This is a genomic window from Photobacterium kagoshimensis (assembly GCF_050337045.1).
GTDB classification, from domain to species: Bacteria; Pseudomonadota; Gammaproteobacteria; order Enterobacterales; family Vibrionaceae; genus Photobacterium; species Photobacterium kagoshimensis.
Window position 1 is genome coordinate 403,700 of sequence record NZ_JAKJSO010000008.1, and the last position, 57,671, is coordinate 461,370.

Annotated in this window: 49 protein-coding genes and 4 tRNA genes (2 of these 53 running past the window's edge); 26 read left to right on the top strand and 27 right to left on the bottom strand. The window is 42.5% G+C overall.

Annotated features, from left to right (window positions below):
- The 10 genes from L4C35_RS02370 to L4C35_RS02415 form a co-directional block, all read left to right on the top strand.
- Nucleotides 1-721 carry the 3' portion of a DUF3080 domain-containing protein gene (locus L4C35_RS02370; RefSeq protein WP_428461371.1) on the top strand. Its footprint begins 365 nt before the window's first position, so only the last 721 of its 1,086 coding nucleotides appear in the window; the start codon falls outside the window, past its left edge; it ends in the stop codon at nt 719-721.
- A 168-nt stretch (nt 722-889) separates the two neighbouring features.
- Nucleotides 890-966, top strand: a tRNA-Val gene (locus tag L4C35_RS02375).
- Nucleotides 967-1,009: 43 nt separating this feature from the next.
- A tRNA-Val gene (locus L4C35_RS02380) sits at nt 1,010-1,086 on the top strand.
- Nucleotides 1,087-1,129: 43 nt separating this feature from the next.
- Nucleotides 1,130-1,206, top strand: a tRNA-Val gene (locus L4C35_RS02385).
- A gap of 43 nt (nt 1,207-1,249) precedes the next feature.
- Nucleotides 1,250-1,326 (top strand) — tRNA-Val (locus tag L4C35_RS02390).
- 211 nt (nt 1,327-1,537) lie between these two features.
- Nucleotides 1,538-1,903 carry a hypothetical protein gene (locus L4C35_RS02395; RefSeq protein WP_428461372.1) on the top strand — a complete coding sequence of 122 codons (366 nt, stop codon included), beginning with the start codon at nt 1,538-1,540 and terminating at the stop codon, nt 1,901-1,903.
- Between the two features lie 449 nt (nt 1,904-2,352).
- Nucleotides 2,353-3,435, top strand: coding sequence for a porin (locus tag L4C35_RS02400; protein ID WP_428461373.1), 1,083 nt, complete (start codon nt 2,353-2,355; stop codon nt 3,433-3,435).
- Nucleotides 3,436-3,479: 44 nt separating this feature from the next.
- Nucleotides 3,480-6,671: an ExeM/NucH family extracellular endonuclease gene (locus L4C35_RS02405; protein WP_428461374.1), complete on the top strand. Its 3,192-nt coding sequence runs from the start codon at nt 3,480-3,482 to the stop codon at nt 6,669-6,671.
- Nucleotides 6,672-6,801: 130 nt separating this feature from the next.
- On the top strand, nt 6,802-7,740 hold the full coding sequence (locus tag L4C35_RS02410; RefSeq protein ID WP_428461375.1) for a LysR family transcriptional regulator: 939 nt from the start codon (nt 6,802-6,804) through the stop codon (nt 7,738-7,740).
- A 257-nt stretch (nt 7,741-7,997) separates the two neighbouring features.
- Complete coding sequence (locus L4C35_RS02415) at nt 7,998-9,203, top strand: NupC/NupG family nucleoside CNT transporter (RefSeq protein ID WP_428461376.1); 1,206 nt, start codon at nt 7,998-8,000, stop codon at nt 9,201-9,203.
- A 95-nt stretch (nt 9,204-9,298) separates the two neighbouring features.
- Here L4C35_RS02415 and deoR read toward each other — a convergent pair whose 3' ends face one another.
- Nucleotides 9,299-10,033, bottom strand: coding sequence for a DNA-binding transcriptional repressor DeoR (deoR, locus tag L4C35_RS02420; RefSeq protein WP_428461377.1), 735 nt, complete (start codon nt 10,031-10,033; stop codon nt 9,299-9,301).
- Between the two features lie 486 nt (nt 10,034-10,519).
- On the opposite strand from deoR, the gene L4C35_RS02425 reads away from it, so the two are divergent.
- Complete coding sequence (locus tag L4C35_RS02425; protein ID WP_428461378.1) at nt 10,520-11,581, top strand: endonuclease/exonuclease/phosphatase family protein; 1,062 nt, start codon at nt 10,520-10,522, stop codon at nt 11,579-11,581.
- A gap of 19 nt (nt 11,582-11,600) precedes the next feature.
- Here L4C35_RS02425 and L4C35_RS02430 read toward each other — a convergent pair whose 3' ends face one another.
- The 6 genes from L4C35_RS02430 to L4C35_RS02455 all read right to left on the bottom strand — a co-directional run bounded on the left by L4C35_RS02430 (nt 11,601) and on the right by L4C35_RS02455 (nt 18,443).
- Nucleotides 11,601-12,047, bottom strand: a complete 447-nt coding sequence (locus L4C35_RS02430; protein WP_428461379.1) for a hypothetical protein — start codon at nt 12,045-12,047, stop codon at nt 11,601-11,603.
- 197 nt (nt 12,048-12,244) lie between these two features.
- Nucleotides 12,245-13,753: a DEAD/DEAH box helicase gene (locus L4C35_RS02435; protein WP_428461380.1), complete on the bottom strand. Its 1,509-nt coding sequence runs from the start codon at nt 13,751-13,753 to the stop codon at nt 12,245-12,247.
- Nucleotides 13,754-13,936: 183 nt separating this feature from the next.
- Nucleotides 13,937-14,710 carry a ribonuclease H1 domain-containing protein gene (locus L4C35_RS02440; protein WP_428461381.1) on the bottom strand — a complete coding sequence of 258 codons (774 nt, stop codon included), beginning with the start codon at nt 14,708-14,710 and terminating at the stop codon, nt 13,937-13,939.
- 199 nt (nt 14,711-14,909) lie between these two features.
- The gene (locus L4C35_RS02445; protein ID WP_428461382.1) at nt 14,910-15,557 is read right to left on the bottom strand and encodes a hypothetical protein; all 648 of its coding nucleotides are present in this window, start codon (nt 15,555-15,557) and stop codon (nt 14,910-14,912) included.
- 206 nt (nt 15,558-15,763) lie between these two features.
- Entirely contained in the window at nt 15,764-16,789 is a 1,026-nt protein-coding gene (locus L4C35_RS02450; RefSeq protein WP_428461383.1) for an alpha/beta hydrolase, read from the bottom strand.
- Between the two features lie 199 nt (nt 16,790-16,988).
- Nucleotides 16,989-18,443: a glutathione synthase gene (locus L4C35_RS02455; protein WP_428461555.1), complete on the bottom strand. Its 1,455-nt coding sequence runs from the start codon at nt 18,441-18,443 to the stop codon at nt 16,989-16,991.
- Nucleotides 18,444-19,224: 781 nt separating this feature from the next.
- Between L4C35_RS02455 and L4C35_RS02460 the strand changes: the two genes are divergently transcribed.
- Nucleotides 19,225-19,521 carry a hypothetical protein gene (locus tag L4C35_RS02460; RefSeq protein ID WP_428461384.1) on the top strand — a complete coding sequence of 99 codons (297 nt, stop codon included), beginning with the start codon at nt 19,225-19,227 and terminating at the stop codon, nt 19,519-19,521.
- Nucleotides 19,522-19,562: 41 nt separating this feature from the next.
- Entirely contained in the window at nt 19,563-20,000 is a 438-nt protein-coding gene (locus L4C35_RS02465; RefSeq protein ID WP_428461385.1) for a DUF2846 domain-containing protein, read from the top strand.
- A gap of 262 nt (nt 20,001-20,262) precedes the next feature.
- Here the strand turns inward: L4C35_RS02465 and L4C35_RS02470 are convergent, their stop codons facing one another.
- From L4C35_RS02470 to L4C35_RS02495, 6 genes are read right to left on the bottom strand one after another with little or no spacing between them, the layout of a single operon-like run.
- Entirely contained in the window at nt 20,263-20,997 is a 735-nt protein-coding gene (locus L4C35_RS02470) for a M48 family metallopeptidase (protein ID WP_428461386.1), read from the bottom strand.
- A 20-nt stretch (nt 20,998-21,017) separates the two neighbouring features.
- Nucleotides 21,018-24,257 carry a type I restriction endonuclease subunit R gene (locus tag L4C35_RS02475; protein ID WP_428461387.1) on the bottom strand — a complete coding sequence of 1,080 codons (3,240 nt, stop codon included), beginning with the start codon at nt 24,255-24,257 and terminating at the stop codon, nt 21,018-21,020.
- Nucleotides 24,258-24,273: 16 nt separating this feature from the next.
- A complete protein-coding gene (locus L4C35_RS02480) occupies nt 24,274-24,939 on the bottom strand; it encodes a hypothetical protein (RefSeq protein WP_428461388.1) in 666 nt (221 codons plus the stop codon).
- A complete protein-coding gene (locus L4C35_RS02485; RefSeq protein WP_428461389.1) occupies nt 24,932-25,768 on the bottom strand; it encodes a hypothetical protein in 837 nt (278 codons plus the stop codon). Before L4C35_RS02485 ends, L4C35_RS02480 begins: the two co-directional genes overlap by 8 nt.
- Nucleotides 25,762-27,033, bottom strand: a complete 1,272-nt coding sequence (locus tag L4C35_RS02490; protein WP_428461390.1) for a restriction endonuclease subunit S — start codon at nt 27,031-27,033, stop codon at nt 25,762-25,764. The genes L4C35_RS02485 and L4C35_RS02490 overlap by 7 nt, the downstream gene beginning before the upstream one ends.
- Entirely contained in the window at nt 27,026-28,765 is a 1,740-nt protein-coding gene (locus L4C35_RS02495; RefSeq protein WP_428461391.1) for a type I restriction-modification system subunit M, read from the bottom strand. Before L4C35_RS02495 ends, L4C35_RS02490 begins: the two co-directional genes overlap by 8 nt.
- Before the next feature lie 218 nt (nt 28,766-28,983).
- On the opposite strand from L4C35_RS02495, the gene L4C35_RS02500 reads away from it, so the two are divergent.
- Nucleotides 28,984-30,951, top strand: a complete 1,968-nt coding sequence (locus tag L4C35_RS02500) for a reverse transcriptase domain-containing protein (RefSeq protein ID WP_428461392.1) — start codon at nt 28,984-28,986, stop codon at nt 30,949-30,951.
- Nucleotides 30,952-31,715: 764 nt separating this feature from the next.
- Here L4C35_RS02500 and rsgA read toward each other — a convergent pair.
- Nucleotides 31,716-32,759 (bottom strand): ribosome small subunit-dependent GTPase A, encoded by a 1,044-nt coding sequence (gene rsgA, locus L4C35_RS02505; protein WP_428461393.1) that lies wholly within the window; start codon nt 32,757-32,759, stop codon nt 31,716-31,718.
- A 270-nt stretch (nt 32,760-33,029) separates the two neighbouring features.
- Between rsgA and L4C35_RS02510 the strand changes: the two genes are divergently transcribed.
- Nucleotides 33,030-33,746, top strand: coding sequence for a glycerophosphodiester phosphodiesterase family protein (locus L4C35_RS02510; protein ID WP_428461394.1), 717 nt, complete (start codon nt 33,030-33,032; stop codon nt 33,744-33,746).
- Nucleotides 33,747-34,016: 270 nt separating this feature from the next.
- The gene (locus tag L4C35_RS02515) at nt 34,017-35,927 is read left to right on the top strand and encodes a bifunctional metallophosphatase/5'-nucleotidase (RefSeq protein WP_428461395.1); all 1,911 of its coding nucleotides are present in this window, start codon (nt 34,017-34,019) and stop codon (nt 35,925-35,927) included.
- Nucleotides 35,928-36,082: 155 nt separating this feature from the next.
- On the opposite strand, the gene ald is transcribed toward L4C35_RS02515, so the two are convergent.
- The 6 genes from ald to L4C35_RS02545 all read right to left on the bottom strand — a co-directional run bounded on the left by ald (nt 36,083) and on the right by L4C35_RS02545 (nt 41,642).
- Nucleotides 36,083-37,198 (bottom strand): alanine dehydrogenase, encoded by a 1,116-nt coding sequence (ald, locus tag L4C35_RS02520; protein ID WP_428461396.1) that lies wholly within the window; start codon nt 37,196-37,198, stop codon nt 36,083-36,085.
- 664 nt (nt 37,199-37,862) lie between these two features.
- Nucleotides 37,863-38,129, bottom strand: coding sequence for a hypothetical protein (locus tag L4C35_RS02525; RefSeq protein WP_048897191.1), 267 nt, complete (start codon nt 38,127-38,129; stop codon nt 37,863-37,865).
- A 43-nt stretch (nt 38,130-38,172) separates the two neighbouring features.
- Complete coding sequence (locus tag L4C35_RS02530; RefSeq protein ID WP_428461397.1) at nt 38,173-38,538, bottom strand: DUF2799 domain-containing protein; 366 nt, start codon at nt 38,536-38,538, stop codon at nt 38,173-38,175.
- A 35-nt stretch (nt 38,539-38,573) separates the two neighbouring features.
- Nucleotides 38,574-39,218: an HAD family hydrolase gene (locus L4C35_RS02535; RefSeq protein ID WP_428461398.1), complete on the bottom strand. Its 645-nt coding sequence runs from the start codon at nt 39,216-39,218 to the stop codon at nt 38,574-38,576.
- Between the two features lie 159 nt (nt 39,219-39,377).
- Nucleotides 39,378-40,604, bottom strand: a complete 1,227-nt coding sequence (gene arsJ / locus L4C35_RS02540) for an organoarsenical effux MFS transporter ArsJ (protein ID WP_428461399.1) — start codon at nt 40,602-40,604, stop codon at nt 39,378-39,380.
- 39 nt (nt 40,605-40,643) lie between these two features.
- Nucleotides 40,644-41,642 (bottom strand): ArsJ-associated glyceraldehyde-3-phosphate dehydrogenase, encoded by a 999-nt coding sequence (locus L4C35_RS02545; protein ID WP_428461400.1) that lies wholly within the window; start codon nt 41,640-41,642, stop codon nt 40,644-40,646.
- A 341-nt stretch (nt 41,643-41,983) separates the two neighbouring features.
- Here L4C35_RS02545 and pnuC point away from each other — a divergent pair, with 341 nt between their 5' ends.
- From pnuC to L4C35_RS02570, 5 genes are all read left to right on the top strand, one after another.
- Nucleotides 41,984-42,724, top strand: a complete 741-nt coding sequence (pnuC, locus tag L4C35_RS02550) for a nicotinamide riboside transporter PnuC (RefSeq protein ID WP_428461401.1) — start codon at nt 41,984-41,986, stop codon at nt 42,722-42,724.
- Nucleotides 42,724-43,467 (top strand): nucleoside phosphorylase, encoded by a 744-nt coding sequence (locus tag L4C35_RS02555; protein ID WP_428461402.1) that lies wholly within the window; start codon nt 42,724-42,726, stop codon nt 43,465-43,467. The genes pnuC and L4C35_RS02555 overlap by 1 nt, the downstream gene beginning before the upstream one ends.
- A gap of 267 nt (nt 43,468-43,734) precedes the next feature.
- Entirely contained in the window at nt 43,735-44,172 is a 438-nt protein-coding gene (locus L4C35_RS02560) for a DUF5675 family protein (RefSeq protein ID WP_428461403.1), read from the top strand.
- A 3-nt stretch (nt 44,173-44,175) separates the two neighbouring features.
- Complete coding sequence (locus L4C35_RS02565; RefSeq protein WP_428461404.1) at nt 44,176-44,670, top strand: hypothetical protein; 495 nt, start codon at nt 44,176-44,178, stop codon at nt 44,668-44,670.
- Nucleotides 44,671-44,885: 215 nt separating this feature from the next.
- A complete protein-coding gene (locus L4C35_RS02570) occupies nt 44,886-45,566 on the top strand; it encodes a Crp/Fnr family transcriptional regulator (RefSeq protein WP_428461405.1) in 681 nt (226 codons plus the stop codon).
- A gap of 95 nt (nt 45,567-45,661) precedes the next feature.
- Here the strand turns inward: L4C35_RS02570 and dcuC are convergent, their stop codons facing one another.
- Nucleotides 45,662-47,056, bottom strand: coding sequence for a C4-dicarboxylate transporter DcuC (gene dcuC / locus L4C35_RS02575; RefSeq protein ID WP_428461406.1), 1,395 nt, complete (start codon nt 47,054-47,056; stop codon nt 45,662-45,664).
- Nucleotides 47,057-47,550: 494 nt separating this feature from the next.
- Here dcuC and L4C35_RS02580 point away from each other — a divergent pair, with 494 nt between their 5' ends.
- Nucleotides 47,551-48,207, top strand: coding sequence for a Qnr family pentapeptide repeat protein (locus L4C35_RS02580; RefSeq protein WP_428461407.1), 657 nt, complete (start codon nt 47,551-47,553; stop codon nt 48,205-48,207).
- A gap of 91 nt (nt 48,208-48,298) precedes the next feature.
- Here the strand turns inward: L4C35_RS02580 and L4C35_RS02585 are convergent, their stop codons facing one another.
- The 4 genes from L4C35_RS02585 to L4C35_RS02600 form a co-directional block, all read right to left on the bottom strand.
- Entirely contained in the window at nt 48,299-48,796 is a 498-nt protein-coding gene (locus L4C35_RS02585) for a phosphatase domain-containing putative toxin (RefSeq protein WP_428461408.1), read from the bottom strand.
- A gap of 10 nt (nt 48,797-48,806) precedes the next feature.
- On the bottom strand, nt 48,807-49,625 hold the full coding sequence (locus L4C35_RS02590) for a metalloregulator ArsR/SmtB family transcription factor (RefSeq protein WP_428461409.1): 819 nt from the start codon (nt 49,623-49,625) through the stop codon (nt 48,807-48,809).
- 161 nt (nt 49,626-49,786) lie between these two features.
- Entirely contained in the window at nt 49,787-50,791 is a 1,005-nt protein-coding gene (locus L4C35_RS02595; RefSeq protein WP_428461410.1) for a PGAP1-like alpha/beta domain-containing protein, read from the bottom strand.
- A gap of 311 nt (nt 50,792-51,102) precedes the next feature.
- Entirely contained in the window at nt 51,103-52,737 is a 1,635-nt protein-coding gene (locus L4C35_RS02600) for a GMC family oxidoreductase (protein ID WP_428461411.1), read from the bottom strand.
- Between the two features lie 255 nt (nt 52,738-52,992).
- On the opposite strand from L4C35_RS02600, the gene L4C35_RS02605 reads away from it, so the two are divergent.
- Both L4C35_RS02605 and L4C35_RS02610 read left to right on the top strand, forming a co-directional pair.
- Entirely contained in the window at nt 52,993-54,996 is a 2,004-nt protein-coding gene (locus L4C35_RS02605) for an SDR family oxidoreductase (protein WP_428461412.1), read from the top strand.
- Nucleotides 54,997-55,043: 47 nt separating this feature from the next.
- Nucleotides 55,044-55,310, top strand: coding sequence for an acyl-CoA-binding protein (locus L4C35_RS02610; protein ID WP_048897178.1), 267 nt, complete (start codon nt 55,044-55,046; stop codon nt 55,308-55,310).
- Nucleotides 55,311-55,474: 164 nt separating this feature from the next.
- Here L4C35_RS02610 and L4C35_RS02615 read toward each other — a convergent pair whose 3' ends face one another.
- Nucleotides 55,475-55,861, bottom strand: coding sequence for a DUF805 domain-containing protein (locus L4C35_RS02615; protein WP_428461413.1), 387 nt, complete (start codon nt 55,859-55,861; stop codon nt 55,475-55,477).
- A 279-nt stretch (nt 55,862-56,140) separates the two neighbouring features.
- Between L4C35_RS02615 and L4C35_RS02620 the strand changes: the two genes are divergently transcribed.
- Nucleotides 56,141-56,590 carry a YcgJ family protein gene (locus tag L4C35_RS02620; RefSeq protein ID WP_428461414.1) on the top strand — a complete coding sequence of 150 codons (450 nt, stop codon included), beginning with the start codon at nt 56,141-56,143 and terminating at the stop codon, nt 56,588-56,590.
- An 8-nt stretch (nt 56,591-56,598) separates the two neighbouring features.
- Here L4C35_RS02620 and L4C35_RS02625 read toward each other — a convergent pair whose 3' ends face one another.
- Nucleotides 56,599-57,501 (bottom strand): LysR family transcriptional regulator, encoded by a 903-nt coding sequence (locus tag L4C35_RS02625; protein WP_428461415.1) that lies wholly within the window; start codon nt 57,499-57,501, stop codon nt 56,599-56,601.
- Nucleotides 57,502-57,658: 157 nt separating this feature from the next.
- On the opposite strand from L4C35_RS02625, the gene L4C35_RS02630 reads away from it, so the two are divergent.
- Nucleotides 57,659-57,671, top strand: partial view of an L-lactate permease gene (locus L4C35_RS02630; protein ID WP_428461416.1) — the start only. Its footprint extends 1,688 nt past the window's final position; 13 of the gene's 1,701 nt are visible here — the first part of the coding sequence; its start codon is at nt 57,659-57,661; the stop codon falls past the right edge of the window.

Consider the following 57,671-nt stretch of genomic DNA (forward strand, 5'->3'; position numbering starts at 1 on the left):
TAACCCCATCAGCCAGTCTTTAATTGAGGAACTCACACCAATAAAGCAAAAAAAACAGCAACAGCTCGGTGCAGCTATATGGAATATGCTTGTAACAGGCAAAGAGTGGCGGCAACAATTCGTGCTTTATCCGCATACTTTTACCATCGACAACCTTGCAGGCTTCACAGCAAATCTTGCAGCAATGGAGGATATATCAAGGTTATTAGTTTATGCACAACAAGGCCTGAACAGCCTAAAAAACGACACACCGACTGAAATTGTATTACATGACATCGACAGCGAACTCGCTGATAGGTTACTCACACACCAACAAAAAATTCATCGTAGCCGTTATTTTGGCCAACTGTTTTATTCTCTGGCCAATGCAACCCAATGGCTTAACAGCACGACACAATTATTAAGTCAGCAAGAAAGTCAAATCCCGTGTGGAAAGCAGAGAAACCAGCAACAAGCTGAATACCTAAGAAATGTGTTCTACCGCTATTACAGGCCTCAGATCCAACCATATCTGGCCGAGCTAGACTCTCAATACCGCCAGGTTCAGCCAATTTTACAGCGGATATTTGCACAATCACCGTACCAAGATCCCGACCTCATTGCCTACAAGGAAACTTTTATTGATGGCAAAGCACATCAGTATTTCCGAAAAGCTGTCATGGATCACACAAAATTTTGGCAACGCACCTTTCAGCGCTGTCAATTTAGAGTTGGAATATAAGAATTAATCCAAACACTTAGCATATCAGAGCAGCAAACCGTATGTTTGATAACCAAACGAACAAAGAAAGCAAAAAAAGAGAAGCTAAACACTTGCACGCTTTGTAGCGAGTCGCTAATATCTTTTGCGTTCGGTTGTAATCGCTTATTTAAAGCGTCAGCCTTAGATGCTCGCTTAGCTCAGTTGGTTAGAGTACTTGCATGACATGCAAGGTGTCACTGGTTCGAGTCCAGTAGCGAGCACCATATTTCGATAACACGTACTACGGGTTATCACACTGTACAATTTGCTCGCTTAGCTCAGTTGGTTAGAGTACTTGCATGACATGCAAGGTGTCACTGGTTCGAGTCCAGTAGCGAGCACCATATTTCGATAACACGTACTACGGGTTATCACACTGTACAATTTGCTCGCTTAGCTCAGTTGGTTAGAGTACTTGCATGACATGCAAGGTGTCACTGGTTCGAGTCCAGTAGCGAGCACCATATTTTGATAGCACGTACTACGGGTTATCACGCTGTACAATTTGCTCGCTTAGCTCAGTTGGTTAGAGTACTTGCATGACATGCAAGGTGTCACTGGTTCGAGTCCAGTAGCGAGCACCATCTAATTAAGCCTGCTTTTTAGCAGGCTTTTTTTCATTCTGACGTTCTATTTTAGTTCTTTCAAGACAGTGATCTTTTCATCAGTATCCGCTTATGCTTCCGTTCCTGTTCAGAATCTAACCAGCCAAAAAGCATCAAGAACATTTAGACTTTAAACCCACCCTCCGCTCCTTTACTATGCGTTCATAAATAGCACCTAGGGTTAAAACGAATGCAAAAAGTAAAACTGACAGCAAATCCTCAGATTGCAGTCATCTTCAAAGGTTGGTCTGATGATTGGGCAAAAGAAAGCCAAGCGGATCAAAAAGACATGGCAACCAAATTTCATACCGTTTACAAGATAGCTGCAAATGCATTTGAAAACGGCGAAGAAGTTGAGCTTACTTTTGTTTCAGCCTTATTTAGCGACTGTAAACAAAAAGCAGAAATGGCAGCAGCAATGAATGAAAAAGTCAAAGCGAGTCTGCAAAGTGACGATGAACGTGCCCAACGTATCATTGCTAAAGTAAATACAGCAGCTCAAGATGCCGCTTACGTTGTTAACTACTTAAACAATGTTTTACTGCAATCCGCGTAACCTGCTCTAATATCAAACCCGCGCATCTAAACCCGAGCTTTTCTCGGGTTTACTATCCTTACCGCCAGCCTCATTCATCCCTCACTTACCGTGTTTCCCGCTATAATTTTTAATCAATACATTAACCAAGCTAGTGTCAATATGAACACGAAAAGCCAATAAGCACTTAGTTTTACATTCTGATTTGTTCGCCTTCCTCTATATTTTCTTCTGAAATCTATCATCTACCGAAAACGTTATCGTTTTTGTGAATTTTTTAACTCATTTATTGTGTTCGGCAATGCAAACCAACACTTCTAATGTCACAAACTTGCTCTCACATCTGGCATGTCAAACGACATATATCACAAAATCAATTAACTGCAATTGAATGATAACGAATCAAAATGTGAGAATTAAAACACAGCACAAATCAAATGTTACTTAAATAACATACATAAGGTCGAGTAATGGACATTAAAACGGCTAACAAAACAGCACTAGCAGTGTGTATATCTACCCTTCTCGCTTCTACTAGCCTACAAGCAGCAACCATTTACCAAAACGAAAACGGCGACAACTTAAAGCTTTATGGCGAGGTTGGCGTTGGTGGTCACTTTGGTGCAAAGTTTGAGTACGGTGAGTTTTACAAAGACCAAACTTACATCGATGACTCCTTTGCAACTTTGGGTGTAAAAGGCAAAAACGGCCAATTAGTCTACCGCTTGGAATTAGACTTTGAGCGTGAAAACTGGAAGTATGGCTCTGGTGATATGGTGCTTAGCATCGATAAAATGTTCATTGGCTACGCCCTTAACGACTACCACTATGTTGAGTTTGGTTTAACCGATACGGCATTTGATGATTACGACAAATGGGGTGACTTCACATTCGATACCACAGTTGAAACAGGTGAAGCTGGCGACCAAGACGCAACGGTTAAATATGAAGGTACTTATGGCAGCTTCAAGCTAGGTACGTCATACAGTTACAACGCTAAATCTTCTTCAGGCTCTCATCTTGGCGATGTTGTTAACGGTTACTTCGGCTACTTTGGCAGTCGTTTTTCAGCTGTTGTAGGCCTTGAGGGGCGCGGTGGTGCACAAGGTGAATCTAAGTACGGTAAGCAAAAACTTGCAGGCCTTGGTATGCGCTTCGCTGTTACCGATAACTTCCACCTTGGCTTTAATGGCTACCTTGAAGACGAAGATATTGCTCAAACCAAAATCCCTACCGATATCACGGATCCAAACAACAGCGTTCACCTCTATAACGACTATCAGACCCTTTACCGTAGAGGTGCATTGATCTCAGGTAAATACGAATTCACACCACAATGGGAAATGACAGGCTCTGCCAACTACGAAGCCTATGAAGAGTGGGATAAAGACAGCGAGTTTTGGGATACCAAAGAGCACAGCTGGGGTTCAAGCCGCACATGGGGCACGCTGGGCGTGAACTTCAAACCAACGTCATCATCAATCATTGCGCTTGAAGCCAATGCTGGCGATGCAGCACAAGATGTGTACGCCTACACGCGTATTTACTTCTAATCACACTGTTTAAAAAGAATTTAGGGATTGAAGGACACCCCATCATGAATAAAAAAGTCACCTTACTTTCCGCTGCTATCGCATCCATATTAGCAGCACCAGCAATGGCTGGTATTAACGATATTATTATTTCTGAGTACGTTGAAGGCACTAGCTACAACAAAGCAGTCGAGCTAACCAATACAGGAACCGACGACGTAACTATTCCATCAAATATTGAACTGTCACGCCAAAACAACGGCACCAGCACCTGGTATACAGTTCAAAATGCAGCAAAAGATTCTGTCATCGAAGGTATCACTATACCTGCCGGCAAATCTGTTGTTCTCCACCATCCAAAGCCAAGTGATAAAGATACGAATCTACTTGATGCTATTGCAGCCAATGTCAGCAAGCACGGTGCGATTGCATTACCTACAAACACTTATGCGCATACCGGCAACGATGTTCTAGCACTGCGTGATATAACGGATAAAGAAAATCCGAAAATTTTAGACATCATTGGTGTATTAGATACAAAAGATGATTGGGGAAAAGATGTTACTTTAGTTCGCTACCAAGATGCTGAAGCCCCGAAAACCACTTACGATGAAAAAGATTGGGAATTCAAACCTACAAACACCTTCGATGGTTTAGGCAACCCGGCTCTTGCTACACGCGAACCCGCACCGACACCATGTAGCGATGCTGCAGGTACCCACAGCTATAAAAGCATTGGTCAGGTGCAAGGTAATGGCTACAAATCACCACTCATCAGCTCTGGCTACATCAGTGATGATGAGTACCTAGTTCAAGGTATCGTTAGCGCCGTTTCAACTAGCTATAACAAAGGTTTTTTCTTATACAAGTCTGATGGTGATGAATTAACCTCTGATGGCGTTTTTGTTAAAACTAACGGCCAAGTCAACGAAGATATGGTTGGTCAAGAGGTCTGCGTTAAAGGTTTCGTAGAAGAAAAATATGGTCAGACTCAAGTTCTCGCAACGGATGACAAGTGGGAAACAATTAGCACTGGTGGCTCAAAACCAGCCGCTGTAGATCTTAAGCGCATTCCATCTGACGGCCAATACTTCAGCAAAACACTAGAGCGCTATGAAGGCATGTTAGTGCGCTTAACAGACAACATGGATGAAAGCACCAAAGAAAACGAGACCATGCGTGTTTCTCGTACTTTCAGCTTTGACTTTGACAGCTATCGTAACAACATGGTGTTATCGTACAAACGCCCTAACATGCAGCCAAACCAAGAACATGTCGCTGGCAGTGAGGGCTCTATTGCCCAACATAAGCAAAACAATGACTACCGCTTATATGTAGATACAGACAAAAGCGCATCCAATGGTCATATCCCGTACTACCCTGATTTCAACAGCAAGCCAGACAAAAACTACATCCGTATAAACGACAGTATCACTGGCTTAGAAGGCGTACTTGTCTACGCCCACAGTAACTACCGTTTACTGGCGACCAATACAATCACCAGCAAAAACATTACTCACAATACTGATCGTAAATCCAAGCCTGAGCTGAATGATTCAACCGAATCTGACAAGTTTGCTATTCGCTTTGCGACTCAGAACGTATTGAACTACTTCAACTCGCCATTTGGTGGTGCAAGTAACCAACATGGTGACAACCGTGGTGCAGATAGCGAGTTAGAGTTCCAGCAACAACAAGCTAAAATTGTAAAAGCCATTATTGGCTTAGATGCTGATGTTGTTGGCTTAATGGAAATTGAAAATAATGGTTTTGGTAACTACAGTGCGATCACTGAATTAGTAAAAGCCATTAATGACAACTATTACAAAGAAAACTATTCAGACCGCAATAAGAGTGAATCAATTCACAACAAATACGTCTTCGTAGGCTTCGATTCAGATGGCAATACCGTGCTGGATGAGTTTGATTCTGTTGGTTCAGATGCTATAACTTCTGGCCTACTATACCGTCCAAGTAAAGTCTCGCTAGAGCAAGCGAAAATCATCCCTATGCCTTCGCAGCAAGCACCAATGATCACTTATGAAGATGGTAGCGCGATTACAGGTAAAAAAGGTGAAGTTCGTGAAAACGGTAAGAACTACCAGCGCGATACTATTGCCGCTACTTTCCGTATCCACAACACAGGTAAAAAAGTCACTGTATCAGTCAACCACCTGAAATCGAAAGGCTCTACCTGTTGGGAAGATTGGCAAGGCTGGGAAACTTGGGAGAAGTTTGACCCTAAATATGATGATGTTAAGAGCAATCAAGACTTCCAAGGTTCATGTGAAAACTTCCGTGTTGCCGCTGCAGAACAACTCGGTAAAGAAATGGCAAAAATCGGTGGTGATCGCATCATCATGGGTGACATGAACTCTTACGCGCATGAAGACCCTATGCTAGTGCTAACCTCTAACCCAACAGGTAAAACACTGAAAGCTGCTCGCGATACCTTCATCGGTAAACGCCCTCAATTTGGTGAAAATGGCGCTACCATCACTGATAGTTACGGTTATATTAATGCTGTTAGCCTGAAAGATGCTGAAAATAACAAGATGAGCTGGAGCTACTCTTACAACGATGAGATCGGTTCACTTGACCACGTTCTTATCTCACCATCCCTTAAGAAGCACCTACTAGATGCAACAGACTGGCACATCAATGCTGCTGAATCGACACTGTATGATTACAACCAAGGCCGTAAAGGCTTAAGCAGTAAAGATGAAAAAACAACGCCGCATAACTTCTATGCTGAAACGCCTTACCGTTCATCTGACCATGACTCTGCAATCATGGCACTAGGTTACGGCTACGGTGAAAGTGACGGTGCGCCTGTACTGCTTGCAACGAAGAGCGGTCGTATGGATGTTCCTTACGCCATTAACACTGACAAAGCACTTACAGGTGATATCGCTGAAATCTCATTCTCTCCAGAACCAGAAGACATGAGCAAAGTTGCACTACCTACAATGAAGTTGAGCAAAAATGGCAAACAACTTGTAGAGTTTGACGTTAGTGGTATTGAACCAGGTAACTACACTGTAACCATGAAGCTAGTACGCCCAAGTACACAAAAAGCTTCAACAGCAACAACCGTGGCTGGCTCAGAAGTGAGCATGCAAGTTGAAGTGGCTAAACGTGACTCAACGAAGCCAAAAGTAGTTATTCCACCATACGATGGTAGCGGCGGTTCATTTGGCATCTTTGGCCTACTGTCACTATTGGGCTTAGGTTTCTTACGTAAAACTAAAAAGTAATTAAGCAATAAACGATTTAGTCGATATACGTTAAAGAAATAATCAAAGAGGTTTAGCTTATGGCTAAGCCTCTTTTTTTGTCACTCCCCTCGCTATACTCTGTATATTCATTTTTTACAGAGCATACATTTTGAGCCCTGATCGCGCTGGCCAAATGGTCATTTTTCATGCCCTTGTTAAAGCAGGTAATTTTACTGCAGCAGGCAAACAACTAGGTGTCTCGACATCGCACATCAGTAAACAATTAGGCGTTTTAGAAACCGCTCTGAATGTAAAGTTAGTCCAACGCACCACGCGTAGCTTTACGTTAACAGAGGCGGGTGAAAGTTATTTGGGCTATTGCGAAATAGTCGTTAACGCCATGCAAGATGGCGAAGCGATAATGGAGGATGCTCGGGATGAAATCTCTGGTGTTCTACGCTTAGGCATATCGCAATCCTTTGGCACTATGCATTTAATTCCAGCGATTGAACAGCTACAACGCCATTACCCTAAGTTACGGGTAGAAATCAGTTTATTCGATCACAAAGCCGATATGATAGAAGATGGGTTAGATCTGTGGATCACTAACTATGAGCACATTCCAGACGGCTATGTTGCTCAACGCCTCGCCGAAACACGGTTCGTTGTTGCTGCAGCACCAGAGTACCTGCTTCATCATGCTGCACCTTCACACCCCAGCGAGCTTGCCAAGCATAATTGCTTAACGTATCGAAGTCGCCAAAGAAATTATCAATCGTGGTCATTTAAACAACACGATAAACAACTCAAAGTCGATGTAGAAGGCAATTATCGCGTTGATCTTGCTGAAGCGGTCCGCGACGCTGCTATTGCTGGCTGGGGAATAGCCTACTTAGCCACTTACCTACTGCGAGATGAATTTAAAGCGAACAAACTCATTCAACTGCTACCTGAATGGCAAGCCAACCAATCGATGCCATTTTATGCGGTATACCCAAGCCGAGCACATTTACCTAAAAAAATATCGGCTGTCATTGGTTTTTTCAAAGACTACATAGGCGAAACGCCCTATTGGGATAAAGAATTGAGTAAACATATCACCATCTAGCTCTACTTTTACCTGTGGCAATAATGCTGATAAAACCATCAAGATTATTGCCATCATCATTCGTATTAACCAAAACATCTTTTCCAAATGGAAAATATCACGTTACTAAAATTAAATAGTATCTATTTATCATAATGTTAGCCCAAAATTATGTAGCACACCATCAACTCATCACACTTAGCTAACATCCCACTCTTGCAACCGTTTGCGTCCACCATAGAATGCACCGCCTATACATTCTGTTACAAGGTTTCCCCATGTCATCTTTGCTTGGTATTGTTGCTATCTTAGTATTCGCTTACTTACTGTCTACCGACCGTCGCAACATTCCATTAAGAACCGTTAGTTTAGCGTTTTTACTACAAATCACTTTTGCTTTACTTGTACTGTATGTACCTGCGGGGAAAGTAGCGCTTGGTGCCGTAACCAATACTGTATCAAGCGTGATTGATTACGGCCAAGAAGGTATCGCTTTCTTATTTGGCGGCTTAGCAACAGGTAGCGTTGGTTTTGTATTTGCCGTTAACGTACTGGGCATCATCATTTTCTTCTCTGCGCTTATCTCTGCTCTTTATCACATTGGCCTAATGCCTAAAGTCATCAACATTGTTGGTGGTGCGCTACAGAAACTACTAGGCACTGGCCGTGCAGAATCCCTTTCTGCCACTGCCAATATTTTTGTCGGTATGGTTGAAGCGCCACTGGTTGTTAAACCTTACTTAAAGAACATGAGCGATTCTCAGTTTTTTGCTGTTATGACATGTGGCCTAGCTTCTGTTGCAGGCGGCACCTTGGTAGGTTATGCATCACTTGGCGTGGAACTCAATTTCTTGATTGCAGCGGCCTTTATGTCTGCACCTGCGGGTCTACTGATGGCGAAAATGTTATTTCCGCCAAGTGACAAGCAAAATAATGAAGATGAAATCACGTCAGTTGAACTACCACGTGCGACCAATGTTGTTGAAGCACTTGCCGATGGTGCTATCTCTGGCATGCGTATTGCGGCAACCATAGGCGCAACCTTGATAGCCTTCATCAGTGTCATCGCATTATTGAATGGTCTGCTAGGCACGGTGGGTGATTGGTTTGGGGTTACATTAAGTTTTGAATTGATTATGGGTTACCTATTTGCCCCTATTGCTTTCCTTATTGGCATCCCATGGAACGAAGCCATTACTGCAGGCGCACTGATCGGTAATAAGGTGATCGTGAATGAATTTGTTGCCTTCATCCAACTAATGGAAGTAAAAGATCAATTGAGCCCGCACTCACAGGCTATCATCACATTTGCATTATGCGGTTTTGCTAATATCTCCACTATGGCAATCCTGATTGGTGGCCTAGGTAGCTTGGTACCAGAGCGCCGTACTTTTATCTCTAAAAATGGTTTCCGTGCCATTACTGCAGGTGTACTTGCTAACCTAATGAGTGCAGCAATGGCTGGTGTGATTTTATCGCTGTAAGATCACTTATTTTACACGCACTAAAAAGGGGCTAATTAGCCCCTTTCGTCTGTTTCCTGTATTTTCTATGCTGCTATAATCACAATTTCATACTGTTAAGATAAGTACTCAATGGGTAGGTCAATATCTGAAATGATGATATCGACACTTTCTAAACCACAGATAAATGCCGACTTAACGACACCAAACTTACTGTTATCAACAGCTAATACGACATTCTGAGACTGTGCTATCGCTTTTTTCTTATATGGTAATTCATTGAATGAGTAACAAGTAAGACCGTGCTCAGGATCAACACCTGCGGCTGACAAAAACGTTGAATCAAAACGAATATTATCGATCTCGCTACTGTCACCCAATGGATAGAAATTATTATGCTTGGCATCGTAACCACCACCACATAATATGACATGGCAGTTGGGCTTGGCTTTTAAGGCCATAAATACATTCAAAGAAAAACACACACCAGTAAACGCTATATCATCGCTAATCGCTTGAATGATGTGAACAATAGTTGTGCCGTTATCAAAAAAAACAGTCTGATTATCAAGAATTAATCTTGCTGACTCTTTTCCTATCTTCGATTTTTCTTTAACGTGATTGGTTCGCTGTTCATTAATAACATATTCAAGATCTGCCGAGCTAACTTGCTTCTTGACTACGTAGCCACCAATCAAACTGACCACTGCATTTGGCTCATTAAAATCACGTCGAATCGTCATTTCAGATACATCGAGACTTTCCGCTGCATCTTTTAAATGAACTTTTTCTTCTCCCAACAACAACTCAGCTAATTGTCTTATTCGTTTTTCTCTTTTTGTCTCTACCATCAAGTCACATACCAATTATTATCATTATTGCATTTTAGAGGACTTTCCTATGTCCTAAAAGGTGCAAACAATGCGCCTCCGCACAGAAGCAAATAATACCAATCCCATTAATTATCAAATCATTCTTGCTAGTTAACGGTCTTGGTATAAAGCATTGATTATATTAAGTACTTATAACAAGCAACTTGATCTACACGTATAAATTAACGATTAGATCGTCGATACCCTACATTATCTGATAAAAGTTCATATTGAATGCCAGCAGCATCGAAACTTTTCATCAAGCCTTCAATTCCATGGTAATACGTCACAGTTCGTCCCGTTTTTAAATACACTTTTAACTTCATAACACCCTCACTAAAGAATAGTTATTCTATCGTGATCGTTATTTATTCACAATATGGTTTGATGAAAAACCTTTTAATATTTGCTCTAAGCACCATAAGCCGTCACTATAACGATACGCTTCATGGTTTGGATTCGCTTGTGCCAGCAGATACAGCAACAGACATCATCAATAACACGTTAAAAATCGCTACTTTCAACCTTTTCAATTATATAGAGCCACCACTGGCCTATTACGATTTTGAAAATATTTACAGCCAAGACAGCTGGCAAAAAAAGCAAAATTGGATTTGTGATTACCTGATGCAATACCAACCTGATGTCATTGGTTTTCAGGAAGTTTTCAGTGCTGACGCCCTCCAAGCATTACTGGCAGAGCATGGCTATTGTTATTTTTGTGTGGTCGATAACCCTACCGTTATCGATGACTATATTTGCCGCGATCCTGTGGTTGCTTTAGCCTCTCGCTATCCAATCAAAGCTGTCGCTGCTATCACTGCAGACCCTGATATTGCAGCCAGTCTTGGTATCAGTACTGATTTCGCATTTAGCCGTAAGCCGCTGCGAGCAACTATCGATCTTCCTCATATTGGTGATACCGATTGTTATGTTGTCCATTTAAAGTCTAAACGTCCCATGCTTGAAGCAACAACAGACAACGCTACTACAGCAGACGCATCGTTAACAAAAGCACATATACTGGCGACATTAAAAGCGGAAGTGATGGGGAGCTGGGGATCATCGATTCAGCGTGGTAGTGAAGCGGCTATTTTGTACCACGCTATCATCGAACGCAGAGAGGAAAGTGGACATCCCGTGATATTAATGGGTGATTTTAATGATGATATTCAGCAAACGCCTTTGCAATGCTTAACAACGCATAGTGTTCGTGATCGCCAAGTATCCGATCAAAAACATATTCTCGATACTTTCTGGCTAACAGACAGCTTTACACTTTTTCAAACAACGGATCATGCGGATAATAAGGCTAATCGCTCCCCTACTCACTATTATGGCGCGAAAGGTTCTGTGCTGGATTACATACTATTATCGAGTGAATTCAACGCGGAATATAACGCTAGCCTGTTTGAAGTGAGTGACTATCAAACTTATGATCGCCACTTGATCAATCCGATCTTTGCTCGTGATAGCAACAGCACCGATCATGGGATTGTGAATATAACCCTCAAGTTACGAAGCTAGGGGTAATCTATACATTTTATTATGCGTTCTTCTTTCCTAAACGAATGCCATCGCGAATATTCAAGCCTATCATCGCTGCATTGGTAGCACCTGCGATCAATTCTATGATTTGCAAAGACCAGTAACGCGTATCAAACAAGCCTTCTGCTGACCATGCTGCTAAGAAATAGGCGGCAGGCAGTAAAATAACGACACCATTAAATGCAGCTATTTTCATTCTGGTCGATTTGACTGCAAAGATCCCTTTTGGTGTCACAGGATAAAGCTTTTTACCACTGATACCGACTGCCATCATCGACAGCACCAATAACGCAACCCACTGTAAAATAGCCTGCTTCACGAGCGTGATCGTTTCATACGAACCGAATAAATCCGCTATCACGCTACTCGAAAAGAAAGTCATGATCATCAATAAAGCGACAACCCCCGCGATACGGTGTACATTTTTCAATATTGTTCTTTGCATCAGATACTCGCTAAAGGTTGTTCTCATCATAGAGCAAAGAATAAAACACAACAGTTGCAACTGCAACTATTTTTATCGCAAGTATTGGGTATGCAAAACCAAATACACTTTTAGGCACGTCACATACTGACGTGACAGGCAATAAAAAACCCGCTAACTCTGACGAGATAACGGGTTTAAAAATAAGTGGTTAGCGATTAACGCAACACACCTTTATTTTGTGGACTGCGTGAGCGACGTGGTTTGTCAGAACGCGGCTTCTCATCCGTGCTGCTACGACGAGGCTTGCCAGCTGGTTTACCTGCCGCTGAGCCATTACCTACTGGTTTAGGCTTTCTCGCGCCGCCATTGCCCGCAGGTTTACCCGCATGGTTACCAGATGGCTTTGCTGATGCATTACCAGAAGCATTCGCTGCAGGCTTGTTACCACCAACATGACGACGATTTTTACCTTGCGGCTTATGGCCTTTCGCATTATCACCAGAGCGTTGACCATCTTGATGATCAAACTTTTGTTTTTTCGGCTTCTTAGGCTTAATTGGACGCGTGTCTAGGCGTGATGGTGGCAAACCGTTAACAGGCTTGAAACCATCAACGATTTCACGATCAATCACTTTTTGGATCAGACGTTCAATCGCTGCTAATTCTTTGAATTCATCAGCACTTACTAATGAAATGGCATGGCCTTCAGCACCAGCACGACCAGTACGGCCAATACGGTGAACATAGTCTTCAGATACATGTGGAAGGTCGATATTAACAACTTGCGGTAGCTGATCAATATCGATACCACGCGCTGCAATGTCTGTAGCAACAAGAATGTTAATCTCACCACTCTTAAAGTTTGCTAGCGCTTTAGTTCGAGCACCTTGGCTTTTATTACCATGAATAGCAGCCGCTTTAATACCTTTACCTTCAAGGAAAGCCGTTAAGCGGTTTGCACCGTGTTTAGTCTTAGTAAACACCAATGCTTGTTTCCATTTATTATCTTTGATCAGCTTCGCTAATAAAGCTGATTTCTTGCTCTTATCAACAGGGAATACCGATTGTTTCACTGTCGCTGCTGTTGTATTTCGCGGCGAAACAGAAATTTCAACAGGGTTATTCACCAAGCCTTTTGCTAGCGCACGAATTTCATCAGAAAACGTGGCAGAGAACAGTAAGTTCTGGCGCTGTTTAGGCAAAATAGCAAGAATCTTCCGAATATCACGAATGAAGCCCATGTCCAACATACGGTCGGCTTCATCTAAAACAAGCACTTCAAGTTGATCAAAGCGTACCGCTTTCTGGCTGTGCAGATCCATCAGACGACCAGGTGTCGCGACAAGTACGTCTGCACCTTGGCGTAAACGCATCATTTGCGGGTTGATCTTCACACCGCCAAATACAACAGCAGAGCTTAGTGGTAAATGCTTTGCGTACGTCGCAACACTTTCAGCTACTTGAGCTGCAAGCTCACGGGTTGGCGTAAGCACTAATGCACGCACTTGGTTTGATTTTACACGAGGACCGCCAGACAGACGCTCCAAAATTGGCAGTGTAAAACCTGCTGTCTTACCAGTCCCTGTTTGTGCCGCCGCCATAACATCCTTACCTTCAATAACAGCAGGGATCGCTTGTGCTTGAATTGGCGATGGCTTGTCGTAGCCTTGATTTGCTACGGCTTTTAAGAGAGGGGCTGATAAGCCCAAAGAGTCAAAACTCATAAGATCATCTTTTATTGTAATGTTTCATAGTGAAGACCGCCTCAACGACGGGGGGCGTGTAGCATACAGGATAATAAACTTCTGTGCTTAATTTATTCACGTCAAGCCATTGCAACCGCAAACGACAAAACGTCTGAGGTTACAATAGGATCAATGTGAAGCTTTAAGAAGACGTGTTAGCCCTTATCCAGCACGTAAGGCTAATAACTTGGCAGTATCTGTCGTATCGGGGTAACGACAGAATTCATAGGCTTGCTGATCAATACCATAAATAGACATACGGTCTGCTAATTCATTACCTTCAATACCAATATGCGCTTTTACATGCGATACCGTTACTTTATCTTTAATACTGTCATACAGGGCATGGGCTTGCTGAATCACTTCTAAATTCTTAATATCACCCGGTGTTTGACGCTTCCAGCCTTTTTTCTTCCAGCTGTATGCCCAAACCGTGACACAATTAATTGAATATTGGGAGTCACATAAAACCTGTACTGTTTTACCTGACTCTAAATCTGTTTTCGCAATCAATAGCGACTGATGCAGCGCATTTAGCTCGGCTGAATTATTGGTGCCATGCGGGTTAAATAAGCCATACCATAATTCAGCTAATTCACCTTGACGGTATACTGCAACCCCAGAACTGGCTTTACCTGGATTAGGATCGCAACCACCATCGCAGAAAATATGGACATCACTTTTAATCATAGGATTAGCAGAGCTTGAGCCTGTTCTCTTAGCTGTCGTTGGTTTAGCACCGAATACGTTTCCACTTGCTGCACTGGCAAATGTTCTAGCATGGCCAGCCGAAAATGCTGCTTTCGCCTCAGCTTCTGTAGGAAAGGATTTATACTTTGCTTGTGGGTACTTCTCCACCAGCTTTTTCGTATAAGGCCAATTAGTGAAAATACCTGTTTCTCGCCCCACCCAAACCACATAATACTTTTTTGCCATGCTCAACCCTTATCTGATAAATAAAGGCAATATCTATCACCGCTAGAACGCCGCTATCTCGTTAACAACAAGCGATTATTATTGCCTATGGCAAAGATAGTCTCCTACTTTGCGGCTAGATACAAACAAACAAAGGGCTAGCATAATGCTAAGTGGTATGAGCGGTGAAAATTCATAGCAATAGATGAAAGATAAACCGTTATTTCACAAAGCCTGTTGGCGTAACTTCAAGCAAGGTTTTGATCACTTCTACAGGTTTCTCTGCCATACTTTGCTTCACGCTGTGCTTCAAATAACTAAGTTGAAGACTTGATGTCACATCAAAAGGCTCATCGGTGTTAAGCGCGGTAATTACAACCCTATCACCCACCCAAAGTGTATCGAGCTGTTTAATATCACCGTATCTAGTATTCATCTGGAACAAACCAAGATACCAAAACACCCCACTTCCTTGGTTAGATACCGAAAAAGGCACAGCGAACATCATTTCATCTTCAACAAAAGTAAAGTTCAACACTGTGATACGGGGGTAATCGACGCGCACCACACCGCGCTCTTCACCTTGGTGGTATCGGCCAAGGGCAAAATGCTGCCCGTTATCGTTTTTCAGTTCGGTTAAGGGCACTTTTAATCCCGAATCTGGTAGCTCGATTTGCCAATACTTATCGGTATAAATACTAAATAAAGTCCGCATTACTGATGTATTGTCTTGTGTCGCTAAAGGCACAACTTGCCCATTTTCCTGAACCACATAAATATCATCATGGGTAAAATTAAAACGGTAAACCCCCGCCGCCAATACCACACTGCTAACAAGTGCAGCGAGTAACAGAATTTTTTTTAGCATGGCAGCACCTTCGTTAATGTCCAATAGCGACAAATAAAATACATCGTTCAAAATCAGGGCCAATTTAAAAGTAATTCACAGGAATAGCAAGAGTGGCGCAGCAATATTGGTAAGAAAGCTTTAAAGATAAGAGCCTAGTGATAGCGATAACCAAGTTATCTCAACAACTTGGTTATCGCTCGATACGAGCAGTTTTAATTAACGGTTTACTTAACAATAGCTAACTTATCATCAAGATAGGCTGCCATTTTTTTCCGTGCGAGTTTCGCTTCTGGAATATCAAACGAAAACGCTTGAAAAACATGCCACATGCCTTCGTAAATATCGAGTTTCGCCTCACCACCATGGCTGTCTATTGCTTGATATAGACGTACAGCATTACTCAAAAACAGCTCTTTGGTACCCGCTTGAATCAGAGTTGGTGGAAATGGTTTAGTGTAGTCACCATAAACAGGAGAGACATAAGGATTTTTATGCTCACTCACATCGGCGTATGCATTTGCTGAAGGTTTAAGTAAAAGATCGTAACGATACAGTGGCTCTGCATCTTTTAAGGTATGGTAAGTATCACCTGTATCTGTAATATCTGACCATGGCGACCATAGTACAACCGCAGCAGGTAATGCCATGCCTTTATCGCGCATTTTAAGCACAGATCCAGCGGCCAATCCACCACCTGCTGAATCACCATAAATCGCGATATCTGACATCTTATAACCTTGTTTCGTCAGGCCTTCTAATACCGCTATAACTTGATCTGTGATGACATCGAACTTAGCATGAGGCGCAAGGGTATAATCCACCGAAATAACACGTAGCCCTGTATCCTCAGCGACAGGAACACTGCTTGCTAGCGTTGATTCTGCCGTATAGCCAACATAGGCGCCACCATGGGTATAAACCAATACCTTACCATTATCAGTCCATCCCTTAGGCTTAACATCTAATACCGAGACCCCACCAATTTCAAGCGTCGTAACTTGTGGTTGATACATGGCGACGGCAGAATCATTCAGCGGCTTCACCTCTTGATCAGATAACTGCTGTATTGCGGTCCACCCATCCGCATCTAGCCCTGCAGGTATAGCTGATTCATTCTTTGCTTTCAGAGAGAAATTTCCAGCTAAAAATGCTTGCCCTTCGCTTGAAATGGTCGAAGGGATATAAAAATCATCTGCCATAGTACCCGCGCTTAATACTGTTAAACATAACGTAATCAAAGTTCGTTTCATGATTTGCCCTAAAAATAAATTCAACATCAAACATTTTAAGCGTTTGTTCTGAACTTAACATGAACTCAATCAAAGTTATACGCATTTTATTAATTTATTAAACAGAGAGTTACATAGTAAAAAGCATCAGCAATTAACTGACTGCTACCTTAACACCAGAGACCCTCTCTCCCTCAACGCATGCAAGTGAATATAAGTATTATTCGACTAAAGTAATAGAGTCTAGGATGCCTTTGCCACTGTGGATCCCACCTTCGTTTTCTTTAGCAGGTTTGCTACGTACCAAATAGCCTGCGTACCCTGAAAAGTCAGTCACGGGTTTATCGTTATAAAAAGCTGTGAACAAACCAATCTCACTCACTAAATCACGAATCACTGCCACTTCACCATCTCGTACCGCCAAGGTTGGACGATTTCGTTCATGTGGATAAAGACGCTGCATTAATGCCCACGCTCCGTATTCTGCCTCTTCAAGCTGCTCTAAACACGTTATGATTTGTTCACCAAACACACAATGACCACCGCCCTCGCCTTGATTTTTAAGCACCCACTCTTCTTGCACGGCTTCTATTTTAAACCAATCAATCGTATCGGCATTAATCGGCAGCATGGTCGCCAGTACCCGTTTAATTTGTTCTGCTTCATCAAGGCTAACTCCCCAACGCGAAAAATCTTCAGCAGGCATCATAGTGATCAGCATCTGCATGGTTTTGCTGGTCGCTAATTGCTGACTAACTGTCGCATTCACTGCAACATTATGCTGCTCAATGAAGACCCTAGTTTGACTCAAGGTATAGCAGCAGGTCTTCTCATCTAATTCCGGTGAAAAATAATCCATGTATTGATAACCAGCGCGTAGGTAAACCACATCCACACCACCGACATCGTTTAATAACAATCGATGATTGTCACCAGTTGCAAGCTGGCAAGATAATTGGCTAAAGGTACGCCTAATGGTACGGATCCCCATTTCTTGTAACGCAACTTCTAACAAATGCTGGTCGTAAACATTATCTTCTTTGTCTTGCACGACCATTAAGAAAGTCGGATGTTTACTGTCGTTAAACTCGCCATGAACACTGCGTGCTGCTGTTGCAATACCTTGGGCGAGTTGCGTTAAGCACGCATTGCGTTCAACCATTGCGTTTTTGTCTTCTGCCCACTGGTTATAGAGCGCTGGCCATTGATTTTGAACAAAACTATGAAGTTGCTGCGCACGCTGACCAAAAGGCCCCATACCCGCAGCAATACCGTTAAACTCAATAACCTTCGCCCCCTGAACTCTATCGTCCATAAAATCAGTCCGCATTAGCAATAGCGGTTGCCTTACTGCTTGATGAGGTTGCTCTGGTGTACCATGAATTTGCAGGTGTAGCTCCATCAAACGGCCAAAGAAAGGTTCCGCTTCTGCCATTTCGACCAGCGACGATTGCAGATAATCATGGTCTTCCGAAATGCGACTGATCAGCTTGGCAATTAGTGGGGTTACCGTTTGCAAATTTTCAAATACATGTCGCTTCATTGCCATAGGTGCCAAGCTGAATGGACAATGCCTTGCCGTACCATCACTATTTTTGATCGCTACACCATGCATGATCTCCCACTCGCAGATTTCATTAATGGTCTGCTGCGAAGGCTCTACATTTGTTTCCAGAGGCGAAACATTTGATACATTCGCTTTATTCGTCATTTTAAATCCTTCATTACGGTATTGCTTATACAGTAACGTTTGCTGCTGCCAAGCCAAAGTCGATATCTTCATGTTGATTGTCTTCTTCTGCTTTTTGGGCAAGGTATGAATCGTGGGGTTATGTACTAATCCCCGTGCCATTACAATCAATAATCACTGTAAGTGATTCTTATAGCTAAGACGAACGAGAAAATGAAAAGAGAAAAACCTCATTTTTCTAAATAATCTGTTCAAAAATGAATACTGCCGCCACACAAACCCACCAAGGCATTGATAATTAACACAATTAATACAATGTGACCTAGTTAGCAAATAATATAGAACAAGTTGCACACCGCAAAAACAAAGCATAAATTCGCTAAACAAACCCACCCCATAACATTCATTGCAATTATGACAGGGATTTTATAAATGCACATAGGTAAGTTTTGCTTAATATTAAGCCTTATATCTTTAACTCCTTTATCCTTTGCTTCTGAATACTCCCTTCTTAATAAAGGTGTTAGTGTTTCTCATACAGACGACCATACACTATCTATACAAAATCAATCTGATGAAAGTATCACCATTGATGTACTAACTGATAATTTCACATTAGTCCCAAATTCTGGTCTCGCGTATGAATGTTCAGGATTCACAGATATTGAAATAAACGTACAAGGTATTTACCACGACTATTTTGAAGTCCCATGTAACAGCCAAGTAATATTTAATGAGACATATAAAATAGACAACAGGGATTAAAATGAAAAAGTTATTATGCTTATTGTTATTAACAGTTCTCTGGGGCTGCGGGGGATCCAATTCTGATGGCTCATCGGTACTCACTTATTCATCATGCAAAATAGTCAATTCCCAAGCACTTTTTCAAGTTGATCGCGATAAAGATTTGACCCAATGTTGGAATGCTGCTGGCGATGGTTATGAAAGCAAAGGCGATGCTCAGCAATGGTGTGCTAGAGAAGTAAATGCCTATATTTCTGATACATATCTTCTTGGCCATACTGTCACCTATGCTGTTGAATCAACCTATTGCCCTTAAAACATAAAACGACTAAAAATATTAAACAATCTAGGATAACAATGAAAAAGCTAGTCATTATAGCCGCAGTGCTAGGATCATTACTAAGTGGTTGTGCAACCGTACCAATGTCAGATAACAAAGACGATATGGTAGCCAAAACATTTCCAATACCACCTGAAGGAAAATCAGGGCTATATATTTATAGGGATTCTGTTGTAGGTGGTGCTCTAAAGAAAAATATATATGTGAACGGTGATATGATAGGTGAATCAGCACCTAATATTTATTTTTATAAAATAGTTCCTTCAGGGGAGCAAAAAATTGGTACAGAATCTGAATTTAGTGAAAACTATTTATCCATTATGACTGAACCACAAAAAAACTATTTCATTAGAAATTATATAAAAATGGGGCTATTTGTTGGAGGTGCAAATCTTGAACAAATTGAAGAGACAAAAGGGAAACAAGCTGTCCTTAGTTTAAAACGAGCACAGTAGTAAAACGTACTTCATTAATAAAAATAAATGCCACCCTATCCGGTGGCATTTATTCAAGACGATGAATAATTTTTAATTATGATTAAAAGCCTTTTTTACGCTGACGAGATGCATTTTGAATCGTGCTAATCATTTTACCGAAGGCTTTATCTTTAGTGCGTTTCTCAGCCAAGGTAGCACCATTAAACGCTTGCTCACGCAACAGCTTTTGGTAACTGATAAAACGCCTTTCCGCTAGGGTTCCATCCGTTAATGCAATAACTCACACCACCAGCCCATGCCCATTGATCTTGAGCCACTCTTTCTGCTCTTTGTAGTCAGGCATTACTCGCTCAACTTCTTTCCAAAACTGAGCAGAGTGGTCATGGTGCAGCAAATGGCAAAGCTCATGGATAACTACGTAGTCCACCACTCGATTAGGTGCCATAACAATCACCCAATTAAACTCTAAATCGCCATAGGGGGTACAACTCCCCCAGCGGCTTTTAAAGTCTCTAACTCGAATCACACCAGTATCAACGCCCACGGTTTTAGCATAGCGCCAAACCTTTTCTCGAATTTTCTTATCTGCATTTCGCTTATACCATCCCACCAAAGCTCGTCGAATATAATGATTCTGAATTGATGGCTCAGGAACAGTAACCACAATACGTCCAGCATGAAGTTTTGTGGGCAATAAACTCCCTGTATGGAGTTTTAAGCGGTAGTTACGCCCTAAGTAAGGGAATGACTCACCTGAGACGTATTGTTTCTCGCTACGAGGCGTTGAGGCACTTTGAATTGCTAACTTTTCAATGATCCACAGGTGTTTGTCTGCCACCAGCTTTTCTATTTTCTCTAACTCTAGCGCTTTAGGCACCACCACTATCACCACCCCATCTTCAACCTTGATGGTGGCGGATTTACGGCGAGAGGTTCGTTCTACCTCAACATCATAGCCATTGGCTTTTATTCGCTCTGGTGCTTTGCTAGTGGCTTTCATTACTGGTTTACTCATACTGAATAATTCACCACAGATCACTTATTGCTGAACTTGGTTTTCGCCAAGTCCATAAAGCGTTCTTGGAGAACCGAAACTAAAGCTTTATCACCAAAAGGCTGATCAAGCACCGCTCGCTTAATTTCCTTTTTCATTCGCTTCACTTCATCGGTTTTGTTAAAGAAATCGATGATTTGAGTTGCTTCATCCAGCATAGCCACCAAGGTTTGAGTCGTGGTTTTGATTGCCTCATGAACCGCTTCCTCAATCACGTCACCATCAATCACATTGGTGACTTCTGCAATCAGGATATTGTAGAAAGCGAACTCGGTTTCCGTTAAGCCGACATCTTGCGCGGCTTGCTGGTGGGCATCCCCCACATCATCGGTCATGACCAATAGCAGTTCTAATTGTAGTGCCCATTGGCCTGCTGTTTTTTCAATAATATCGCGTAAGCGTAAGCTCAGTGAACGGTAGTATTCAGGGTCTTCATCTAGGTTGATGTTGATGTGGTGCTTAATAGCACTTTCAATTTCAGACGCTTTAGACTCGTCGCTTTTATTGGCTTGAAGGCTCTCTTTAAAATTTGCCGCTAATAAATTTACGGGTTTATTTTTAGGGTCAACACCTGTACTCAATATGTGGTCATCCACCAACTGACGCACCTTTTCACCAATTTCAGACATATCTAAGCCTTCATCACGAAACTTGGTTTTCGCCGCATTGTGAATTTTGCCAAGCTTTCTCATATCAGCAGTAAAAGGTGCAGCCGATTTATCAGGCAAGATGACATTAAGCTGTTTGCCGAACACTTTAAACGCCATGTTGAACTGCGCACGCACGGTTTCATCTTTGAGTGCCAGCACATAATCATCCACATCATCGCTATTAATGCCTTTGAAGAAAGACATCGCACGGGTGTGCATCGCTTTTAGCTTCGGAATTTCATCTTTGAGGTTTTGATATGTACCATCCACATCGTCACTACTGAACATTTCTAATGCGTCCGTGAGGTGCGTTGCTAGCCCGTGATAATCGACAATGTAACCACACGACTTATTTTTGTAATTACGGTTCACACGTGCAATCGCCTGCATCAATGTATGGTCTTGCAGCTTACGGTCGATATACATCACCTGTGCAATTGGCGCATCGAAACCAGTTAACAGCATGTCTTTGACGATTAAGAAGGCCGTATTATTAAACTTGGCATCTTTAGGACTAGTGCCCGCTTTATCCTGACCAAACGGCTTCTTGAATTGCTCTATGACTGTTTTTTGGTGCTTGGCATCGGTGTATTTAGCAATGTAAGGTTTGTCATTGTGATCACCTGAAATAATCACCTCTGACGGCGGTGCGCCAAGCTCATCCAATGTTTGTTTGAAAATAGTCGCTGCGTGTCGGCTGCCCACCACAATCATGGCTTTAAAACCGTCTGGCTGAACCGTTTCTCGGTAGTGCTTGAGTAAATCGATACATACCCAACGAATACGGGCAGGTGCTTCACGTACTGCTCGCTCTACGCCATATTTCTTTTTGATTTCTCGCTGCTCTTCTTCGCTATAGTCACCGAAGTACTCTTCAAACAACTTGTCGAGAGATTCACCCGCCACTTCCGACTTTACCTCTCGGCCTTGATACAGCAACTTCACCGTTGCGTTATCATCAACCGCTTCATTGATTTTGTATTGGTCGATATAGCCACCAAACGCCTGCCCCATCTTCTGCGTCTTCAATAACGGCGTACCTGTAAAGCCTACTTTGGGCGCATTCGGTAGTGCAGCTTCAATGGTCATAGCAAGGCCACCAAACTGTGTTCGGTGCGCTTCATCCGCTAATACTATGATTTTTTCACTTGGGTTTAAGTTGGCAAAACCGACACTGTTGGAATCGGCGCCAGTCATTCCATCACTTTTTTCAGCTAGATATTGAGTTGAGTGACGAGTAGATAACGTTTCATGTTTGATTTGCTCTTTTTCCAAATCAGCAAACTTTTGCACCATAGCAGTCACAATATCGGAGCTGTCTTTTTTGAGTAACTCTTTTAATTTAGCGACCGAACCTGCGTTATAAATGGTTTCACTTTGCGCGGCATTGAAGGTATCGGTTAACTGTTTATCTAGCTGAGTACGGTCGGTAATGAATACTAACTTGTATTGCATTAGCTCAGGGTCACGGCGCATCTTCACCGCCAGCATCACCATGGTTAAGGTTTTACCGCTTCCTTGGGTATGCCACACGACACCTGACTTATCTTTCCTGTCTTTACCTGTTTTTAAGCGCTCAATAACCTTATTAACCGCTCGAAACTGCTGGTAACGGGCGACCTTTTTAATGGTGCGGCCATCATCAAGCTCAAATAAGGTGAAGTTTTGCAGAATGTCTAAGAAACTTTGTTTATTGAACATGCCTTGCAGTAAACGCTGCTGCGCTGTCACTTCGGCTAAGCTTTCGTAACTCGGTGCTTGTTCTGCAACTTTGTCAAACTGATCTTCTAGTGCATCTTCTGGTTGTTCAATATCCACTTTAGTGCGAAATGCCACCACGTTATTTTGTAGCGATTGTTCCGCTAACTGCGCATCGGTAAACGGGTATGCATCTTTCCATTCGCCATAGTATTGGCTAGTGGAGCTAATGGTGCCGACTTTGGCCTGATCGCGACAAGTCGATACCATGAGTTGGTTATACCAAAACAGCTTCTCTGCCCCTTCGTCTTCATCTTGATTACGCAAGTTCGCGTAGCGGCGAAGTTGGTCTATGCCGTTCTCCATTGGGCTAGAGATATAAGGGGACTTACACTCAATCACAGCCAATGGGATGCCATTAACAAAGCAGACAATATCAGGGATGATATTTTGCGCCCCCTCAATTTTGAACTGGTTGGTACACACGAATTCGTTATTTTCGAGCTGTTCAACGTCGATAAGGGTAACGGTTTGGCCTTTGCGTCCAGAGCCAAAGTCTTGCTCTACGGAAATACCATCACCAAACAGTAACCGCCAGAAATACTTATTGTACTCCATTAAGCCAGTGCAACTTTGATGCGTGATCGTACGGCAAACACCGCGCAAGTTTTCGTCACTTATCCAAGGGTTGAGTTTTTTCAGCGATTTCTCTAGCCGTTTAATCAGTACCACTTCTCGCAAAGAGGAACGTTCTTGTATAGCAGGGTTGCTAGGGTTGGGAGCTAAAGCTTTACCTTGCACATATGTCCAGCCGAGTTTTACCAATTGGGCAATCGCTGGCGCTTCTACTTTATCGAATTCGTTGTTTTTCACTTTAGCTACCACCTAATTATGCCTCTGCACCTTCATTCGTCACTGCCTGTGATTGTGCAAAAATCAAGGCTGCATCAATGTACTCTCTCGTCTTAGAGGCAATGTTCTCGACGGCTTCTTTTTCAAGCAATGCCGACAGTGGCAATTCAAAACCACACGCGACCACAGGGTAGCCCGACTCATCTTTTTTGGGTTTAGGTTCAGCAGAGTAAAAAGGATGGTCACAGACACTCCATACTTTGTAATACCAATTACAGTCTTGGTTCTCAAAAGGCGTGTAGACACTGATTTTTAATACACTTTGTGCATCTTCGACACTGGTAGGTAGCGCGATACCATCAGGCTGATTACCATTTGCCACCTCACCGTGTACGCCTGTATCGGAATCAATCATGATTTCGACTAAATACTCTCCCACTCGAACCTGATTCACATCTTTCACGTTCTTAAATACATAGAAGGTAGACAGTGCTGGCAGCATGTCCCATTGCCAACCATCAAATGGACTCGTTGTGAAACGAGTTGGACGTGCGAACTCTTTAGGCTGCCAAACGTAAAAGTCTAACTCTAAGGCTTTACCCAGTTGCTCTATTGTTGGTAAAAGCCTTTGATAATAAGCCGCAAGCAATCGGTGGGCAGTTCTTACCTGTGAGAATAGGTCTTCTGTTGTTTGATTATTCATGGGTATTCCTAGGCCAAACCGACAGCGCATCTAAACTGACGGGGTTAAAATTATGATGAATGAGCTTTTGATTTGATTGGCTCTGGTTGGCAGGGATGAGTTCTTGATCTAATTTACGGTCCACTAACCTAGAGTGGTCTAAAGTTAGGCATTCAAAACCGTGATTCACTAAATCACACCACTTAAAGTTATTGGTTTTGAGCCCATACAAGGCCAAGCCTTCGAGCATATCGGAAAGTATCCGTTTATCTGTTCGGCTAACACCTTCGTTGATTAACTTAACTAACACGTCCGTTACGGCTTGCCATTTCGTAGCCCCAACCAACTCTAGCTCTAGGTGCTGCTCCTTGAGCAACTTTCCCCATTGCAGTGCGTTACGAGTATCGATACGACCAATTGCGAGAAAATATAGCGGCAGTGCCTCGCGTTCATCCGACTGCAAGAATGAATCGACCTCTCTTTGCCATTGGTCGTAATACTGGTCGCCGCCTGCTGGTGGTTTTACTTCAACAATCAAATTGCACAATTCAAAGCGAATCACTAAATCAGGCTCAACTTGGCGAGATTCACCGCCTTCACCTAGCTCGTACCTCGGCCAATAGTCGATAGATTGAAATACGCCAAACTTCGCCTGAAAATCATCAGGCGATAGAGAAAAGCAACTGGCTAGGATTTGAGTTTGAACATCATCAGATAGATAAGCAAACCGCTCAAAGAAGGTGGAGGTTAGCAAATCTTCACGGGCTTTAAACAAGCTAGCCCAACGGACTGACTCTTGCCCATCGTGATCTATTCGCCCTGCTTTACCGTGAAGAATGGCTTTTAGCATTCGAAGTCTTCCTCGTCTGGGGTGACTCGGACTTTTCCTGTTAGGAGATCTTGCATAAGGGCTTTTTTGACATTTCCCACACTTTGCAGTTTTCTATAAGTAGTACGCAAACTATCTTCAACGCTTTTCATTGCCAACGCAATTTTCACCTGCTCATTTTTTTGGGGCAGTGGTACTTTAAACTTACCAAGATCACCAAGTGTTACGGACAATTGGGCATTGCCGATCGCAAAAAAGTCAGCTTGCTTTTTGCCCATAAGGCTATTCAAAAAACAAGATATAAACTCTGGATGTACTTTTTCGATGTCAAGTTGAATAAACGCAATATGTCGTTGAAAGCTGAACTGAGTATTTTTTGTAACTAAAGCGGCATTACCATATGAGCCAACGGCTGTGTATAAAATGTCGCCAACCTCAGGCTTTCGACCTTTCGATGCTGCCTCATACATTTCCTCGGTAAGCATAGAAGCCTTATTCCAATCAATAACGCCATCTTTTATGCACGAGACATAAAGGAATGGAATATGCCCTTCTTTAGAGGTTTTTACTGCCTGATGTGTCCCATCAGTAATCCTTTTGGTAATGGATTTAAGCGATAAGCAGTCCCAACCCTTCGGAATCCTACCCACTGACGAGTCTTTAAACTCGGTATGCGGCTTACCATCCACACCGACACCTCGGGTGAGTAGCTCTTGCATCATGCCTGTTTTTAGGCCTTTGAGCTTGTCGATTTGCGCCTGTGTTTTTTCAATCACTTCATCGACTGAGGTGAGGATTTTGGCGATTTTCTTTTGTTCTGGCCTTGTTGGCGTTAAAACTTCTAGATTTTTAACATCCGATGAATTGATTGCAGGGTAATTAGAACCAACGACCTTAGCTTCAATCTGCCTTGTGATATCGTCAGCTAAGATTGAATTAAACAAAAAACGACCATCATTACCATTTACAGCTCTAATAACAGAAAAACCTGTAGATGCGATATAGTCATCACCCTTTGCCTCAAAGTATGCAAATGACTTCAAATTAGGTCTTACAGTTGACATTAGCACGTCACCTGATTGAACTTTTTTCCTCGCACGACTAGGAGATTCTGAAAAAGAAATACGCTCAGAGGGTAAGTCGATTCGACCTGTTGATACTGAAGCTATATCTACATACCTAAACCTATAATTAGGATCTGTCGAAGCCTTCAATGAACCTTTGTCTATATCTGCAAGTGAAGATAACGGGTTGTACTCCCAACCTTCTGGAACAACGTTATTCATACCCCAGCTCCTTCAAGTACCCATGCATTTTTTCTTCTGCATCTGTCACTTTCTTATCTAGAGCCTTTAATGACACTTGGTACTTATCCCACCAGCGTTCCAACTGAGTAATTATTTCCGCATCAACATCACCTGCTACTTCACGGATCTGCTCTTTACTCTTAATTTCAGTTTTAAATTCAAAGTAAGCTTCATCTTTCTTATCGAAGATTACAGATACATCAAAGTCTTTGATGACCTCTTCTTGAATGTATTCACTCTCCACTTCACGTACTGGCACTCCACCATGAAGAATCGCGCGTACATCAAAGATTTCTGCAGGTGGTGAGGTATCCGCATAGCGGCGAATGTTGAGGTTAAAATCGTTCTCAGCAATCTCTGAGAAGCTCACGACTCTTGCGTAGCGTTTAATATCGCACTTACTTTCAAATGAATGGTTTTCGAAGGTTTCAACTATCTTTGTAATGTCTTGTGGGCGTAGCTTGTTCTGGTTTTTACCCTCTTCAAACTCTAGCTCAGAGTTGATGAACAAGACTTTGCCTCTGCGTTCTGCCACTTTGTTCTTGTTGATGATAAGTAGGCAAGCAGGAATGCCTGTGCCATAGAACAAGCCAGACGGCAAACCAACCACAGCTTCAAGCAAATCATCTTCTAAGATGCCTTGGCGAATCGCTTTTTCACTAGAACCACGGAATAGCACACCATGAGGCATCACCACGCCCACCATACCTTCAGCGTTAGTGCTGGCGATCATGTGTTGGATAAAGGCTAAATCACCTGCATCTTTAGGTGGCGTACCATAAGGGAAACGACCAAAGCCATCGCTGTCACACTCATCTTTACCCCACTTCTTCAGGGAGAAAGGCGGGTTAGCGATGACTCGGTCAAAAGTCATTAGCTCACCGCTTTGGGTGTGCTGAGGGTCACGTAGGGTGTCACCTTTGCGAATATCGGCACTTTGCACGCCATGTAAAAACATGTTCATCTTACAAATTGCCCACGTATTCAGATTCATTTCCTGCCCGTACAGCGATAAGTTAGCAGCGTTTTCTTTGTTTGCTGTAAGGTGATTACGGGTTTGTACCAACATACCGCCCGAACCTGTTGTCGGATCGTAAATACGCATTCCCGCATGTGGTTTTAGTAATGCCACCAGCAATTGCACCACTTCACTTGGGGTATAGAATTCACCGCCCTTTTTGCCTGCACTGTCGGCAAACATTTTGATCAGGTATTCGTAAGCCGTACCCAGCATATCTGGGCGCTCGAAGTCTTCATTACGTAAGCGGTGCTGGCTAAAGTGAGACAATAAATCACGCAGCTTGGCATCAGAGAGTTTGTTTTTGATGTTGAAGTCTATCGTTACCAATACGCCTTCTAGCGCTGGGTTAAACTCTTCAATTGCTTCTGTTGCCTTGTTAAGGCTTTCGCCAATGTTGTGCTTCAAGTCTTTAAGTGCAGACCAACGAGCATTTTCTGGCATATAGAAGGTGTCGTCGTACTCATCTTCATCATCTGCCAGCTCAGTCGCTTGCTCTTTGGTTTTCCCTTTATCTAGGTAGTACTTAATGACCTTTTCTTGCTCTTCTTCAAAGGCATCCGACATGCGCTTTAAGAACATCATGCCAAAAATATAATCTTTAAATTCAGAGGCATCCATATTGCCACGAAGGATGTCAGCCGTTTCCCACAGGAAAGACTCAAGCTGTTGGAGAGAGAGTTTGTTGGTCATTGAATTCACTTATAAAAAGCTTGTTGAGTGATCACTCACATATTGAACGGAATTTTACCTGTTGGGACGGGGTTGGACAATTTATTTAACTCACAATAGTGCGCATATGAGCGTTTCCATGAAATCTACTTTTCTGAGGCTAAAGTAACCCCCCCGCCATTTGCAGGTTTTACATAAAACAATATAATACTCCCCCACAAAAAAACGATGAACTTACCATGCGTGAACTGAAAATTGATAAGGGAAATGGAAAGCACAGGACTGTTGTAGCCATCAACAAAGATGAGCGTTATGAATATCGAGATATTCTTGAAAATAAAATTGAGGAAATGCTAACAAAGGCTCTTGTTCAACATAACCTTTTCCATGTTGTTCATGGCCGTAAACACTCGAATATTGTTGCTAATGCCGTCCCTCATCAGCAGTTTCAGTTTACTCTATCTATCGACCTAAAAAGCTGTTTTGATAGTATAACTCGCTCTCTCGTCGAACAGGCAGGACTTGTGGGTATTCCAGAGGCTTGCTTTGTCAATGTATCTACAGCGAATGAACCTATAGCAGCGCAAGGGCTACCTACTTCAAGTGCTATCTGTAACTTAGTGCTGCTTAAAGCTGATCTTGAGCTAATAGAGTTATTGAATGCTCAGTTCAATGATAAATATGCTTATACTCGCTATATCGATGATCTAACGATTTCATTCAATGGATGTCCTCCCCATAAGCTTCCTTCACTGATTTCACATATCGGCTTAATTATCCACAAGCACGGTTTTACCGTTAACCCTGATAAGATTGAACTCCAAGATGCAGGGCATGGCCGCCGTAAAGTATGTGGCCTTCATGTTGATCATGAGGGCGTGTATATACCAAGAAAGCTCAAGCGCACTCTACGAGCACTCGCGCATCAACAAAACTATGATGGCCTTACAGGTAAACAGAGCCGTCGATTTAATGGGCTTACGAGTCATGGCAACCTATCACTGGCTAGCAAGGCTATGTCTTCAACAAAAGATGCTGATTTCCTCTTGTATAGTGTGCTTACCAGCGGTGATTGGGGCTGGCAAAAGGCAGTGAAGGCTAGCTCCGCTTTTGGCCGTATTCACTATTTAAGCATGGGAGAGTATGCAACTAACATTCAGCATCCTCACAAGATGTACAATCCAATCGATGATGAGATTTTAGGTTGCATTAAGCGGCTCTACATGACCTTTGGTACAAAAGTTTTTTGTGCCAAGCCTACATCTTATATTAAAGGTCGGTACACTGTAGCAAACGTCATCGCTACTGGACTATATAGCTCACCTCTAGCGCTGCATGAAACAGAACTGGTTTTGGAAGCTTTTTTGAAGTTAGGACTACTCGCAACACCAGAAGACTTCGAGCTATTAGGCGCAATCGAACAAGCTAGTGTGATTCAGCTACCTAGAAGTTCAAGAGAGCGAGCTACTTTTAACTCGAAAGCTTACTACCAAGCGGTTATTTCTAGCGTTAAAAATCTATTTCCAAAGAAGTTTAGGTTGAAAATCGCACATGCTCATAACTGGCTGCTTCCTGCGGTTATCGACGAACTTGGACCTTACGAGTTAAATAACTTCTTATATGAAAACTCGTATGCCCTTAGATACCTTGATGAAGAAAAACTCAGCTGCCACTTTGATTCTGTAGTAACAACGCAGTTATTTGCATTGAGTGTTTTATTGCCTGTTTCGCCTCACTTAAAGAGCTTTAATCATAACTGCAAACATCTGCCATTCAACACAAAACTAAATGACTTTAGAGAGCTATGCAAAGCCATTGTCCACACCAATGCAACTGCTGCGCTTTACTTAATCCCTTGTGGTTGGTTTATAGAACCTCATTTTAAAAAATTCTGTATGGGATACTTTGATATCGATGAAGCCTCTTATGCCACTCTTCATGCACAAAGTATCGTTTATCGTCAAGCCATCGCTGATTTACACCCTTTTGTAAAGTCACAGCTTACAGGCAGAGAACAAGAAGACTCTGGATTACGTCAGGCTCATATCGAAGAACAAAAGCAACACCGAAATGCTTATCTAAGCACACTTTATCCAGACTTGAACGATAACCAATGGCGTCTCTTAGACGATAAATCTCAGGAGATGTATAAGAAGACCACACAAAAGAACCGACATCAAACCATCTATTTGTATAACCAGAGGTAGTGAAGTATAATCGCGCTGTGTTTGCTAGGATTTGGTAGGGTTGATGTTTTCGTCTACTGATTTCCCAACTCCAATTTACCGTTGTGCTGGCTCACGATGGGTCAATTCTGCAACTTGAATGATGAATTGCAACATTGATCCCATGTGTCTTACTACGTAAGACCGCCAACAGGTGTTTGAAACACAAATTAAGCCCAAGCTCATCGCTTGGGCTTTTTATTATCCTCTAGCCTGTCACTCAGTCTTAAAATGAAAAAGCGCTTTCCGTTACTCATATTGTTTATTCTTGGTTTAGCTCAAGCAACAAGCCTCAAAAAACCTATTCCACTAGTTAAAACGCATGAGGGTATTTATTAAACGGCAAGGCTATCACCTAATGAGTATTCGATGGTGAGGAGGTATTGAAATTCCTTATGCGAACATTAAACAAACTCGAAAAGAGATCCATTCAGCGTAGTTCATAGCACCTTGCTCTTTTTGTGCGACAACTTTCTGCAACATGCCTTCTATTTCTCTATCAAACTATGTCGATTATCTCGTTGCTTCTTAATTAAATATCACTAAGAAAGCGACCCATTGAGTAAGCCATGAGCCGACACTCAGTAATCACTTTTAGGATTCATGTAGCTAAGACGAAAGAAAATTGAAAATAAATCAAAAATTAACAACAACGAACAACGCCACCGAATTCGGTGGCGTTTATGTTTGAATAACAAGAAGCTAGCGGGAATCTAGAACACCAATAATCTTGATAATTAAATCGATTAAAAGCCTTTTTTACGCTGACGAGATGCATTTTGAATCGTACTAATCATTTTACCGAAGGCTTTATCTTTGGTGCGTTTTTCAGCCAAGGTAGCACCATTAAACGCTTGCTCACGCAATAGCTTCTGGTAACTGATAAAACGCCTTTCCGCTAGGGTTCCATCTGCTAATGCAGCTTGAATCGCACAGCCGGGTTCGCTGCCATGCTGACAATCAGCAAAGCGGCACTGATCAGCAAGCTCTGTGATTTCGCTAAAGGTATCATTGACCCCTTTTTCGCAATCTGTCAGCTGCAGTTCACGCATTCCCGGAGTGTCCATCAACAAGCCACCTTGTGGCAGCCACTTTAACGCACGTGATGTCGTGGTATGGCGACCTTTACTGTCATCTTCACGAATACCTGCGGTGAGCTGAGCTTCAAAACCCATGAGACCATTAACCAATGTAGACTTGCCGACACCAGATGACCCAACCAATGCCAAGGTTTTGCCTAAGCTACAGTAACCAGACAGTTCTTTAAGGTGTTCTGGGTCTAGCGCATTAATGGCATGTACCATCATAAACGGATCTAAATCTTGAACTTGTTTACGTTTCTCGTCTGCATCGTTGCACTGATCTTGTTTCGTCAGCACAATCACAGGCTCGACTTCAGCATCTTTTGCCAACGCCAAGTAACGCTCGATACGACTCAGATTAAAGTCATTGTTTAATGAACACACCACCAGCAGGCTATCGACATTAGATGCGATCAACTGTGTGTCTAGCTTAGAACCTGGTGCTTTACGTTCAAACAATGATTGACGCTCTAACAGACGATTAAGTTTCAAATTATCATCAAATAGCACCCAATCACCGACACAGAGCCGCTCACTCTGCGGTGATTGCATTAGGCTTGCTTGGCCTTGCTCACTCATCACAATCGCACCGCTACGATGCTGCTCAACAACGCGGCCAATCTGAAACTCAGTCAGCTCTTCAAGTGTAAGTTGCTGTTGGAAAAATGGACGCCACCCAAGTTGAACTAATGTCGGTTTTGTATTCATTCTCGTTTTACCTTAGGCACACTATGCCTACTCATTTGTGTTCTAAATTTCAGTATTTGTCACGATTTAACCTAGCAGCCAAAAGTAGCTAAGCCGATAGGCATAATAATAGCGGCAATGCCTGAATGTGAATTGAAAAAAAACGACAGTTTACATATGGATTTCAGCATCCTACTCGCCTTGCATTTAATATTGCTAGCAGCAATAAAGATTCCGTCATCATTATTCGCTACACTCCCCCAATAAACAGTGTATTCATTTGGATTTACTATGATTTCAGGACATCGTGGTGCGCGAGCGTTAGCACCAGAAAATACCCTTGCAGGGATTAAAAAGGCCGCAGAATGTGGTGCAACGTGGGTCGAAATGGACGTTCAGTTAAGCGCTGATCGTGTACCTGTTATGATCCACGATAGAACCGTGAACCGTTGTACCAATGGTCGTGGTAGTGTTGGCAAAATGTCGTTAGACACGTTAAAACAGCTCGATGCTAATGCCAAATTCACTGGTGCTGACAAAGATTTATATAGCGGAGAGCAAATACCGACCCTCGAAGAAGCACTCCGTCTGTGTAATGAACTTAATATTACGATGAACTTAGAAATTAAAATTCACCGTAAATCTGAAGTGCTACCGCTAGTTGAACAAATTGTAAAAACCGTTAAACAGCTGGATTTCCCACTCGATAAATTGGTGTTTTCAAGCTTTGATCTGGGCGTACTCACTTATTGCAAAACCCTCTACCCTGAGGTGCGTCGTGGCCTTATTACATCAAAGAACATACGTAATATGATGCGAAAAGCGCAAGAATTAGCTTTGTATAGTATTCATTACGATCAGAGCAAACTCACTGAAGGTATGGCAACCAAGATTAAATCCGCTGAGTTACAGTTACATATCTGGACAATGAATGAGCCCGATAAAGCCGCTATGTTCCGCTCATGGGGCGTCGATAACATCATCACTGATTACCCGAATAAATTTTAGTTCGCTTCGACCTCCCTTTAAGCATACCCACAAGCAACTTGAACGAACTTTGACAAGATTAGGCTGATGATTGTGCAGCCTAATTTTCAAACGGCAATAAATGACCCACCCATCATCCATTTAAACACATCAGTGAGATAGCACTCACACTGCGTGATATATATTAAATTCGTTTCAACAAAAGGTTGATATTCATCACCAAAATATTATGTATATCCCCCTACCATAGCGCCCGAAACCATTACATTATTCTAATTCGAGCCTTATTCTATGAAAAAGCAGTTACTTACTTCTGCCATACTTCTTGCGTTAAGTGGTACTACATTTGCGGCTGACGGCGATATTACCGATGTCACGATTTTGGGCACCTCTGACATTCATGGCCATTTCATGCCTTGGGACTACGCAAGCGACAAGCTAAATATGCGTGGTAGCCTTAGCCAAATAGCAACCAAAGTGAAGCAAGTTCGCCAAGAGCAAGATAACGTCATCTTGGTAGATGCTGGCGATACGATTCAAGGTAACTTTGTCGAGACATTTAAAGATGAACCTGTTGATCCTATGATGCTAGGTTTCAACGAAATGTCTTACGATGTATGGGTATTAGGTAACCACGAATTCGATTTCGGCTTAAAAGTGCTAAACCGTTCATTATCGCAATTTGAAGGCCAATCATTGGGTGGCAACATTAAACGTGCAGATGGTAACCCTTTCCTTCCCGCTCATACCATCATCGAACGTAACGGCATTAAAATTGGTGTTATCGGCATGGATACACCGATGACTGCTGTTTTTGCAGAAGGGACTAACCGTCTTGATGGCATGACATTCACTAATCCATCGCTTGAAGTCAAAAAAGTGATCAAGCAAATCGACGATAAAGTTGATGCGATTGTGTTAGTTGCACACATGGGGCTAGATAACGAAAACAACATTAAAGACACTGGTGTAACCGATATCGCCAATGCCAACCCTGAAATTGATGCGATTGTTGCAGGCCACATGCATACCCGTATCGACAAAGCTGTCGTTAATGGCGTGATCATCACTGAACCAGACAAATATGGCCGTGCCCTTTCACGCATTGATCTTCAATTTGAAGAACGTGATGGTAAATTTACGCTAGTTAATAAAGACAGCTTTACCTATAAGATCAAAGGCACTGATTCTGATAAGAAGATGGAAAGCCTTTACGCCCCGTATCACAAGCGCTTACGTGAAAATGCTAACCGTGTAGTGGCAGAACTTACTGGGACTGATCTGGTACCAGAAAACGAAATCAAAGGCATTCCACAGGTTCACATTCAAGACACTGGCATTAGTGCGCTATACCAAGAAGCCAGCATGCACTACGCGCCAATGGCAAACGTGATTGCACTGCAAATCGATAACGACAAAGCTGAGCTAGATGTGGGCCAAATCAAAGCCAAAGACATTGCTTACAACTACCAATACGCTGGCGGTGAAATCACTGTTTATGAAATGACAGGTAAAGAGCTGAAAACCTACATGGAATGGTCGGCTGGCTACTTTAACAGCGTGAAAGACGGCGATGTTACTTATAGCTTTAACCCTGAGCGCCGCGCATCAAAATACTCCACCAACGACTTCTTTGCTGGTGTCACTTACACCATCGATTTAACTGAGCCTGCTGGTAAGCGTATTAAAGATCTGAAGTTTGCTGATAACAGTATGATCACAGATACTACACCGATTCGCCTTGGCATGAATAGTTACCGCATGGGCCACTTAACCAAAGCAGGTGGCGTATTGGAAGGTCGTAAATTCCCTGTTCTTTTTGATACTGAAGAAAAGTTTGGCGAAGAAGACGGTACAATTCGTAACTTAACCATCAAATACTTAACTGACGTTAAGCATGGTCAATACGAAGGTAAACCCATGCATCGCTGGCATTTAGCAGGACTAACGGGGTTTGAAAAAGAAGCGAAAGTCGTTAAAGATCTTGTGAATAGTGGCAAAATCTCAGTACCAACCAGTGACGATGGTCGTTATACCAATGTGGCTGCTATCAATGTAAAAGATAAAATCTTTAGCAGCAAAGCCAGCATGGAAAAAGCGCTAGCGGGCTTACAACAAACGATTAAAACAGCGAAAACAGACGTTGAGAAGCAAGCAGCTCAGCGTGATATCGTTCTAATCGAAAACTTGAATAGCTTTTAATAAGTAGCATTTTATCAAGTTGTATTTTATTGAGTTGAAATAAGCTGACGCTTTTCAAGCGAGAGCCTTAGCAACCGATTAAACACATAAAAATCCCCGTCACTAAACAGTGCGGGGATTTTTTATATTTAATTTTTACTCTTTATTATTGCCGATTACGCAATAGCAACTTCTGGTGCGACGTATGGCATATCTAATGCCTCAGAAACTTCTTCACAAGTAATCTGACCACGGTACACATTCAAGCCGTTTAGCAGATGCTTATCATCTTGTAGTGCTTGTTTGTAGCCTTTGTCTGCTAGTTGAAGAATGTATGGCAGCGTTACATTGTTCAGTGCAAACGTTGAAGTACGTGCAACCGCACCTGGCATGTTAGCTACACAGTAGTGAACAACGTCATCAACAATGTATGTTGGGTCACTGTGCGTGGTGGCGTGCGATGTTTCAACACAACCCCCTTGGTCGATAGCAACATCTACAATTGCAGCACCAGGTTTCATCGCTTTAATCATTTCAGCAGTAACCAGTTTTGGTGCTGCTGCGCCTGCTACCAGTACACCACCGATAACAAGATCCGCTTCTAGTACGTGTTTTTCAATCGCATCTTTGGTTGAGTAAACACACTGAACGTCACCGCCAAACTGCGCATCTAACTGGCGCAGTACATCGATATTACGGTCAAGCACTACAACGTTTGCACGTAAGCCAACCGCCATTTGTGCTGCATTTGCACCAACTACACCACCACCGATAATCACTACTTTTGCAGGCTCTACACCAGGTACGCCACCTAGTAGCATGCCGCGGCCGCCTTTTGATTTTTCTAGGGCAAAAGCACCGGCTTGAATAGACATACGACCAGCAACTTCAGACATAGGTGCAAGAAGCGGTAGACGGCCTTGGTTATCAGTTACTGTTTCGTAAGCGATACATACCGCTTTACTGTTAATAAGATCAATCGTTTGTTCTGGATCTGGGGCAAGGTGAAGGTAAGTAAATAGGATTTGACCTTCGCGGAGCATCGCACGCTCAACAGCCTGCGGTTCTTTAACTTTAACAATCATTTCAGCTTCAGCGAAAACATCTGTAGCTGTTGGCAGAATTTGTGCGCCTGCATCGATATAGTCTTGATCACTAAAACCGATACCGGAACCCGCTAGCGTTTCTACATATACTTTATGGCCATGCGCTACTGCTTCACTTACAGATGCTGGAACCATACCCACACGGTATTCATGAACTTTAATTTCCTTAGGTACGCCAATAATCATCTTTAGTTTCCTTGCTGCCTTGTTTAAAAGTTATATACACAATAAAGAAAAAAACTTGGAATGTGGCACTAAATTTTAACCATTAGGCAACAAATGAAACTGGGATTTTATTCCACAGCAGTATGATCAACCAAGTTTGAAGTCAGTCACACAAGAAAAAACCACCTTAAAGCAACAAACCAGACCAGATGACCAGGCTTGAACAATAAACCAGACACTAAAACCACCAATAAGGTATTATTTGGCATTAACCACCTTTATATAATGCTATTTTTTTGTCTTTTTATCGGTCTAATCACACTATTAGAAGAATAATATTGCGCATAACTGCCACACCAAGCTAGTGAACATGCTTAGCTGTAACTTACATATAAGTGTCAAATAGTAATAAGCCTTTTCATATTATTAACAAATAATCTCAATAGGTAATTGACGTTCAATGAATACAAATCAAAGCGGTATCATAGGATGATAACCTGTATCCTTGTTAAACATCACCGACACCATTCCCTTGGCGCATAACAGTTCAGCAAGCCAGCTCAGGAAAGAACAAAAATCTACCCACATTAAAGGCTTCAACATTTTTCCTCACACATAAAAAAACCACCGCGATAAATCAGCAGTGGTTTCTATTTAAGACTGTTTTATAAAAAGCAATGAATGCTTACTCGTCAAAATCCCAAGGCATGTCAGGTAACGAGTCTAGGTTTTCACTATAGCGCTTCAGATCGAAAGTGCCTTCGTTCTTTGCTACATCAAACACTTCCACAGAAAGCGCACAGGCAATCATTTCTAATGCTTCTTCACGCGGTGTGCCTGTCATCACTAAGCGCATCAATGTTTCTTTTACTTTTACTGGGTTACCTTCAGCCAATTGATTCTCAACGGCTTCAACAAGCATTTCGCCTGTCATAATGTCTTCGTTTTGCATACTTCGCCTATAACTCCCCTTAATATGGGGCAGATAGTCACACTTAGAGTCCACGGCCAGCACGGCTGCTACGTCCATTCATATAATCTTGTCGAAACGTCCAGTCCAAACGATCACAAATCCCACGATATGGCTCTTGCTTTATACCGAGCATTACCGCATTTTGTGAACAATATTCCGAACGTCCCAACTCATAGCCGTCACTATAGGCTTGATAGCCAGTAGCTTGCAATGACTTAGTTGTATCCCGCCCTTGTAAGTTACTTTCTGAATCTTTTAGCATCCCTGCAATTGCCACTTCATAGCCATATTCTTTCCACTCGTTGTCATCGTTAAATGCGAGCTGGGGCTGTAAAGCACACCCCGAAAGTAACATGCCCACGAATATGGGCAGCAGCCATTTGTTCATACCTTCTCCTTGTAATATGATGCGCATTGATACCATTACGCAATCATGCGGTTAAGCAGCACTTGCGCTTCTTCCATCGATGAAAATGAATCATGAACGTCTACGTTCCATTGCGGCAGTTCAGGGTTCACCAAAATTGTTGGCAAACCTGCAGATAGTGAAGAAGTGATCCCCGTAAGGCTGTCTTCTACTGCTATCACACGATCGGGTTGCTCATTTAATTGCTTACAAGCCAATTGATAAATCTCTGGAGACGGCTTGTTATTCGCGACATCTTGCCCTGTAACCACCCCGTCAAATAGCGACAACCAGCCTAAGCGCTCTAAAATGCCTTCTACATATTCTCGCGGTGAGCCAGTCACGACCATTAACGGGCACTGACCATGCAACTGCTTGAGTGCATTATCTACACCTGGCATTGCTGGGATATGCCCTTTTTGCAGCATTTCGCGGGTTAGCGCTTCCATATCATGCAAAATATGATGGATTTCTTGAGTCAATGAAAATTGATTTTTCATCTCTGCCGCAACTTTAGGCCAAGGCAGCCCTGCGTAATGCGATAAAAATTGAGGTTGTGAAATATCGCCCCCTACAGAGGCAAGATAGTTAGACCAATTCTGTGCGTGGAAAACTTCTGAATCTATCAATGTACCATCAAAATCGAAACAAATAGCCTGCATACATTCGCCTTATCATTATGGTTTTAGTTATCTTTAGCATCACTCACATAAAAGTATAACGGAACTCAGCTAACGAAATCTTGCTGACCGCGTAAATAGAAGGAAAAATAGAAAAACCACGGCCGATGACACACCGTGGTTTGTTATGTAGTAGCGTTACTATGCAGAAACGGTTTTATGTTGAGGTAAGCCGATAGAGATCAATGTCGTGACAACTAAGAAACCGAAGGATACCCACAGACATGCCGCTAGGCCTGCTTCTTGGTACACCCAGCCTGACAAGATCGTCCCGATTAAGCGCCCCATCGCATTGGCCATATAGTAAAAACCGACATCTAGAGACACCCCATCACCTTCGGCGTAACTCACAATGAGGTATGAGTGCAGCGATGAATTAACTGCAAATACAGCGCCAAACACCAATAATCCGAACGCTATCGTGAATTGTGGTTGCCAATTATATTCAACCCCCAAAGCTATGGCACCCGTAATCAAGGCCAATACAGCGACCCAAACCATGGCAACACGCCCATCAGGCACCACACCTTGTGCCTTGCCTGTAATGCGCGGCGCAAAACCTTGCACAAAACCATAAGCGATCACCCAAAGAGCAAGGAAACCACCCACCCATAAATGCTCCCAACCAAACACTTGCCCTAGGTAAATAGGAAGCGCGACCACAAACCAGACATCACGCGCACCGAACAAAAACATTCGAGCAGTTGACAAGATATTAATGCTACGACTCTTAGAGAAAATCTCTTTAAACTTGATGGCTTTTTTGGCTTTACCTAAGTCTTTTTCAAGCCAAGTCAAGCTCATGATGAGTACAGCCACCAGCACAGATCCCATTAGCACAACCGCACCTTGGAAGCCGAGCCAAGCCAGCAAGAGTCCACCTAAGAAGAAACCTGCACCTTTCAGGGCATTTTTCGACCCCGTCAGAATGGCAATCCACTTGTACAGCGCACCTTGTTGATCGTTCGGCACTAAGGTTTTGATCGCGCTTTTCGCACTCATCTTATTGAGATCTTTCGCTATTCCTGAAAGCGCTTGCGCGAGCATAACCCACAACACAGTCAGTGAATCAGCAGGTACGGCGAGCATGAACAAGGCCGAGACCTGCATGGCTAAACCAATATTCATGGTTTTATTTAAGCCAAGTCGCGCCCCCAGCCAACCACCAATAAGGTTAGTGACGACACCGAAGAACTCATAAAACAAGAATAAAGACGCTATTTGCAGCGGTGTGTAACCCAAGTGATGAAAGTGCAACACCACTAGCATGCGTAACGCGCCATCGGTAACGGTAAAATTCCAGTAATTAAACGTTACCAAGATGTATTGGCGCACTTGCTGGGGTAATTGCGAAAAAGTCGCGATCATGTCTATGCCTTTTAACTCAACTAAGTATATCTACTTAATTTATGCGCCCACTTTACGGATGAGTTCAGCGGTACGTGTTGCGTAGCCCATTTCGTTGTCATACCACGCGTATACTTTTACCATACGGTTATTCACAACCATGGTAGACAGCGCATCAACGATGGTTGAGCGCTGGTCACCTTTATAGTCAATCGATACGAGAGGACGCGCTTCAAAACCGAGTACACCTTTCATTTCACCTGCTGCAGCTTCTTGCAGTAACGCATTAACTTCTTCCACAGTCGTATCACGACTCACATCAAAAATAATGTCGGTCAGCGAGGCATTTGCTAATGGTACACGTACCGCATGACCGTTAATTTTGCCTGCCAGTTCAGGGAAAATTTCAACAATCGCCGTCGCGGAACCTGTTGTGGTCGGGATCAAACTCATGCCACAAGCACGAGCACGGCGAAGATCTTTATGCGGGGCATCCAAAATTGTTTGGGTGTTGGTTAAATCATGAATTGTCGTAAATGAAGACTGCTCAATACCTAGCTTTTCATGAATCACTTTCACAATTGGGGCAATACAGTTAGTGGTACAGGATGCCGCTGTCACAATTTGGTGCAGTGCAGGATCGTAGAGGTTGTCGTTCACACCAACGACCACATTAAGAACACCCGCTTCTTTTACAGGGGCAGACACCACAACGCGTTTCACGCCTTGATCTAAATATTTTTGTAATAACGCTTTCTTACGGTGCACACCTGTCGCTTCTAGCACCACATCACAACCAGACCAGTCTACCGCATCAATATCACGTTCTTGAGTACAGGTTATACGCTGGCCATTGGCAATAATGGTATTGCCATCAACCGTTACCGCATGCTCCCAGCGTCCTTGAATAGAATCAAATTCCAATAAATGCCCTAAAGTGACAGCGTCACCTGCAACATCATTGATTTGTACAAACTCAACCTCTTTCCAATTAAATGCTGCACGCAATGCTAAGCGCCCAATACGACCAAAACCATTGATCCCAACTTTAATAGCCATGTGATTCCCTTTTCAGTATTTAACAAGTAACTGCCATTACATGCGAATTATCATATATACGATAATTCATATGTACAACCTTATTCCGACTTTTTCGTAATCATTTTTAATGATTTAAGTAAAAACAACAGGCTACAAAGGACAAAATAGCACCGCCAACACCTGTAAAAACAACAAATATGTGCGCTAAGCCAAGCTCAATCGATACATTCATTCGCTAAGCCGTGGGAAAATTCGCAAAATATGAACGCAGCCAATATCAGTCGGACAAATGTCCTTAAGATAATAGAAGCAATTTCCTACACTAGCGCCATACCAATAATCACCCAAGGACATACATAATGGACTTTATCGCTTGGTTCGATATCAATAACACTCTTATCAACATCCCTATTGGTGGCGGCTACGCTATGTCGTGGATTGAAGCCATCGGGACAATTTTTGGCTTACTATGCATTTGGAATGCCAGCCAAGAAAAAACGATTAACTACTTATTCGGCCTGATTAATGTCACGTTATTTGCCATTATTTTTTACCAAATTCAGTTATATGGCATTTTGCTACTGCAACTATTTTTCTTTTGCGCCAACCTTTATGGCTGGTACGCATGGACTAGACCTGCATCTGAAAATGGCGACATGCTTGAAGTACGTTGGCTCAGCAAACAAAAACTCTCTTACACTGTTGCGGTAAGCGTATTGGCCATAGGCCTCATGACAATGTACATCGACCCCTTCTTCTTAGCATTGGCCAACATCAGTGTAGATGGCTTGAATCTTCTGGGTGCAGACTTAGCCCGTCCAACGCTAGAGCCTGATGCATTCCCGTTCTGGGATTCCGTTATGACAGTGCTTTCTGTGGTCGCTCAAATCTTAATGACCCGTAAATATGTTGAGAACTGGATTTTATGGGTCGTGATCAACATTATTAGTGTGGGTATTTATGCCGCTCAGGGGGTTTATGCGCTATCTATCGAATACGCTATTTTACTATTCATTGCGATGAACGGTACTCGCACTTGGATGGGGACAGCAAAACAGAACCAAAATAAAACAACTGAAACAGCGAACGAGTTAGCGTAATGAGCAACAACATCCAACAACCCCATATCGCTGTTAGCATTGCTGATGTTTCCGAAAAAGTGATCGTCTGTGGTGAGCCCGATAGAGTTAATAGAATCGCTAAGTTACTCGATAATAGCGAACAACTGGCTAATAACCGCGAATACCGAGTTGTTAGCGGTTATTACCAAGGCCAAAAAATCACGATTTGCAGCACGGGTATAGGTGCACCATCGGCAATTATTGCGCTTGAAGAATTAGCCTTGTGTGGCGCAAAGTATCTGGTTCGCGTTGGCTCTGCTGGCGCACTGCAACGTCACATTCAACTAGGTGAATTGATTATTGCTGAAGGTGCTGTGCGTGATGAAGGTGGTTCTAAGGCCTATATAGGCAATACTTACCCAGCTGTTGCTAGTCGTACTTTAACTGCAGGAATAGAAGGTTATTTACACCAACATAACTACCCTGCTCATTACGGCATAGTGCGTTCACACGACAGTTTCTACACCGACGACGAAGATGCTCTCTGCGAACATTGGAGTCGAAAAGGTGTGTTAGGTGCAGATATGGAAACATCGGCTTTATTCACGGTAGGAAGGCTACGCGGCCTGCAAGTTGCTTCTATTTTGAATAATGTTGTGCTCTACCAGCAAGATGTTCAAGAAGGTGTCAGTGAGTACGCCAATGCAAATGACACCATGCAAAAAGGCGAAATAATGGCAGCGAAAGCCGCTCTATCTGCACTTTGCAGTATGACTTCGTAACCAAATGCTAAATAACTAAACAGATAGAGCCCACACGTTGGGCTTTATTTGTTTTAGTGAACAAATAACACTGCGTCTATCAGTGCTGGTAGCTCTCTTGCTATTTTCTTTCGGCAGCGATAATAACAAGGAAATGTAAAAAATAAAGTTATCATTTTCATCTATTTAATGAGGCGTAACCAAGAATTCCGGATTGAATATGCTTCAAAAGCAGAGCTTTGTTAATGTGTGTTTTTTATAATCTTAAGTATTTAGGATATGAACATCATGTCTTCTGCGAAAAGCATAGTGACTATAAACGTAAGGCGTACCAAGCAGCTTGGTGAAACAACGTTAGGTAAATTAACAATAGAAGGTAAGAACAAAAGTTGGTTTGTCTTAGAACCAACTGGTCCTGATTCAACTGAAGAAGGTTCAGATAAAAGGATCAAAGCTGGAACATATAAAGTAGTACCATATAGCTCATCTAAATACCCTAATGTGTATGAATTAAAAAATGTACCAGGGAGGTCATTCATACTTATCCATGCTGGAAATTATCATAAAGATACGCTTGGGTGTTTGATGCCAGGAAAGACTTGGGGAAGTGTTGGCGATAAACATTATTATGTGGGTAATAGTAAAGCGGCACTAAAAGAAATTTTCTCTGAAATAGCAAATAATCAAAATATTCAAATAAAAATAACCAATCACCTTGAGGAGTAGTCTATGTTGAAGAAACAACTAATATTACTTTTATTCCTCATTGTTGCAACGCCTGCTTTCGCTTTGTCAGCAAAGGTTAAGCTAAATCATACATGGATGAATGATAACTACCAATCAATACAGCTTCAATTACAAGGTGGTGAAGACTTTTCAGTTATACCATTGATAAATACATTGGTTGAAATATGGTTGAAACGAGATGGTGCTATTTCTGGTGAGGTTTCTCCATTAATTGTCGTGGCGCTAGTAAATAATGCTGAACCTACATTAACTCTTCTTTCAGAGCATCCAGAATCATTTGAAAAATGGCTTAATGAGCTAGAAGGAATGGTTTTTACAGATCATGTTGGAACTGAATCTGGAAAACTAAAAAAGCTGAAATATAATGCAGTTGAATCAATGCGAACTTATTCTGCAGGTGGGAGGCCTGAACTGGTTGTATATGCAGAGCAGTTAATTCGACGGCTTGAGAGTATATCCGTTCGAGCTGTAGATTAGCCCTGGGTATAAGAATCCAAGAAAATACTAGGTAATCAAGGTGATACGTTACACTCGGCGGTTTTGGTATGAAGTTCGGTGTGCTTTGCTGGTTCAGTGGGGCACACCTTATTGCAAGTGGTAGCTGTATCTGTGATCGGCGCAACAATGCAGTTCTACTGATACATGTATCATTTTGCACCTCCTTAGTTCTAACCTCCGTTTCACCACTTACTATGCAGTTGAAGCCTTACCAAACAGGTCGATTTACCGAAACCTTAAACGCGCTCTATGAAGATTTTCGTAACGCTTTTTACCAGTGTCACCTTTACAGTCGATTTTACCAAGCTGGCGAAGCAATACTGCAACAAGGTCAGCCTGTCAAACACATCTATCTTGTGTCTGTAGGCCGAGTATCGATGCACATCTCAGCAATGAATGCTCGGTGCTTTCAATTAGGTGAGGTGGACTGCGATCATCATATTTTTGGCGAAATGGAACTATTTTCTCAAACGGCATGCCAATGGAATGTCGTGGCAGAAGAACAGCTAGAAGTTGACGTTATTTGTTTAAAGTCTGTTGCCGAACTCATCACTCACCGTCCTGAATTCGCCCTATTTTTTGCCAGCGCTCTAGCAAATGACTACCAAGATTCATTAGATATTTATACCTATCGATTATTACACTCCATTACGTACAACATTGCGTATGACTTATGGCACCGCTACCAAGAGAAGGTCATCTTGGGCTCATTTGATAAAGCCGAGCAAGAAGCCGAGCGCTTTGGTACATCAAGCCGAGTGTATCGTCGCGCTGTTAAAGAATTAATCGATAAGGGCTTAATCTCGAAAACCAACGGGGAAATAAAAATCGTTGATATTGAAGCGCTCAAATCCTTCATTTTTGACTGTGAATAATGCCAAGCTTAACCCTTCAATAACCCACAGAATAAAAATAACGCGCAGAAAAAAGCCTGACACTTTCAACTTCATCGATCAGGCTTTTATGATGGCTAAATGGCCATAGGTAGGGAAAGAACACTTAAGATAATATTAACCGCCAGCCCAAATGTAATCGGCGGAATAGTTCGCTTGATCAGATCAAACGGTGACACCTTTGCCATACCAGATGAAGCAACGATAACCCCAGCAACCGGTGACATCGCACGACAAGCATTGGAAGCCTGCTGCATTGGCATGACCAGATAAACACCATTGATACCCATGCCATCAGCAATTTTAGGGATCAGCTCTACGAAGGCATAGAAAGCTGCGTTACCTGAACCCGTTAAGAAGGCTACCGCCCCCGTTAAGCCAACCAGCGCCAACATCATAGCTGTAGGGCCAAAGCCAACTTGCGAGGCTGATTCGATCAGCATATTAATCGCGCCGATAGCTTTCAGGCTCTGAGCAAACACCCCCGCACCAACCAGAATTAAAACCACAGGCAGCGCATCTTCCATCCCTTTAACAATCGCACTCATACCGTCCATGGCTATACGACCACTGCGATGACGAATCGCCTCCAAAGCCATCGCTGTAAACAAACATAGAATAGCGATAGTACCAATGTTCATGGTGACGCCTTCAATCAGCCCTAGCTCACCGCTGGTAATAATGAGCACAATAATAGGCAACATTGGCAACCAACCGTAAAAGCCCGGCGCTTTACCTTCGACTTCTGCGGTACGCACATCAACGTTTTTAAGATCGACTCTCTTAGTGTTGCCGTGTTGAAACAACCCCTCTTTCTTGTCCATATACTGCTGCCAAAAATAGTGGGCAGCCGCCATCGCGAGCATGCTTGGAATAGCCAAAGGAATTTGATACTTCAAGGTGTAGATCTCAACTGACATACCCACGTTTTCAGCCGCAATCACCGAGTCGACAGCAAGCGGCGAGAAGCTGATGGTTGCCGTCGTTGCGATAGCAGCAGCAATTGAAATAGCAGGTAACCCAAGTGCATTTAGAACGGGAAACAAAGTCGACATCAGCAAGACTGCAAGACTGGTTGCCCCAAACCCTGCTAGTGAGATAAAGCTACCAATAAGAAAAGTTACCGCTAGCAATAAATAAGGTTTATTGATACCACCAAGCAGTCTAAGTGCATTATTAATAACAATGTCGTTAGCGCCGATGTACGTCATATAACGGGCATAAGCTAACAAGGCAAACAGGATCAGCCCCATGCCACCGAAACGATTGTTGAACATTAGGTTCATCGATTCAAAAATATCCAGCCACGCATTACCACTGGATTTGGCTTCAGGTATAACGGGTAGACCCATCACAGCACAAACAGCCATTAATACCGCCGCCCCTAAAAATAGAGTGGCAATTGCGTTATATTTTTTCAAAATGGCGAATCCGACTATGGATACGACAAGTATGGAGATAAATATGCTCATTACTTCCTCATAAGCAGTGTTTAAAAACAACGAGGATGTATATCTCAGAGCATGCAACTGAATGTTGATTTATATCATGAGTTGCATATACGTATAGTGTTGCTTGCATGAAGGATCTTGTTTCTCAGTCTATGGTCACATTTTGAAACATTCGCTTAATTTTTATTAATCTCTTGCTTAAAACCAATAAAGCACAGTGATAAATCAAAAATCTTTACAAGGTATTATTTACTACTTGAACTGATTTACTATCGCGTCAATGATCGATTTTGCTTTAAATTTAACCAATCAATGACTAATCCGACATTTGTTTAAATTAATTTCCTCACACGCTCAGACGATAATGAGCTCGTTAGGCTCATCACGAGCGATTTTGGTGCCCTTAAGGGGGTATTTTGAAGGGTTTTAATCTGTTGTTTTTTCAGGATTTTAATTTCTGGTTTTTCAACGTTATCAGATGCTAGTCTGCATGAATTATTTAACGGAGTTTACCTATGCTAACGAAAAACAAATCTTTTGATCAGACAAACTTTTCTCATCAGAACTTACGTGACTCGCATTACGAAAACTGCCAATTCTATCGCTGTAATTTCGAACGTGCTGATTTAAGAGATGTACAGTTTGTTAACTGTAAATTTATAGAGCAAGGTGATATTGAAGGGTGCCAATTTAAGTATGCTGACTTACGCGATGCCAGCTTCAAACAATGCCAGCTCGCGATGGCTAACTTTTCAGGCGCAAATTGCTTTGGTATCGAGTTCAGAGAGAGTGACTTAAAAGGCACTAACTTTCAGCAAGCCAGTTTTGTTAACCATATCAGTCACAGTAGCTACTTTTGCTCTGCTTATATTACAGGTTGTAACCTTGCTTACGCCAACTTTGAGCGTCAGTGTATCGAAAAATGTGACCTGTTTGAAAACCGTTGGAATGGTGCAAACCTACTTGGCGCTTCGTTTAAAGGGTCGGATTTAAGCCGCAGTGAATTCTCTGAAGATAGCTGGGGACAGTTTAATATGGAAAATTGCGATTTAAGCCACACAGAGCTGTATGGTCTTGATCCTCGCCGTGTAAGTTTACATGGCGTTAAGATATGCGACTGGCAGCAAGCACAACTACTCGAACCACTGGGTGTCATCGTCATACCAGATTGAACACGGAAACCGCAAAACTAAAAAAGGCACGACCTGCGTGCCTTCTTACCTCTTCCTCATGCTTTCACAATAACAGCATGATCAATACCGCTTACTTAGCAAACTGCGCAATGTAATCAATGTGTGCTTGGCGAGTGAAAGCACCAGGGCGAAGCGCCTGAATTTGTGCCACTGCCATTTCCACATCCACACCACGATCTAGCATGATACGAGCTGCAATCAAACCTGTACGGCCAGATCCACCTTTACAATGTGCCACTACTGCTTCACCGTTATCTAATGCACGCTGAGCAGCCTGATTTGCTGCTGTCCAATTATCATCAAAAGCATCTGCTGGTGCACAATCATCTTCTATTGGCAGATGAAACCACGCTAAGCCCGCGGCTTTACACGCATCAGCTAATGCTTGCAGGCCATCATCAGGTAAATCATTTACTTCTAACGCAGTCAGCACTACCGTCGCCCCTTCCGCTTTCAAGTCAGCAATTGACGTTGCCAAATCAGCGTCTTTGGTACCAGGGCAAGGGGTTAACAATAACTTTCCGCTATCGGCGAAAGGCAGTATCCAAAATGGGTGAGTCGACATCATTAATTCCTTTTTAACTTTTTTGCGCTAAGTAATGTTGGTACTTTTCACTTAACCCATTAAATGTACGTGCTTTACTTAATTGAGGCTTGCGACGATCTTTTAGCTGCATCAAGCGGATCTTCTCTTGATTGATCATCGCTGAATTACCATTACGTACCGTTGCTAACACATGTGTAATCCAACGGGGCAATGTGCTAGGAAAATGATAGTAGATCCACTGCCCTTCACGGTGATCATTTAAAATGCCGGCATCGCGTAATAAGGCTAAATGGCGTGACACTTTAGGTTGGCTCACTTCTAATACTTTCGTTAGATCACTCACCGACAAAGCATATTCATCTTCAATCAACATTAATATGCGTAATCGCAGTGGATCACTCATGATCTTGAACAGTTCAACAGGGCCAATTGACGCCGAATCTTGCTCACCATTCAGCAAAAGAAACAGTGCTATTTTGGCTTTAAGCTGCTCTGCTGTTTCAAAAAAACTTTCACTACCTGTTTGCTGTTTAGGGTCTTTAAAATCCCAGTGAATAAATGCATCAGAGTCTGTAAACAGTTCACACTCGTTACTCGCTTTATCACATAAGGTGATCACAACATCAAAATGCTGATCGCGGTAAGAATCCGCTGTTACACTGGTTAAGTTATCGCTGTTAATGTCGAAGCATTCGAGCACTTCATACACACGAGGATCAACCCCTTCAGGGCGCATACCCGCGCTCATTACCATGTACTCATCACCCGCCATGTCGCGCATGATAGCCTCTGCCAATTGAGATCGTGCAGAATTACCTGTACATAGAAATAATATTCGTTTCATGATCACTCGTTACTTAGCTAACCTAGTGTAAATATTATCGTAACTACTACATATAGCAAATCACATATATGAAATTTTACATATGTATGAAACTGCGTATGAATGCTCCCCCCTCTTTTGATTGCGCTCACTGCCAATGCTGAATATAACAGTCAGGCCATATATGCCTAATCTGGTGAATTAACTAATACCCATGACTGCACTTGATGAAGCACTTGCGGATGATTTAGCAAACCCAAATGACTGATCCCTCCTGCCACCCATAGATTATCCAATGGAAAACCTAACTGCATGATATGACCTCGCGCTTCACCCAATGCACTCGCCACAGGTACGAGCCCATCACCTAACAGCCTATTTTTTTCATCGTGGATATCACTGCCTAAGCAACTTGCCGCTGCAAAACATTTTACGCTAGGAGGTAGCGGAATATGAGAAAATACACCTTGCTGTCCATCACGCCATGCTTCATGAAATATCACGCCACGGCTTAAATCACGGCTGCCATTACTGCGAACATCAGCGATAGATGTGAATGCTTTCAGTGACGGCGTATCATCAATTTGCGCATCTAGCCAACAAGCAAGCTTGGCTAAAGGTGCACCATTATGCGGACTCCCCAATGTCACTAAGGTTGTAAGTGCATTGAGCCAAGAATGATCATGCTGCTGAGCATAATGACAAGCGCTACGGCTGACTAACCCACCCATGCTATGCCCAAGTAAAACCAGTTCTTTCACCTCGCATGGCCATTCGGTTATTAGCTGATCAAGAAAATGAGAAAAGTCTTCGCCATTCTCTGAAATATGTCGACCTGTGTTATATCGCAGATAGATGGGGGTGTAGCCGAACGGCTCAAATTGGCGTCCGTGATCAACCCCTTTACGCGTCCACTGAACATCGCTCATACACCAACCATGTACACACAAGATAATCCGCGATTGTGCGTCTGGCAATTGGCGTTCTAACTGCGATTTTTCAAGAATTAAATCCTGCTTCTGGTCGCGAATTGACATGCGTTGAGCAAAGCGATGTTTTTTCTCCAATAAGGTATCACCAAACAGCCCATTTAAGGTTGCAACTACGGCAGCTGCGGGATAAGAAGAGCCACCGCTTTCAAGCAAGTTTTTAATGCTTGTGTGTGCCAACTCGGTGTTTTGTTTCAAGCGCATATTAACATCACCTAATAAGCCTTGAATTTTTTTTGAAAAATTATCCTTTGAAAACATACTTCACCCCGAGCGAGATAATGCGATTAAAATAAAACATTAGAAGACTGTCTCATACTTCAATAGTATTAAATATAGATGATACAAAAAAGTGTCGAAGAACAAGTAAATTAGAACAGGATAGAAAGAAAGGAAAATAGAATTATGACTATGCAGGACTAGTATGGGAAATAGAATTAGAATAATCACCCTAATTTTTAAAATAAACTCAAATAGAGCTTAATCATACCGTGATTAAGCTCTATTAAACGTTATTACACCTCGTTTAATATTGATTCTTTTTGGTCGTCATGCGTTTTTATTTCCGATAAAATATCTACCGAGGCTTTTTCTGCAATCATAATCGTTGGAGCATTTGTATTTCCCCCCACTAATGTTGGCATAATAGAGGCATCTACAACTCGTAGCCCTTCAACACCGTAAACATTTAATTCACTGTCTACTACCGCCATATTATCCGTACCCATTTTGCACGTACCTACAGGGTGATAAATAGACTCTGCTTTACGGCGAATAAATGCGCGTAAGTCATCGTCTGATTGTACATTTTTACCGGGAAAGACCTCTTCACCACGGAAACGGTCAAAGGACGGCTGGGCAAGTATTTGACGTGATAACTTAATCCCTTTCAACATAACTTCGATATCTTCAGGATCCGATAAGTAGCCTGCATTTATTTTCACAGCATCATGAGGGTTCGCGGTGACCAAAGTCAGATCACCTCGACTTTTAGGTCGTAAATTACAGGCGTGTAAAGAGTAACCATGACGTACGGTTTGCCATAAATTCAAACCGTGATTATCAAGAAAACAAGGGGAAAAATGGAATTGAACATCAGGCTCTGCGAGATCTGACGAGGTTTTAGCAAAGCCACCAGCCTCTGCGATATTCGTCGTGAAATTTCCTTTTCTAAACAGCAAATAATCGACTACACCTTTGAGTGACCGCAATAACGCTACGGGTGAAAACCCTACGGAATGGAAGGTCTTCTCCCGGGTCACCACTAAAGCATCTAGATGATCTTGAAGGTTTTTTCCAACACCAGGTAAATGTTGCACACAATCTATACCTAATTTTTCGAGTTCTGTTTTATCACCTATACCAGAGAGCATCAGTAATTGCGGGCTATTAATTGCCCCCCCGCTGAGAATAACTTCTCGCTTCGCGTTTATGACATCGCGCTTACCGTCTTTTTCATACTCGATACCAATCGCGACCTTATTGTTAAACAACACCTTAGTGGTTAAAGCATCCGTTATAATCACTAAATTTGGCCTTGTTTCGCTTGGGCGCAAATATCCAACCGCAGAACTACATCGCTGGCCGTTTATTTGAGTCACTTGATAGTAACCCACCCCTTCTTGGTTAACGCCATTAAAATCAGGATTGTACTGGTGTCCTGCTTGCTTAGCTGCGGCAACAAATGCCACAGATAATGGATTTTTCACCCGTAAATCATCAACATTAAGAGGTCCACCAGTACCATGATAGGTATCTCCTCCACGCATTTGATTTTGTGCTTTTTTAAAGTAAGGTAGCACCTCGTTGTACGACCAACCTTTATTACCAAGACTAGCCCAATGATCATAATCCCATGCATGCCCACGTATGTAGCACATAGCATTTGACGCACTACTCCCACCTAGGGTTTTACCACGCGGCCAAAATAGCTGACGATTATTTAATTCTTTCTCAGACTCTGTGTAATAACGCCAATTCATTTTTTTTGAGTGCATCATTCCAATTAACCCTAAAGGAACATGCACTAAAAAACTATTATCTTTAGGCCCAGCTTCAACCAAACAAACCTTTATTTTTGGGTCTTCAGATAAACGGTTTGCCAGTGTACAACCGGCAGAGCCAGCACCCACAATGATATAGTCGAACATTATTCTTTCTCCATCCTTGAAAAGCGCCAGCTCATTTTGAAGTTATCGATAAATTAATAATAGATTAATTCTAGTTTCTTTTTGATCTATGTCTGCTTTATCTTTGCATTAAATTGAAAACACGATATGAAACAAATTTAAAAGGTGATCTATTTAATAATTTTCAACTTTGGTTAAAGACAGGAGCTCTGACCAGTGTAGATTGTATATCGAAAAGGAATACAACTATCAGCTGTGAATACTTAAGGAGAGCAAATGGCATATTTTCTTACTGGTGGTACAGGTTTTCTAGGACGAAACCTGTTAACCCGCCTGTTAAAAAGAGAAGGGACGATATATGTACTTTGCCGTAATGAAAATGCTCAAGAAAGACTAACCACATGGCAAGAAGAGAACGGGATCGAGGCTGGCCGCATCGTTCCAATTACAGGTGATCTCACACAAGCTGGACTGGGGCTGTCAGAGCAAAATATCTCAACGTTAAAAGGCAAAGTAACGCACTTTTTCCACTTAGCTGCAATTTATGATCTCAGCGCTGGCGCTGAAGAGCAGCAAGAGGTAAACGTGTTAGGTACCAACCATGCTTTAGAAGCGGCTAACCTACTAGAAGTCGGTTGTTTCCATCATATTAGTTCCATTGCAGCAGCAGGCTTGTACGAAGGTCACTTCCGTGAAGACATGTTTAGCGAGGCTGAAAACCTTGATCATCCTTACTTTTCTACCAAACATGAATCTGAACGCGCGGTTCGTGAGAACTGTTTAGTCCCATTCCGCATCTACCGCCCTGGTATGGTAGTCGGTGATTCGAAGACAGGTGTCGCTGACCGTGTAGACGGCCCGTATTACTTGTTCAAAATGATCCAGCGCATTCGTGGCGTGTTACCAGCTTGGGTACCAACTATTGGTTTAGAAGGCGGTCGACTTAACATTGTTCCTGTCGATTATGTTGTTAACGTACTTGACCACATCGCACATAAAGAAGGCTTAAATGGCGGTTGTTTCCACATTACCGATCCAAAACCTTACCGTGCAGGTGAAGTGCTTAATATCTTTGCAGAAGCTGGTCATGCGCCACGTATGGCGATGCGTATCGATGCGCGTTTATTTGGCTTAGTACCGAATCAAGTGAAACAAGCGATCATGTCGCTACCGACGATCAAACAAATCGCCGATGTCACTATGAAAGATCTCGGTATCCCAGCTGAAGTTTTAAAATTCTTCACCTACCCGACAGAGTTTGATTGTCGTGAAACTCAGCAAGCACTGAAAGGTTCAGGGATCGAGTGTCCTCGCCTACCGCATTACGCACCTGCAATTTGGGATTACTGGGAGCGTCATTTAGATCCTGAAATCTCAGGTGATCGCAGTTTGAAAGCACGCGTTGCTAATAAGATCATTTTGATCACTGGCGCAAGCTCAGGGATCGGCCAAGCCACTGCATTCAAATTAGCAGAAAATGGCGCGGAAATGCTCCTAGTGGCACGTGATGAAGAAAAACTCGCCGAAACGCGTGCCCAGGTAGAAGAGCTTGGTGGTATAGCACATACCTACCAATGTGATCTCTCAAACATCAGTGATGTAGAACGTTTAACTGCTGATATTTTAGAAATTCACGGTCGCGTTGACATTTTGATAAATAACGCAGGTCGTTCAATTCGTCGTTCGATTGCAAACTCAGTCGACCGTTTCCATGATTTCGAGCGTACTATGCAGCTTAACTATTTTGGCGCCCTTAAACTGACATTAGGTTTATTGCCAAGTATGGAAGCACAAGGCGGTGGCCACGTTATTAACATCTCATCGATTGGGGTATTAACCAACGCACCACGTTTCTCTGCATATGTTGCATCAAAAGCCGCACTCGATGCCTTCACCCGTTGTGCTGCCGCAGAGTATTCGGATCTCAATGTAAACTTCACCACCATCAACATGCCACTTGTGGCAACACCAATGATTGCACCTACCAAAATCTACCAATCAGTGCCGACACTGAAACCAGAAGAAGCGGCTGATTTATTGGCAACGGCAATCATCGATAAACCTAAACGCATTGCAACTAACTTAGGTATTTTCGGACAGATTGTTCACGCACTCTTCCCTAAACTTGCAGAAATCATCATGAACAGTAGCTTCCGCATGTTCCCTGATTCGAAAGAAAGCAGCCAAGGAAAAGAGCTGGATACCGAGAAAAACAAAGAAAAAGCATCATCAGCAGAGCTCATTGCGCTCTCAGCATTACTACGTGGCATTTATCTCTAAGCTACGAATATCAACGTTACACGTCTATTGGTAAAAGGAAAATTAACATGGCAGATCTAAAAGCAAACTTTGAACAAGCTCAAAAGGATGTTAAACAGCTGACTCAACGTCCATCAAATAACGAGCTATTGGCACTTTACTCACTATTCAAGCAAGCAACAGACGGCGATGTGCACGGCAAACGCCCTGGCATGTTTGATTTTAAAGGTGCTGCTAAGTATGAAGCGTGGGAAAAACTGCAAGGTATGAACGCTGATGACGCAATGCAGAAATACGTAGAGATTGTTGAAAAGCTAACTGAAGCCTACGCGTAATCAGCGTATAGGCTGTCTAACATGCTTTCGTAAAACATGCAGAGTCATGCTAAGTAAGCAGTTAGGCTATTGAACAAGAAGCTATAGTAACCATAAGCAAAAGGCAGACGCTTACGTGTCTGCCTTTTCTTGTATGGTAATCGAGTTAAGTGTCTATACGCTTGCTAACTACTAAACTGCCCATCTTCAACTTGCTTCGGGTTTGGCCCGTATTCATTGCTTTCTTCATCACTGTCTTTTATGAAGAAATACAACAGTACAAGTGCGCCAATCACGGGAATGATTACAATAAACATCCACCAGCCGACACGACCTGTATCATGTAAACGTCTTACCCCTACCGCTATGGTTGGGATCATCACAACAAAAGAATAGATAGAGCCTAAAATACCTGCACCATCGACTGATCCCGGTGTCTGTAGCACTTTATCAATAACAGCCAAACATAACGCAATCACAAGGTTACATAAGAAGAAGTACCAATACTCTTTGCGTCGTGCCCTTCCTTTAAATACGGCATAATTTTTTAATACGTGTAAATACCAGCTCATAGTCCTACCTCTTGTCATTTGCTGCTATGTATTACTGTTAATAGTTAGCATAAAACAGCCGTTATAAAGTCGCTAAATAAATCTCTGAAATGTAAGTATTCAATATAGCTAATACTAAAATTTGCCTAATGTCGGCCTAGATCACACCAATATCGCCCCGAATCCAACTCCGAAGTGCGTTAATTACCATTAGCTTGTTACTCTAGCTATATTAAGACAGCATTTTAACTGATTTACGATAAGCTAAATGGACATAAACTGTAGAAATAAGGCAATGGTATGAAAATTATCAAGCACTTAGTTCGATCAACCTTGGTACTGGTTACGGCTTGTTTTACGTTTCTAACATTTGCAGCCAACGAAAACCTACAAAGTGCTGAGCCAAGCATCCAGTCAGACAGCGCATCAAGCACAGCGAGCAGCATACGCTTAGCTGAGGGGATTTATTCACCAGAACACGGCATTATCTGTGACCAAAATGCAGGGTTTTGTGTCGATGAGTTTGGCATTTCGATGGCATTTACCCAATCTTTTTTAGGTGATGATGCCCAAAACAAGATGCTAAAAATGATTGAACAAGTCGGTGGTAGCGACAACTTCGACAGTAGCCGCTTTTCTTTCAGTAACAAGGTTTATTGTGATTCAACAGAAGGTCGCTGTTTTGATGATCGCTACAGCGAAACCCAACAGGCGCAGTTCACCGAGATTCTGTTTACTGAAGAAGAATAACCACACCATTAAAAGTAATGGGCAATGGCGAGATACCGCTCACGAATATGCTCAATTAACAAACGGATTTTTTGCGGTGGCTGGCGGGTAAATGGATAAACCGCATATATGCCTAGCCGCTTGCCCACTTGCTTAGGAAATAGATCTATTAAATCTCCCTTCATCAGATCATGGTACACCAAGCAGCGTGGCACATAAGCAATACCATGGCCGCCTAATGCCGCTTTGCGTAATGCACCTGCATTGTTGGTTGAGAAGTTACCGCTGATCCGCACAATGTAATTACCATGATCACCCTTGAACTGCCATTCTGCCGCTCCAGTTGTTTGGTAGGCGTACTGCAAGCAGTTATGGTTAATTAAGTCTTCTGGTTGCTGAGGTTTACCGTTTCGGCTGATATAAACAGGAGCCGCACAGATTACCCATTGTGAATCTAAGATATGACGTGCAATTAAGCTGGAATCTTCAAGGTGACCAGTTCTGATCACCAAATCAAACCCATCATCTATCAAATCAACAAATTTATTATCAAGCGACATATCTACCGTCATACCCGGATTTTGCACGCAAAAATCCGCAACTGCATCGGCTAAAAGTAGGTCTCCTGAGATAGTAGGCACTGACATTTTTACATGGCCTGTCACTTTTTCTCCAAACCCAGACACCGTATCTATGGCTTCTATCGCCGCCTGCTTCACATTTTTAGCCCCTTGGTAAAGTAATTTACCCGCCTCGCTCACCGTCAACTTTCGCGTACTTCGATACAAAAGCTGAACACCAAGCTCTTCTTCTAATCGGGCAATTCGCTTGCTAACCACAGAGTTTGTAAGGGAGTTTTGTTCAGCAACTCGACTAAAAGAACCGAGCTCTACCACCTGTGCAAACAGGATTAAGTCATCTGTTTTGACCATGATTTATCAACTTTTGGAATTAATCTTTTTCATTATTTCCCTATATTAAGAAAAATGAAAGGAGTACCGTCACACTTGATTTACATTTTTGCTACAAATGTAGTACTAAAACTAATCTAACGTTGATACAAGACGGCTGTACGAAGGATGTACTCTAATGACTGATACCC

Coding starts and splice junctions, on each gene's coding strand:
- L4C35_RS02490 (WP_428461390.1), bottom strand. CDS start 27,033: ATGAATAACGTTGTTCCAGAAGGTTGGGAGTACAACCCGTTATCTTCA.
- rsgA (WP_428461393.1), bottom strand. CDS start 32,759: ATGAATACAAAACCGACATTAGTTCAACTTGGGTGGCGTCCATTTTTC.
- L4C35_RS02615 (WP_428461413.1), bottom strand. CDS start 55,861: ATGAGCTGGTATTTACACGTATTAAAAAATTATGCCGTATTTAAAGGA.
- L4C35_RS02465 (WP_428461385.1), top strand. CDS start 19,563: ATGAAAAAGCTAGTCATTATAGCCGCAGTGCTAGGATCATTACTAAGT.
- arsJ (WP_428461399.1), bottom strand. CDS start 40,604: ATGATCGCGACTTTTTCGCAATTACCCCAGCAAGTGCGCCAATACATC.
- L4C35_RS02445 (WP_428461382.1), bottom strand. CDS start 15,557: ATGCTAAAAAAAATTCTGTTACTCGCTGCACTTGTTAGCAGTGTGGTA.
- L4C35_RS02625 (WP_428461415.1), bottom strand. CDS start 57,501: ATGGTCAAAACAGATGACTTAATCCTGTTTGCACAGGTGGTAGAGCTC.
- deoR (WP_428461377.1), bottom strand. CDS start 10,033: ATGGTAGAGACAAAAAGAGAAAAACGAATAAGACAATTAGCTGAGTTG.
- L4C35_RS02570 (WP_428461405.1), top strand. CDS start 44,886: ATGCAGTTGAAGCCTTACCAAACAGGTCGATTTACCGAAACCTTAAAC.
- L4C35_RS02500 (WP_428461392.1), top strand. CDS start 28,984: ATGCGTGAACTGAAAATTGATAAGGGAAATGGAAAGCACAGGACTGTT.
- L4C35_RS02405 (WP_428461374.1), top strand. CDS start 3,480: ATGAATAAAAAAGTCACCTTACTTTCCGCTGCTATCGCATCCATATTA.
- L4C35_RS02545 (WP_428461400.1), bottom strand. CDS start 41,642: ATGGCTATTAAAGTTGGGATCAATGGTTTTGGTCGTATTGGGCGCTTA.
- L4C35_RS02610 (WP_048897178.1), top strand. CDS start 55,044: ATGGCAGATCTAAAAGCAAACTTTGAACAAGCTCAAAAGGATGTTAAA.
- L4C35_RS02435 (WP_428461380.1), bottom strand. CDS start 13,753: ATGAGTTTTGACTCTTTGGGCTTATCAGCCCCTCTCTTAAAAGCCGTA.
- L4C35_RS02565 (WP_428461404.1), top strand. CDS start 44,176: ATGTTGAAGAAACAACTAATATTACTTTTATTCCTCATTGTTGCAACG.
- L4C35_RS02460 (WP_428461384.1), top strand. CDS start 19,225: ATGAAAAAGTTATTATGCTTATTGTTATTAACAGTTCTCTGGGGCTGC.
- L4C35_RS02515 (WP_428461395.1), top strand. CDS start 34,017: ATGAAAAAGCAGTTACTTACTTCTGCCATACTTCTTGCGTTAAGTGGT.
- L4C35_RS02470 (WP_428461386.1), bottom strand. CDS start 20,997: ATGAGTAAACCAGTAATGAAAGCCACTAGCAAAGCACCAGAGCGAATA.
- L4C35_RS02560 (WP_428461403.1), top strand. CDS start 43,735: ATGTCTTCTGCGAAAAGCATAGTGACTATAAACGTAAGGCGTACCAAG.
- pnuC (WP_428461401.1), top strand. CDS start 41,984: ATGGACTTTATCGCTTGGTTCGATATCAATAACACTCTTATCAACATC.
- L4C35_RS02440 (WP_428461381.1), bottom strand. CDS start 14,710: ATGGCAAAAAAGTATTATGTGGTTTGGGTGGGGCGAGAAACAGGTATT.
- L4C35_RS02580 (WP_428461407.1), top strand. CDS start 47,551: ATGCTAACGAAAAACAAATCTTTTGATCAGACAAACTTTTCTCATCAG.
- L4C35_RS02555 (WP_428461402.1), top strand. CDS start 42,724: ATGAGCAACAACATCCAACAACCCCATATCGCTGTTAGCATTGCTGAT.
- L4C35_RS02620 (WP_428461414.1), top strand. CDS start 56,141: ATGAAAATTATCAAGCACTTAGTTCGATCAACCTTGGTACTGGTTACG.
- L4C35_RS02450 (WP_428461383.1), bottom strand. CDS start 16,789: ATGAAACGAACTTTGATTACGTTATGTTTAACAGTATTAAGCGCGGGT.
- L4C35_RS02595 (WP_428461410.1), bottom strand. CDS start 50,791: ATGCGCTTGAAACAAAACACCGAGTTGGCACACACAAGCATTAAAAAC.
- L4C35_RS02395 (WP_428461372.1), top strand. CDS start 1,538: ATGCAAAAAGTAAAACTGACAGCAAATCCTCAGATTGCAGTCATCTTC.
- ald (WP_428461396.1), bottom strand. CDS start 37,198: ATGATTATTGGCGTACCTAAGGAAATTAAAGTTCATGAATACCGTGTG.
- L4C35_RS02585 (WP_428461408.1), bottom strand. CDS start 48,796: ATGATGTCGACTCACCCATTTTGGATACTGCCTTTCGCCGATAGCGGA.
- L4C35_RS02605 (WP_428461412.1), top strand. CDS start 52,993: ATGGCATATTTTCTTACTGGTGGTACAGGTTTTCTAGGACGAAACCTG.
- L4C35_RS02415 (WP_428461376.1), top strand. CDS start 7,998: ATGTCATCTTTGCTTGGTATTGTTGCTATCTTAGTATTCGCTTACTTA.
- L4C35_RS02430 (WP_428461379.1), bottom strand. CDS start 12,047: ATGCAAAGAACAATATTGAAAAATGTACACCGTATCGCGGGGGTTGTC.
- L4C35_RS02530 (WP_428461397.1), bottom strand. CDS start 38,538: ATGAACAAATGGCTGCTGCCCATATTCGTGGGCATGTTACTTTCGGGG.
- L4C35_RS02525 (WP_048897191.1), bottom strand. CDS start 38,129: ATGCAAAACGAAGACATTATGACAGGCGAAATGCTTGTTGAAGCCGTT.
- L4C35_RS02480 (WP_428461388.1), bottom strand. CDS start 24,939: ATGAATAATCAAACAACAGAAGACCTATTCTCACAGGTAAGAACTGCC.
- dcuC (WP_428461406.1), bottom strand. CDS start 47,056: ATGAGCATATTTATCTCCATACTTGTCGTATCCATAGTCGGATTCGCC.
- L4C35_RS02495 (WP_428461391.1), bottom strand. CDS start 28,765: ATGACCAACAAACTCTCTCTCCAACAGCTTGAGTCTTTCCTGTGGGAA.
- L4C35_RS02600 (WP_428461411.1), bottom strand. CDS start 52,737: ATGTTCGACTATATCATTGTGGGTGCTGGCTCTGCCGGTTGTACACTG.
- L4C35_RS02535 (WP_428461398.1), bottom strand. CDS start 39,218: ATGCAGGCTATTTGTTTCGATTTTGATGGTACATTGATAGATTCAGAA.
- L4C35_RS02485 (WP_428461389.1), bottom strand. CDS start 25,768: ATGCTAAAAGCCATTCTTCACGGTAAAGCAGGGCGAATAGATCACGAT.
- L4C35_RS02510 (WP_428461394.1), top strand. CDS start 33,030: ATGATTTCAGGACATCGTGGTGCGCGAGCGTTAGCACCAGAAAATACC.
- L4C35_RS02400 (WP_428461373.1), top strand. CDS start 2,353: ATGGACATTAAAACGGCTAACAAAACAGCACTAGCAGTGTGTATATCT.